Origin of the sequence: Sebaldella termitidis ATCC 33386, assembly GCF_000024405.1 — a bacterium.
Classification (GTDB): Bacteria; Fusobacteriota; Fusobacteriia; order Fusobacteriales; family Leptotrichiaceae; genus Sebaldella; species Sebaldella termitidis.
The window spans coordinates 2,133,845-2,191,515 of the sequence record NC_013517.1; the positions used below are offsets into that span (position 1 = coordinate 2,133,845).

A 57,671-nucleotide genomic window follows, 5' to 3' on the forward strand; every position below is an offset into this window, starting at 1 on the left:
AAAAAATGGGAGAATTTTATAGTGAATATAACTTTATATAGAAAATATAGACCTCAAAATTTCGAGGAAATTGCCGGGCAGGGACATATAGTCAAGGCAATAAGAAATTCTTTAAAAGAAAATAAATTATCTCATGCTTATCTTTTCAACGGACCGAGAGGAGTGGGAAAGACTACAATAGCCAGATTAATAGCAAAAGGGGTTAACTGTCTGACTAACGGTATTTCCGACCATCCATGCGGTACTTGCGATAACTGCCGCGAAATAGCAGCGGGGATTTCTATGGATATGGTGGAAATAGATGCTGCTTCAAACAGAGGAATAGACGAGATAAGAGAGCTGAAAGAAAAAATAAACTATCAGCCTGTAAACGGCAATAAAAAGGTATATATAATAGATGAAGTTCACATGCTTACAAAAGAAGCATTTAATGCTCTTTTGAAGACTCTGGAAGAACCGCCTTCACATGTTATATTTATTCTTGCTACTACTGAGGTGGATAAAATACCTGATACTGTAATATCAAGATGTCAAAGATATGACTTTCTTCCATTAAATATGAATGATATTATAGAAATGCTGAAAATGGTTGCTGAAAAAGAAAATATAAAAATAGATGAGGAAAGTCTGAAGCTTATTTACAGAAAATCCGAAGGAAGCGCCAGAGACAGTTTTTCTATTTTTGAACAGGTAGCATCTAATTTTTCCGGTGAAGAAATAGATATAGAAAAGACTCAGACAGCTTTGGGAGTGATCCCTGACAAGCTTTTGAATGAATTTCTGACAGTGGTATCCAATGGAGATAAAATCGGCGGAATAGATTTTGTGGATAAATTATGGGAAGATGGTATTCTGATAGAAAATTTTCTGAAGGATTTTTCATATTTTTTGAAGGAAAATCTAAAAAGAGAGGATTCTATCGGGATAGACAGAACTTTATCACTAATAAGCGTAATTTACTTTGTTCTGGGAGAATTCAGATATGAAGAGGACAAAAGGCTGCTTGGTTATGTTCTTATAAATGAAATATTCAAACAAGAGGCACCCGTTGTTATTACAGAAGTAAGACAGGAATATAAAGCAGCAGAATCAGCTCCGAAAAGTACTCAGGAGATACCAGCGGGCAATACTCAGATACAGGAAACAGCTCCGAGTCCTTCTGTGGAACTTTCCGATCTTAATATAAATATTATAGAAAAAAAATGGCCTTTATTTAAGGGAGAGCTAAAAAAAGAGAGCATCATGCTGTCTGCATTCCTTACAGATACCACTCCTGTGGAGCTGGAGGGTGATAAGCTGATGCTGGGGCTTCCGGGATGGCAGTCCTTCCACCGTGAAAAAATAGAAGATAAAGATAATAAGCTTAAAATAGAAAAAATATTAAAAAAAATATACGGTGCGAAATTAATTATAAATACAAAATTAATCGGAGAACAGCCGAAAAATGAATCTGACGAATTCATCAATAAAGTCATAGACTTTTTTGATGCTGAAATAATTGAAAAAAAATAAGACGGGAGTGAATGGTATGAAAGTAAAAGTGATACTAAAAGAGAATATCAAGGGCGTAGGAAAAAAAGATGAAATAATAGAGGTTAAGGACGGTTATGCAAATAACTTTTTATTTGCACAGAATAAGGCAGTTCCTGCCACTGAGGAAAATATAAAGAAGCTTCAAAATAAAGCAGAAAAAAATAAGAAGGACCATGCTAAGGAAGTAAAAAAAGCAGAGGAAATAAAAGGAAAAATTAATAATAAGGAAATAGTTCTTGCAGTAAAGGCAGGAGAAAACGGAAAGGTTTTCGGATCAATAGGATCAAAGGAAATAGTGGATGAAGTAAAAAAAGTTTTTGGACTGGCTATAGATAAGAAAAAAATAGATGGTGAAAATTCAAGAATGAAAGAATTAGGCGTTCATGATGTGGAAGTAAAGCTGCACAGCGAGGTAAAGGCCATATTAAAAGTGAAATTAATAAATAAGGAGTAAATATGGACCAGAATGCAGTAAAAACACCATATAATATAGAAGCGGAAGAGGCGCTTCTGGGGTCAATATTCATAAAACCCGATGTTCTTTCGGAAATTATAGAGCTTGTTACAGAAGATGATTTTTATAAAAATAACTATAAAATTATTTTTATGGAAATGAAGGAAATATACAGAAGTTCAGCAGTAATAGATTCATTACTGCTGATAAATTCTTTAAACAGAAAAGGTGTTCTGGAAGATATAGGCGGAGAACAGCTTATATATGACCTTACAGAAGCAGTTCCTACTGCTGCCAATGCAAAGATGTACGCACAAATAATCAGAGACAACGCAGTGCAGAGAAAGCTGATAGATACAGGAAGTAAAATAGTCGAAATGGCCTATAAAGGTTATGATGATGTGCAGACAATGCTTGATAAATCTGAAAGCATGATTTTTAAAATAGCAGAATTCAAGCAGAAAAAAGACGTAATAACATTAAAGGAACTGGCAAATCTGGAATTGGAAAGAATGGAAAAAATGCCTAAAGGATCAGGAATAACAGGTATCAGTTCAGGATTCACGGATTTTGATTCTATGACAAGCGGATTTCACGGTTCTGACCTTCTTATTCTTGCGGCAAGACCTGCTATGGGGAAAACCGCTTTTGCTCTAAATCTGGCACTGAATATAGCAAGACAGAATAAATCAGTGCTGGTTTTCAGTCTGGAGATGTCAAATGTGCAGCTTTACCAGAGACTTCTTGCAATGGAGACAAGGATACCGCTTACTAAGCTGAGAGAAGCAAGGCTATCGGAAACAGAATGGGCTGCACTGGCAAACGGAGTCGGGAAGCTTGCAGATCTTCCGTTTTATATCTCTGATGCACCGGGAATCAATGTTCTTGAGATAAAAGCAATAGCACGTAGACTGAGAGCCGAGGGGAAGCTGGATGCTATTGTAATAGATTATCTTCAGCTTATTACAGGTACTGACGGAGGAAGAAAGAGCAGGGAGCAGGAAATATCAGAGATATCAAGATCATTAAAAATAATAGCCAAAGAGCTGGATATTCCTGTAATAACACTTTCACAGCTGTCAAGAGCACCGGAATTAAGAGCAGATAAAAGACCTATGTTATCAGATTTGAGAGAATCCGGAGCCATAGAACAGGATGCCGATATAGTTCTGTTTTTATACAGAGATGAATATTATAATGAACAGAACAGGGGAGAAGGCGGCGAAAGTACTCCTAATCCTGAGCCGGCAGTGGTAAATAACATACCGGTAACTGAGGTAATTATAGGTAAGCAGAGAAACGGTCCGGTGGGAACCGTAAAAATAGGATTTCTGAAAGAACAGCAGAGATTTGTAAATATAACTTTCAGAACGGATTAATAACTTATAGACAGCTGTACTTAATTATATGAAAAAGTCTTTCATCTTTAAATCAGACTGTAAGACAGCGCATAAGATTAATTAGGAGGAAAAATGAACACAAGAAAAATCGAATTATTAGCACCCGCAGGTAATCTTGAAAAACTGCAGTCTGCATTTCATTTTGGAGCAGATGCCTGCTATATAGGCGGAAATGCTTTTAATTTAAGAGGGATGTCAGCAAATTTTAAGAACCCTGAACTGGAAGAAGCAGTAAAATTTGCACATAATATAAATAAAAAAATCTATATAACCTTAAATATATTTGCACATAATAAAGAGATTGACCATCTTCCGGAATTTATAAAATTTCTGGAAGGTGCAAATGTAGATGGAGTAATAGTAGCAGATTTAGGAGTTTTTCAGCTGGTAAGGGAAATAGCCCCTGATCTTGATGTGCATGTAAGTACACAGGCTAATAATACAAACTGGAGAAGTGTAAAGCTGTGGAAAGATTTAGGAGCTAAAAGAGTAATACTTGCCCGTGAAATGTCTCTTGATGAAATAAAAGAAATAAGGGAAAAAGTTCCTGACATTCAGCTGGAAGTGTTTATTCACGGAGCAATGTGTATGGCAGTATCGGGAAGATGTCTTCTGAGTAATTATTTTACAGCAAGAGATGCTAACAGGGGAGTATGCGCACAAAGCTGCAGATGGAATTATAAGGTTGTCGCGGAAAACAGACCCGGACAGTATCATGATGTGGTAGAGGATGAAGACGGTACATTCATATTTAATGCAAAAGATCTCTGCACTATTGAGTTTATAGACCAGCTCATAGAAACAGGAGTAGATTCGCTGAAAATAGAAGGACGTATGAAAAGCATCTATTATAATTCCACAGTAGTAAAACAATACAGAGAAGCAATCGACCTCTATCTGAAAGGTGAGTATAAATATGATCCTAAGTGGCTTCATGAGCTTCAGACAATAAGCCACAGACTTTACTCAAAAGGATTTTATTTGGGAAAAACAACAGAGGAAGACCAGAATTATAATACTAATCTATCTTACAGCCAGACCTATCAGTTGGTAGCAAATGTACTGGAAAAAAGAGAAAATAATCAGTATCTGCTTCAGATAAGAAACAGGCTGTCAGTCGATGATGAGGTAGAATTGATAAGACCTGCAGGAGATCCGCAAAAATTCAGAATAACAGAATTTTTAAATACAAAAAATGATGAGACAGTAAATGTAGTGCACCCTAATACACTTGCACTTATTACAAGCGAACTGGAAATGGAACCAAAGGACTTATTAAGAGTAAAGCTTCCTTTAGGCGAAAGTGAAAGCGATATAGATAAAGAAAGTAATTAACAAAGAACTTGCCTTGAAGGTGAGTTTTTTTCTTTATTGATATAAAAACTAAAATTAGACTTATTTTAAAATATAGTATAAAATGTAGTTATAATAATGTAAAGGAATGATAATATGAATTTTCTTGGGCATTCAAGAATCTCTATGGAGATTGACATAAAAACTATGTATGGTAATTTTACGGGTGATTTTTATAAAGGCAGACTGGAGAATCTTAAGCTTCCCTCTGATGTGAAAAACGGTTTGTTTCTGCATAGAAAAATAGATTCAATATCTGATACAGGAAATATTCTTACCGAAAAGATAGATAAAAAATTCTCTATTTTCAGGGGGGTTATTTCTGATATTATAATAGATCATTTTCTTGCACTGGAATGGGAGAAGCTGTTTAATGAAGACCTGAATGACAGTATAAAAATGGTATACAGAGAACTGGACAAATACAGGGATATTTATACGAAAGATTTCACAGAAGTTTATAACTGGATATCCCAAAATAACATACTCTATTCTTATAAAAATCCTGAGAATATAAAAAAGACTTTTGCAGGAATTTCTAAAAGAGTGAGAAAAGGAAATATATTAACAGAGGTATATGATGAGCTTATAAAAAAATATGATTTATTCCACAGGCTGGGTATAGAGGAATTCAGGAGGACAGCAGATATCGTCCATACAGAATACGCACCTTTTGACAATAAATAAGCTGTCAAAGGTAATTCTATATAATAAAGTTCTTTAGTTATGATATAATACGAAAAATAAGTTTTGTATTCAAGAATTTAGTGTAAAATAAGGAGTGTGAAATGTCAGAAAATAAAGAAAATATAGAGAAAAAAGAATTAGCAGAGGAAAAAGAAAATAATACGGAAATTTCTGAAGAAAATACTGAGATATCTCAGGAAAATACAGGAAAAAATATTTCGGAAGAAATAGAACCGGAAACAGGAGAGGATAAAAATCCCGAAATTTTTATCCATGAAACTGAAGAAGAAGCTAAAATTGAAGAAAATCCTGAAGAGGAGCTTTTGGATGAAAATATTAAGGATAAATTTGACCCCGCAAAGTATGTTCCTTATGATCCAGGGGTAAAGAGCCGCGGAAATAGCAGCAAGCTTCCTTATATAATATTTGGAATTATAGTGGCTTTGGGAATACTTCTTTATATTATAATTGGAAACATGGGAGGCGGTAATAGAATAGGCGACCTCGCTCAGGAAGAAGAACAGACTGAAATTGAACAGACTGCTGCTCCAAGCACAGATATTAATGATTATAAAAAGAAATACTGGAGCGGCGATTCGAGCATAACGATAACAGATGCTTTCTCAGGATATAAAAATGCTAAAAATATAGAATATCTTTTGTATGAAAAAGATGGAAGAACGGTTTTTCAGGTTAAGGCAGAGCTGGAGGTAAAGCAGATTCTCGATTATAACGGTCCTGATATAAAAATCGGAAATGACGGAGACCTGTCTGAAACAGCATATCTGTATTTCAGAAAGCATCAGAATGATATAAAGATTTATGATAACAGTTATTTTTATATACCAAAGGAAAATACAGGAAGTGAAAATCTGGATTTATCCAAAAGAGAAGTAGAAATAACAAACGGGAACGAAGTATATAAAGCTGAGTATTCCAATGGTTTGAATGATATATATAATGACAGTTTTAATTATGGTGCAATGCTGAAAAATATGAATAATTTTTATTTAAAAGTAGTTCCTAAAAAATCAACTAGTATAAGCGTAAAATTTGAAACTAAGGAAAAGGCTGATGAGGAATTAAATAAGGTATATCAGCACCTCACGGGAATACTTAATGATGACCAGAAGTCAAAGCTTACATCTTCCCAAAAAGCATGGCTGGATTACAGAGACAGCGAGTTTAAATTTTTGAATTCTGTATTCTTTATAAAAGATATACCAAATTCTGCAGAAATTTCGAATAGATTTTCTGAAAAATACAAAATAAAAATAATAGAAAACAGAATCAGCGAATTGAATACATATAAAGAACTGGTAGATAAAAAAGGTACAGTAAAACTTGATGAAACAGAAATAAACAAGCAGATGGAAAATCTGAAGCAGAGATATGCAACACTGCTTACACATCTGAGCGGTGACAGTCTGCAGTTTATGAAAGATTCGGAAACAAAATGGTCTTCTTTTGCAGATACTGATCTGATATTCGTTCAGAGCCTTTCTGCTGTACTTCCGGAAGGAGAAACATCACAGTTTTCAATAGGATTTGAGCCTTACAGTATAAGACTGAAGATGCTTCAGGTATATGATGATATCTTATTTTAAGAAGATCGTACTGTAGTTTATCAAATAAGTAAAAAAACATATATAAATAAAACAGGAATTATCATTTTACAGATAATTCCTGTTTTTTATTTTAATAAATTATTTTTAAAAGAAACCTTCGAGTCCCATTCTGTACTTATTCTGAAGTTCCACAGGCTCTGTACCGACTTTGAATAATGCTGTTCTTTTATCCATATTATCAGTATCAAGAAGACCGGTTTTCAAATCAATATCTCTCATAGAAAGATCCTTACTTTTTATGTAGTCATCAATAAAGGCAAAATTACCTACTTCAAATCCTTCAAGATTAACAACAGTCTGCATATAGTTTTTCCAGATAGGAGCAGCAGCAGCTCCTCCAGTCATTCCGCCGCCCATAGATTTATTATCATCGTTACCGACATATACTATGGTTACCAGTGTAGGTGTGTATCCTGTGAACCATGCAGAACCATAGTCACTTGTAGTTCCAGTCTTTCCGGCTTCCGGTATAAGCTGTCCGTTTTTAAATACTTTTGCACTTTGACCTGTACCATATTTTACCGCACTTTCAAGCATGAAAGTAATCAGTGCCACATCTTCAGGTTCATATATTTTTACTTTTTCCTGTTCTTTTTTAGCATCATAAATAACTTCACCATATTTATTTTCTATTTTATATATAAATATAGGTTTAACTCTGTAACCGCCGTTAGCAATAGCTGAATAAGCCTTTGCCATATTAAGGGGGTTAGTGGTAATAGATCCTAAGGCAAGGGTAAGATCCCGAGGGAAGTCTCCGCCTTCTATACCGGCATCACGCCAGATTTTTTCCACTTTATCTATACCAATCTGCTGTAATAATTTTACAGGTACTACGTTATTTGAGATTTCAATGGCTTTTAGCAGACTCATGCCGCCTCTGAATTTTCTGTCATAGTTATTCGGGCTCCATCCAGGAGTGGTAAAAGGAGAATCCTCTATAACAGTATTCATAGGAATATTCTGCTGTATTGCAGCCAGATAAATAAACGGCTTATATGATGAACCGGGCTGTCTTGTAGAGCTTATTGCCCTGTTAAAATCACCTTTTCTGTAATTTTTCCCGCCGACCATAGCTTTTACAAATCCTGTATTAGGATCCATTGAGATTAATGCTCCGTTTAGTTTTTCACGTCTTTTCAGGTTGTAATTATTGTGAAAAGCTTTGTAAGCAGCTCTCTGCATATCAAGGTCAACTGTAGTATATATTTTATATCCATCAAACAGAGCTTTTTGATCGCTCTCATTGATTTTTAGTATTCTTTTTGCTTCGCTTATAGCAATAGATGTAAATTCCGGCGCATTATTTGAAACCGAAATTTGTTCGTCTTCATTCAGATCAGCATTTAAGTCGCTGTTTTTAGAAAGTACAATTTTTTGGTTCAATGCTTCTTCATATTGTGCTTCGGTAATAAACTTATATTTGTACATCTGTGCCAAAACTACCTGCTGACGTTCTATTGCATTTTTCATATTTTTTGTAGGCGAATATTTTGTAGGAGATTTTGGAATACTTGCAAGTATCGCAGCTTCAGCAATTGTAAGATCCTTTGGTTCCTTATCAAAATATTTTCTTGCTGCATTTTTGATTCCGTATGATCCGTTACCAAAATAGATGGTATTTAGATAATTTTCAAGAATTTCGTCTTTAGTATATCTTCTCTCTATCTCAATAGCAAGCAGAGCTTCTTTCAGCTTTCTGTCAAATGATCTTTCAGGAGACAGAAATGCATTTTTCGCAAGCTGCTGGGTAATGGAACTTCCGCCTTCTTTGGCGCTGCCGGTAACATTAGATAATACTGCTTTACCGAGTCTCATAAAGTCAAAACCATGGTGTGTTCTGAATTTTCTGTCCTCTATAGCAAGAAAAGCGTTCTGAACATCCATGGGAACTTCGCTTATATGAACCGGAGCCCTGTTTTCCAAAGTGATGATGTCCAACTGGTTTCCATTAATGTCATAAATAACAGTAGGGGAAATAGGCTGGTAATTTTCAATTACTTCTGAATTGGGAAGCTCTTTCTTTACCTGATATACAAGAACCCCCACGGCAATAAGCAATGCTATAAATAGAAAAATAAAAATTTTTATTGCTATAGATAATTTTGATTTCATTAAATCAACTCCCTTTTTACTTTTAGCTGTCCGCATGCTGCAGCAATATCCTGCCCTTTTGTTTCTCTTAAGGTTGCATTGATATTGTTTTTCAATAAAATTCTATAAAATTCCTGTTGTCTGGTTTTGGAAGGAGTCGCGTATGACTTTCCTGCTACCGGATTATAAGGAATCAGGTTTACAAGACAGCTGAATTCTCTGAGAAACTTAGTAAGCTCAAATGCATCATTTTTACTGCAGTTGAAATCATCAATAAGGATGTACTCGAAGCTTATGCGTTTTTTAGTTTTCTTCTGGTAAGCCAAAAGGCTTTTTTTCAAATCCTTAAGAGGATATTTTTTGTTTACAGGCATAATTTTACTACGATATTCATCGTTTACAGAATGCAGTGACACTGCAAGATTTACCTGTGAGTCCAGATCTGTAAATTTTTCAATATACGGAACAAGTCCGCTGGTAGAAACAGTAAAATTTCTTTTAGAGCAATTCTGTCCGTCGATACTGTTCAGAATGTCTATAGAGTCCATAACATTGTCAAAATTCAGAAAAGGTTCCCCCATTCCCATAAAAACAACATTATCAAGTTTATTACCCTTTTGGTTCAGATATTTCTGTACATAATAAAACTGCATCAAAATTTCGGAAATATCCAGATTTTTTTCAAATTTCATCGTGGCAGTAGCACAGAATTCACATCCTAAAGCACAGCCGGCCTGTGATGAAACACAGAGAGTATAACGGTTTTTATGACCAATAAGAACACTCTCAATCAAGACATTCCCCTGTAATTTAAATAAAAATTTTTCAGTATTATCATTTTCAGAAATCAGGTGATCCAACAGAGTAATCTCCGGTATAAAAAAATTTTTACTTAAAATATTTCTGTTTTCTTTTGAAATATTGGAAAAATTATCAAAATTATCTTCCATTTTATTATGAAGCCAGTTAAATATCTGTTTAACATTATATTTTTTGAAATTTAGTTTTAAGAGTTCTTTTTCCAGAGTATCGTATTTTAAGCCTGATATATTAAGTTTTTCGATTATTATCACCTTCATGTTTATGATATACATGATATTTTATCATAAAATGGATAAAAACAAAAGATAATTTGAAATTGTAAGTAAAATTATGTATAATATAAGAAAGATTATTTAAAGGAGAAAAAAATGAGAAGGTTCATGATCTTATTTTTGTTATTATTTACGGCAGTATTTGTTTTTGGGGATATGCTTCATTCTGATTATCAGGTAAGTAATGACAGAGTCTATTTAATTAATCCGATTTTTTATGAGAATATAAAAGTTAAAGATGCAGGTAACGGAAGATATGAAGTTACTGACACCGGAGATTTTAATTTTATTTCGAATTCCGGAAGAAATATCGCTTTTTCTCTGAAAAACGGCGAGCTTACCGGAAGCTTTACGGAATATTATGAAAACGGATTGAAATTATCAGAGGGAAGTTATGTAAACGGGAAAAAAAATGGAAAATGGTATACGTATAATGACAGCGGTAGAAGATGGATACAGGAAACGTATAAAGATGGAAAGCTTGACGGCGAGTATGTGGAATGGTATTCGAATACAGGACAGGAAAAAATAAAGGGAAACTATGTCAATAATAAGAGAGTAGGAAAGTGGAATACTTATTATACCAACGGTCAGAGAGAATCAGAAGGCAGCTACAGCAATAACCAGAAAGACGGTAAATGGACAACATGGTATAATTCAGGAATAAAAAAACTGGAAACAGAATATTCTAATGGTGAAATATCGGGAGATGACATAGCTTATTACGAAAACGGCAATGTTTTTTATAAAGGAAAATATCGTAATGGCGAAGGAAGTGTTGTTTCTTATTTCAGTTCGGGAGAGCTGAAGTTTGAAGGGAACTATAAATTAAGAAAAAAAGAGGGTACATGGAAATACTTTGATAAAAGTGGAAATATTGTAGCTACAGAAATATATAATAACGGAATTTTACAATATTAACGAATTCTAAAAATCAGGAGGTATTTGTATGGGTATACTTGAATCGCTCATAGTAGGTGCAGTAGCCGGAATTATAGCAAAGGCACTTATGGGGGAAAGATATAGTTTCATAGTAACAATTATTATAGGATGCATAGGTGGTCTGATTGGCGGACTTATATTCCATGGTACTTATGGATTGTTTGCGCAAATACTGGTTTCAGCTGTAGGAGCTATTATATTTTTAGTAATCCTCGGTTTTTTTAAAAGAAAATTCTAACTTGAAATATGGGGCTTTTTGCCTGAATGAAGATGACCTGAAAATATGGTCGTCTTTTTTTGTGCTGTATTTATTATAGTATAAAAGGTGTAAGTTTAGTTTTCTTTTAAAAAAATTAACCTAATGAACCAAAAGATATTATTAGGCAATATAAAATAATATATGATAGAATATTATATAAATTTGCATTATATTAAAAAAATAAAAAGATAACATCTGAAATATAAATAAAAATGTCTGGATATCAGCAGGATATATACGAGATATTTTATTAAATATAAAAAATAAAGGAGGAATTAATGCTAAATCATCAGGGAACTGAAATTATAGAAACAGAAAGACTGTTATTAAGAAAATTCAAATACAGCGATACGGAAAATATGCTGAAATACTGGATCAGCGACCCGGCTGTGCAGCATATGTATTCTGAACCTGTCTATTCCACAAAAGACGAAGTAAAAGAACTGCTGGAGAAATATATAAAAAACTATGAAAAAGAGGATTACTACCGATGGGCGATAATTGACAGGAAAGAAAATGTCTGTATAGGTCAGATAGCCTTTTTTCTGGTAGACAATAAGAATCATTTTGCAGAAATAGAATATTGTGTGGGAAGAGATTTTCAGGGGAAGGGACTGGCAACAGAAGCTGCGCGGGCATTACTGAATTTCGGATTTGGGAAAGTAAATTTTCACAGAATTCAAATTTGTCATAAAGAGCATAATCTTGCATCCAAGGCAGTAATATTGAAATGCGGGTTTAACTTTGAGGGAGGTCTGCGGGATTTCTTTTTTATGGGTGATACTTATGTTACCAGAATGTACTACTCACTTTTGAAAAATGAGTGGAATACATCAAATAAATCATAGATTTTATTTATGTATAAGGTAAGCATATTTATCTGAAATATATTAATAAGAGAAAAAATAATATGATATAATCAAAAAAATAAATGATGAAGGAAGAAAAATGGGAAAAATAAAATATGACAAGATATATGAAGACCTTAAGGAAAAAATCGAGTCGGAAGTATATAAAAACCAGCAAAAGCTTCCATCTGAAAATAATTTGGTAAAGGAATATAAATGTTCGCGCAATACATTAAGAAGAGCAGTGGCACAGCTGGCATCAAGCGGTTATGTACAGAGCCTTCACGGAAAAGGTGTGTATGTAATATATGAACAGCATAAAAAACCGGATTTCATGCTTGGGGATATTGAGAGCTTTAAAGAGGCCGGCATAAGAAACAGCAGTGAAAATAAAACAAAAGTTGTCTGTTTTTCCGAGCTGACTGCTGATGAGAGCATAAGCAGAAAAACTGGTATTCCTGAAGGAACTGATATATATTATATTCAGAGAGTAAGATTTATGGACAGTCAGGCATTGATAATAGACCATAATTATTACAGGAAAGATATAGTAAAGGATCTTACCCTGGAGATAGCAGAGGATTCCATATATGAATATATAGAAAACGAGCTGAATGAAAAGGTAATTACGACCAAACGTATTATTACCGTGGAAAAAGCCGGAAAAGACGATTTCAGATACCTGAATCTCCAAGAATATAACTGTGTAGCGGTAATAAGTAATTATACCTATAATGCTGACGGGATAATGTTCGAGTATACGCAGTCAAGACACAGACCGGATTATTTTATGTTTTTCGGGCAGGCGCAGAGAATAAAAAAGAGCTGACTAAATATTCCGGAGCTGTATTCAGATCAGGTGAAATTTTTGTATTTTCATATTTTGCAGACAGTTATAATCGGAAAATACAGAATTCTGTAAAAAAATTATAAAAGTATCTTTCTTTTATAGTGTTTTAAGTGTTATAATAAGAAAAAATAATTGATGGCGGTTTTGTATGAAAGTAATATTGGATAAAAAGTTAATAAATGAAAAAGGATTAAAGGATTTTGATCTGGATCCTGTTAATAAAGACCTTGTTGCTGTGGGGAAGAAGCTTTATTTTGTATCGCAGGATTTGGAAGGAAAAGTAATTATTAAGGAACTCGGCGGAAAATTGAAGAATATAGAGGGAGTAAAATTTATAAAGGAAGAAAATCAGCTCTTTGTATCAAATTCTTTTCTTGTTCTGACTATGTACGGGGAGATTTTCAAATATTATGACAGAAAACATAAAGCGTCCAAAACAGTGTTTTCTATGGAAAGAACACCTGATTATATAAATTTTACCACAAATGGGAAGATAATATATCTGATGGACGATACTCTTTATTCATATAATCCTAATTCCGAAATGACTATAAAAAAGCCTGTTATTAATAAAAATAATGAAAACAGAGGGAAATACAAAATATATGTAAACGGTGAAAATATAGTATTAAAGCATCGTGCACTTCATTCACAGGAAAATACCATAAGTATTTTTGATGAGAAGCTGGAAGAGATTTTTAATATAAAAACTGTAAAAAATCATATATACTCAAGTATATCAGAACTTCAATATATTGCAGGCACAGAAGACGGAGAAGTGGAAATATGGGATGTGATCACAAAAGAGCTTTATAATTCCGTGAAGATAAGCGACTATCGCATATCTTACATTGAAAAGACAAAGGAAAATTACCTTCTAGGTCTCTCTTCGGGAGAATTAATCATAACAGACGAAAAATTCAGAATAGAGAAAAAGCTGAATCTTCATAAAGGCGATATTTTGAAAATAAAGGCCAATGATGAAAGAATATTCACACTTGGAATGGATTATAATATATTAAGTCTGAAAATATTGAAAAATGAGGAAACTGATATTGAAAGACGCGGCTTTATGCAGGAATATAATATAAATGACGAATATTTTGAGTTTTTTACTTATGAAAGAATAGAAGCTGTAAGAAATTTTATAAGAGAATTAAAAATAAAAAATATATCATATAATCCAAAGGAAAATCTTATATTTAAAGTATTTTCAGAGCCGCTTTCGGAACAAAAAATATGTATACCGGTAAAAGAGCCGTATACTCAGGGAAATACCGCAACAGGACTTGCATTGGAAATGGAAAAAAATTCATGGACTGATCCCGAACTGAATAATTCTTTGAGAAACATACTGAAATTGCTTTATAAAACATATATGGGCACTTCAAAAGATTTGAATTATATAAGGGAAGATATAGAAAAGCATATATTTAATATTCTTCCTCCGGACAAAATTTTTAAATACTGGCAGAAAAACGGAGTACTTCTTTTGAATACGGTTTTGACAATTGCGGAAACAAAAGCAGCTGATCATAGTAAATTTTGGACACCTTTTACACAGGAACTGCTGGAATTTATCTCAGAAAAAAATAAAAATATCACATATTTTTTATGGGGAAAAGATGTGCAGGCATTTGAGAAAAATATAAAAAGCGGAGAAATAATCAAACATAATCATCCGTCTGTATGGGGAAATCCTGAAAATGAGAAAGATTTTTTGAACAGCAGCTCATTTGAGAAAACAAAAGGAATTATAAACTGGCTTGGGTGTGAAATGGAACGAAAGACGACATTATTTTAAATAAATATTTATGACTGTTAAAAAGGCTTTTTTAGGAAGCCTTTTAATTATATGGCGGTCATACAGGAATTAGCAGGCTGTTATTTTATAAAATCGGGAATAAAATGATTATTTCTTGTAAATTATACACTAAAGTATTATAATAAAAATATATTTAAGTATTACTAAAATATTATGATAAGAGGTGATTTTATCGTGAAAAAGGTGATATTAATGTTAATGACATTATTGTCCGTAGGAACATTCAGTGCATCGGAGATAGCATGTGTGGAAACAAGGGAGCGTCCGAGACCTGAGGGTGTGGTAATAAAAGGAGACGGTATATATTATGACAACAAAAAGGTAGATACTGATGTGGAAAAACCAAGAATTTTGAAAAAAAAGTATGATCTTGAAAATTTTTATAAAAGTGATAACGAATTAAAGCTGAAAAGACAGGGAGATGAAGGTTACAGAGCTGAAAACAACGAATACTTTATTACAGCCGGGAGACTTTATTATAAAAATTATCAGATAAATAAAAATAATTATAAAAATCTGGCAGCGGTAGGGCAGGTACGGTATTCTACCACAGGTCACTGCAGTACATATACTGTATATAATGACATTATAAAAGCTGATAATTCCTATATAATAGGAGGAAACAGCTATGCTTCCATAAATAAATATATTTCTGATGTCCTTGGAAATGAAAATGTAAAGTTGTTTTATATTTTGCTGGATAACAGACTTACTGTATATAATTATTTTGAAAACGGGTCGTTTATGAATAATTATGTGTATAATTCATCAAAAAATATGTTTATAGCCGATGGCGTGCAGGAAGTAAGGGACAAGAATTACAAAATTTTATATAAAACGACTTTTAAAAACGGAACAGGATATATGAAGGTTTATGATGACAGTCTGAGCCTTGTGGAGGAAGGAAAGTACGAAAATTCCAAAAAAGTAGGCAACTGGAAGTCATATTAAGTTTGATTTCTGCCGGAATAATCAGAGAAAGTGGATTATTCCGGCTTTTATATTTTAAACATAAAAATCTTTTTATATACTGAATTGAAAAAGATTTTTTATGCCCGATGAATTATGGTATAATATTACAGAATAAAAGAATAATAGATAATAAAAAACAGAAATAAAGGAGAAAAAAAATGCCAAAAGCCGTAATATTAGATACAAGTGCCATTATGTACAGAACACACTTTGCTCTTATGGGAATGAGGAATTCCAAGGGGAAAGCTACAGGTGCGACATATGGTTTTATAAATACCCTGAACCTTATAATAAAGGAGTTTTCTCCTGATTATCTGGTTGCCTGCCTTGATGTCAAGAGATCCGAGCTGAAAAGAACCTCAGAGCTTACTGAGTATAAAGCTCACAGAGAGGATATGCCGGAAGAACTGGTATATCAGATTCCTAAAATAATGGAAGTTTTGGATGCCTATAATATACCTAAGTATAAAGTAGACGGCTACGAGGCGGACGATGTCATTGCCACGCTTGCCAAGAAGTTTTCGGATGATAATAATGAGGTATTTATAGTAACAGGTGATAAAGATCTTATGCAGCTTATAAAGGATAATATAAATATAGCACTGCTGGGAAAAGGAGACGGTAAAAGCCAGTTTAAATATATACAGACAGAGCAGGATGTAGTAGAATATCTCGGAGTAAGACCTGATCAGGTAATAGATCTTTTCGGTCTTATGGGAGATAAGTCGGACGGAATTCCGGGAATACAGGGAATAGGGCCTAAAACCGGAGTGGAGCTGATATCAAAATACGGAAATCTTGAAACATTATATGAGAATATAGAAGAGATAAAGGGGAAAAGAAAAGAAAAGCTGGAAAATGAAAAAGAAAATGCATTTTTGAGCAGAGAACTGGCAACAGTTCATATGGATCTTGATGTAGAATATAATAAAGAAAAGCTTAAATATGAAGAAAAAAATATGGATAAGCTCATACCTTTATATAAAGAAATGGAATTCAAAAGATTTCTTGAGGATGCAGAGCGTGCGAAAAAGATCGCGAATCCGCTTCAGGGAACTTTATTTCAGACAGCTGTACAGGAAAAAATACCTGCTGTGAAAGAGGAAAAAAAAGAGACTCCGTTTCAGTATGAAATAATAGAGACTTTGGAAAAGGCAGAGGAAATAACAAAAATAATAGGTGATGAAGTAACTGTATTTGATAATGAGCTGGGATTTGGAATTTCCAATAAAGAAAAGAATTATTATATTCCTGCGGCAATTATTTCAGATAAAGCAGATTTTCTGAAAAAATTTAAGGATAAGAATGTAAATGCTTATAATATAAAAGAGCTTTTTAAGTCAGGCCTTGAATATAAGGATTACTTTGATATTATGCTTGTCTGGTATGTATTGGGAACTGAAGCAGCACAGGATCTGGAAAGTATAATTTTTTCAGAGTTTCAGGTACTTTTGGAGAAGTATGAGGTGGAATTTAAGAAGCAAAATATGGATGAAGTTTCTCCTGAAAGAAAAGCGGAGTTTCTTACAAAAAGATCTTATTATATGACGAGATTAAAGGAAATTCTCGGACATCGTCTGGAAGCAGAAGGCTTGAATAACGTTTATGAAAATATAGAAAAGAAACTGGTTCCTGTTCTTGCTGATATGGAGAAAAAAGGCATACTGATAGATCCGGACTATTTTGGAAAATATGGAAACGAGCTGAAAAATAATCTTGCTGAAATTGAGAAAAATATATATGGACTTGCAGGTGAGGAATTTAATATTAATTCTCCAAAGCAGCTTTCGGAAATATTATTTGAAAAAATGATGCTTGATCCGGTAAAGAAAACCAAAACCGGATATTCGACAGATGTAGAGGTTCTTGAAGTTCTTGCAGCACAGGGTGTGGAGGTAGCAGAAAAGATACTGGAATACAGAGGTTATACCAAGCTTTTGACAACATATGTAGAGCCGCTTCCAAAGCTGGCAGACAGTGAAAACAGAATTCATACTACATTTCATCAGAATGGTACTGCTACAGGAAGACTTTCTTCAAGTAATCCCAATATACAAAATATCCCGGTAAAAACAGACGAGGGAATAAAAATAAGAAGAGGATTTGTTTCTGAAGAAGGATGGAGCTTTATATCTTTTGACTATTCACAGATAGAGCTCAGAGTATTGGCAGAACTGTCAGAGGACGAGACTCTCATACTGGCATACCAAAAGGACAAAGATCTTCATGACCTTACTGCAAGAAAGCTGTTTTTTAAAACAGATGAGGAGCCGGTAAGCAGAGAGGAAAGAAGTATTGCAAAGGTAATAAATTTCAGTATTTTATACGGGAAAACTCCTTTCGGACTGTCAAAGGAGCTGAAAATACCTATGGGCGATGCAAAGCTGTATATAAATAAGTACTTTGAGGAATATCCCAGAGTAAGAACATTTTTGAATAGTGTACTTCAGGAGGCAAAGCTGAACGGCTTTGTAGAAACATTATATGGGACAAGAAGATATATTACTGGAATAAATTCTTCGAATAAAAATATAGAAGCACAGGCTGACAGAATGGCTGTAAATACTGTCGTTCAGGGAACAGCGGCTAACATCATAAAAATAGTAATGGTAAAGCTGTATGAAGAATTTAAAGATAAGGAAGATATAAATATGCTGCTTCAGGTTCATGATGAACTTATCTTTGAAGTGAAGAATGAGTCTGTGGACAAGTATCTGAAAGAAATAGACAATATTATGGAAAATACAATAAAGCTGAAAAATGTAAGGCTTGCAGCAAACGGCAATGTGGGAAAAAACTGGGGAGAGCTGAAATAATATATTTACAGTATGAATTTTAATCCTGAAATTAACAGATTACTCTTTACATTTGCAGCTATAATTATGATAATAAACAGCTAGGCAATTTATTAATGCTTTATTATGTTTTTTACTTTGATAAAATTATTGGAGGATGTAAATGAGGGGGAAAGATAAAGACGGAGGTATACATAATGGAAAAAGTAATAAAAAAGTTCGATGAGCTGACTCTGAATGAACTGTATGATATCCTTAAGCTGAGGGTAGACATATTTGTAGTGGAGCAAAACTGTCCGTATGGTGAGCTTGACAATAAAGACAAGGAATCCATACATATTTTTTACAGGGAAAATGGTGAAATTACTGCTTATCTGCGTATTATTCCGAAGTTTCTTTCTTATGAATCCGTATCAATGGGAAGAATATGCGTAAAACAGGAATTCAGAAGCAGAAAGCTGGGCAGGGAAATAGTAAAGGATGCAATAAATTATATAGAAAAAGATTTGAAGGAATATATAATTACAATAGGAGCTCAGGAATATCTGAAGGATTTTTATGTATCTTTTGATTTTAAGCCTGTATCTGATATATATGACGAGGACGGAATAAAGCATCTGGATATGCAGAGAAAATGTTTGGGCGCAACAGAATAATATGATCAAAGGAGTAAAAAAATGGAACTGCTTATAAAAAAATATGACAAACTTACGCTTGACGAGCTTTATGCATTAATAGAGGCAAGAATAGAGGTATTTATAGTAGGTCAGATAGGGGCATATCAGGATCTTGACTTTAAGGATACAGAAAGCTATCATCTTTTGTATAAGGACGGCAGAGAAGTGGCGGCATATCTAAGAATAGTCCCGAAAGGAGTCGGATACGACAAAATTTCTTTTGGAAGGGTTCTTGTAAAAGAAAAATACAGAGGAAAACAATTTGGAAGATTAATAGTGGAAAATGCCGTGAAATTCATCACGGATGAATTAAAAGAGCAGGAGATAAAAATAGGGGCACAGAAATATCTGGAAAAATTTTATGAATCATGCGGTTTTAAAACTGTATCAGACACTTATGATGTTTTAGGAATAGAGCATGTGGATATGATTTATAAACTATGAATAAAATAAGAATATAACGACAGGGGAAAAAATGTTTTTGACAAAAATAATGGTTATAAACATGTACTTTATACTAGGCTATTTTATGAAGAAAATAAAGATACTGAAGGAAGAAGACGGGAATACGCTGTTAAGAATGGCATTTTATATATTTCTTCCGGCAATTCTGTTTCAGTCAATAAGAAAAATAGACTTTACGCCCGGATATCTGGCATATCCGCTGGTAATTCTGGTAATGTATCTGTTTATAGCAATAATGGTTCTCACATATTTGAAGATAAAAAAAACTGAAAAAGATACTATGAAAATAGTAGCGGGTTATTTTTCAATGGCAAATATAGGTTTTTTATACCCGTTTTATATAGCGATATTTGGTGAAGAAAATGTCTGGAGACTGGGACTTTTGGATTTCGGAAATTCTATATTTGTTTATGCAGTATCATATGCATATATAGTAGGAGCAGAGCGTAAAAGAGATCTGGCAAAAAAGGTATTTACCGCTCCCGGGATAATAGCTTTAGCTCTTGCATTGGCATGTAATTTTGCAGGAATAAAATTTTTTACACCTGTAGAGGATTTTTTAAACCAGCTTGGGAATCTTACAGGTTTTTCAATGCTGTTTTCTCTCGGATTATTTTTTAATTTTAGACTGGGCGAGCTGAAAGAAAGTATAAAAATAGTTTTTGCCAAAGAGATACTGAAGTTTATAATTCTTTTGATAATTTATAATCTGAATATAGAATTTTATATCAAAAGTGCATTTATGCTTATAATAGTGTCGCCTGTAGCGTCAAGCCTTCTGAATTTTTCGCTTTTTGCAAGGCTGGATACTAAATTTGTATCAAAGCTTATTTCTATATCAATGTTAATTTCTTTTATAGAAATACCCATAGTTGTTTATTTTCTACAAAAACTTCAATATTAACAGTATAAAATGAAATTTCCTTCCTGGAAACAAGGAGGATTTTTTATTATAATAATTTTTAGTATATAAAATCGTTTTATAGGTTTCAAATTATCTAAAAATCATGTATAATAACAGGTGATAATAAAGGAGGTTTCATGCTTAATAATTATTGTAAAATTTTATCAAAATATTATGATAATATTGCAAAGGTGTCGAAGGAAATAATTAATCTCGAAGCAATACTTAATCTTCCTAAATCAACAGAGCATTTTATAACTGATATACACGGCGAATATGAATCATTCAGCCATATATTAAGAAATGCTTCCGGTTATATCAGAATGAAGATAGACGAAGAATTCAGCGACTTAATGCTTCAGGAGAAAAAAGATCTTGCGACTTTGGTTTATTATCCGAAAGAATGGCTTAAAGCTAAAGCGAAACACAGAGATCAGAAAAACTGGTATAAAGTAACACTTGAAAGACTGGTTATACTATGTAAGGTGGTTTCTTCAAAATACAGCCGTTCTAAGGTGAGAAAAGCCCTGCCTGAGAATTATTCTTATATCATTGAAGAGCTTCTGCATGAAAATTCCTATAATAATATCGACCGCAAGCAGTATTATAACGGTATACTGGAGTCAATAATAGAGCTCAACAGGGCTGATGACTTTATTGTAGAATTATCTAAAGTAATAAGAAGGCTTGCAGTAGATCATCTGCATATAGTAGGAGATATTTATGACAGGGGGCCGGCTCCGCATCTCGTAATGGACGAGCTGATGAACCATCATTCCCTTGATATACAATGGGGAAATCATGACATTCTGTGGGCCGGGGCAGCGGCAGGTTCTACCGCATGTATTTATAATGTACTCAGAATCTGCATGAAGTATAATAACCTTGAGAGTGTAGAGGACGGCTACGGCATAAATTTACTGCCTCTTGCAAGATTTGCAATGAAAACATATAAAAATACAAATTGTAAGATATTTGAACCAAAAATAAATAATGATGAAAATATATCACTGGATGATATAAAGCTGATTGCCCAGATGCATAAAGCAGTTACCGTGATACAGCTGAAGCTGGAAGGAAAAATCATTAAAGAAAGTCCTGAATATAATATGGATGACAGACTTTTTCTTGATAAAATTGATTTTTCAAAGAAGACAGTGAGAATAGACGGTAAGGATTATCATATGCTTGATACTGACTTTCCCACATTTGATACTGTTGATCCGTATAAACTAAATAAAGAAGAAGAGGAACTTACAGAAAAACTTAAAAACAGTTTTCAAAAAAGTGAGAAACTGCAGAAACATGTAAAATTTTTAATTTTAAAAGGCGGAATTTATTTGAAATATAATTCTAATTTACTGTATCATGCATGTATTCCTATGGAAGAAAACAAAGAATTTAAGAAAATAGAGATATTTGGAAAATTTTATTACGGGAAAAATTTTCTTGATAAAATTGACATGCTGATAAGAGAGTATTATCTCACAGAAAATAAACCGAAAAAGAAATTCGGGTCGGATTTTTTCTGGTATCTGTGGTGCCATAAAGACTCGCCTTTGTTCGGAAAAGATAAAATGGCGACATTTGAAAGATATTTTATTGCGGACAAGCTTACCCATAAAGAAATAGAGAACCCGTATTTTGTACATCGGGATAAAGAAAAAGTATGTAATATGATATTGGAAAATTTTGATCTGGATATAACAAAATCACATATAATAAACGGTCATATGCCTGTAATTGTAAGAAAAGGAGAAAGCCCCATAAAAGCCAACGGAAAGCTTCTGGTAATAGACGGCGGACTTTCCAAAGCATATCAGAAAAAAACCGGTATAGCAGGATATACTCTGATTTATAATTCATACGGACTGCTTCTTACTACACACGGACCGTTTATATCTACACAGGAAGCAATAGAGTCCGGGCATGATATTCTTACAATAAGTGAAGTAGTCAGAAAAAGTGACAGAAAATTTGTGAAAGATACCGATATAGGTATGGAAATATCGGAAGAAATATCAGAATTAAAGTATTTGTTAACTTCATATAAAGAAGGAATAATCAAAGAAAAAAATATTTAAAAATAATGAAATGAGTGATAAGTAATGAACAATAAGCAATCGCATAATATAAATAAAGTAACATTAGCCACTTTAATTGTCACTTTAGGGGTAATTTACGGAGATATCGGGACATCTCCTTTATATGTAATGTCAGCAATAATACGAGGAAACAGTAACATAATTGATTTATCTTTTGTATTGGGGGGAGTATCACTTGTTATATGGACTCTGACCCTGCAGACAACAATAAAATATGTTTTTTTAACTTTAAATGCAGATAATAACGGTGAGGGAGGAATTTTTTCATTATATACAATAATCAGAAAAAGAGCGAAATGGCTTTTGGTTCCTGCTGTTATAGGCGGTTCGGCACTTCTTGCTGACGGCATGATAACACCGCCGGTAACTGTAACTTCTGCAATAGAAGGACTAGTCACTATAATACCTCTTGAAACAGATGAAATAGTCATAATAGTAGCAATTATAATTACGGTACTTTTTCTTTTCCAGAGATTCGGAACAGCAGTGGTAGGAAGAGTTTTCGGGCCTGTAATGACATTATGGTTTTTTATGCTTGCAGTTCTCGGGGTAAAAGAACTCGTGACTTATCCGGAAGTAATAAAAGCAATAAATCCATATTACGGAATAAAGCTCCTTATTACCAATCCTTTGGGAATTATGATTTTGGGGGCGGTATTTCTGTGTACGACCGGAGCAGAGGCTCTTTATTCTGATCTGGGACACTGCGGTAAAAAAAATATACACTATACATGGGTTTATGTAAAAATATCACTTATTTTGAATTATCTGGGACAGGCAGCATGGCTTTCTAAGCATGACGGACAGATTCTGTCAGGAAATCCTTTTTATAATATTATGCCGTCATGGTTTTTGATTCCGGGTATAATAATATCCACACTGGCAGCAATAATAGCAAGTCAGGCGCTGATATCTGGATCTTTTACACTGGTATCGGAAGCAATAAAGCTGAATATATTTCCCAGACTTAATATAAATTATCCTTCGGATTTAAAAGGACAGCTTTATATTCCCGCAATAAACACGGTATTATGGCTGGGATGTATGCTTGTATTATTTCACTTTAAAAAATCTTCCAATATGGAAGCTGCATATGGTTTATCAATCACAATAACAATGCTGATGACTACTGTGTTATTCTATAATTATCTGAGATTTAAGCAGTATCCTGTGATTTTTTCGGTAATATTTTTATGTGTATACGGTACAATTGAGGGGATATTTCTATATGCCAATCTCTTTAAGTTTTTTCACGGCGGTTATATTACAGTGCTTATAGGTCTTATGATAATGTTCCTGATGTATGTCTGGATAAGAGGAAAGAGCATAAAAGAAGGACTGGCTGAAAATGTACAGATAAAACTTTATGAAGAACAGCTGACTGCTCTTCAGGAAGATGTAGATATACCTAAATATGCTACTAATCTAGTATATCTGACAAATACGCCGAATGAAGAGGAAGTAGAAAGAAAGGTAATGTATTCTATTTTGAATAAACAGCCTAAAAGAGCAGAAATATACTGGTTTATAAATGTTTTGGTTACTGATGAGCCTTTTACGATGGAATATAAAGTAAATAATGCGATACCGAATCAGGCAATAAAAATACAATTCAGACTTGGATTTAAGGTAGATCAGAGAATAAATGTATTTTTACGTCAGATAGTTAACGAGCTGCTGGCAACAGGTGAACTGAATCCGTATCAAAAAGGATATTTTTCTGAATCCGGCAATCAGGCAGGGGATTTTAAATTTGTTATAATACAGGAAGCCTTGTCTAACGAGGGACAGCTTCCGAAATTTCAGGAATTTATAATGAATTTGAAGCTGTTTGTAAAAAAGTATACTGTAACGCCGGCAAAATGGTTTGGTTTGGATACCAGCAATGTAGAGGTAGAAACAGTACCTCTGGTACTGGGAAGAAGAAGAACGGCACAATTAACAAGAGTAAATTAAGAGAGGGGAGACATGAAAAAAGTGGTTATAATATTTAAAATACTGCTGGTTCTATTTATAGGAGCAGTGTTTATAAATATATACATACAATACAGTACAAAAAAATATATATTTTCTGATGTGGAGGAGGCTCCGAAAACTTATACGGGACTTGTTCTGGGGTCAATGGTCTTTGATAACGGCACTCCCTCAGGAGTGGTAAGACAGAGGCTTGATAAGACTGCAGAATTATATAAAGCGGGAAAGATAAAAAGAATACTTGTTTCGGGAGATCACGGTCAGAAGAATTATGATGAGGTAAATTCTATGAAAAATTATCTTTTGAAAAAAGGAATACCTATCGAGGATATTTTTCTGGATCATGCAGGCTTTGATACATACAGCTCTATGGTGAGGGCAAAGGAGATATTTGAAATAGACGATGTAATTGTCATAACACAAAAATTTCATCTTCCGAGATCTGTATATATAGCCAGAAAGAAAGGGATGAATGCATACGGGGTGGTTTCCAATCCGGGGGGGATGTATGATACGAAATATAACAGGGGGAGAGATAAGATATCACGGGTAAAGGCTTTTTTTGATGTTATGTTTAACAGAAAACCAAAATATTTAGGAGAAAAAATACCTATAAAAGGCAGCAATAAGAAAACATTAGATTAAAAATGAAATTTCCTGTATAAAATATTTTTAATTTCTGATAAAATAGAGAGAAGAAATAAAAAGTTTGAAAAATTAAATGATTAATAAAAAATATTTTAGCTTTATAACTGCGTTGCCAAAATTACGAATTTCTAAAATTATATAAAGCATAAAACTCTAGTATAGATGTCGTCATCAGGAAAAAGATTCTAATAAAGGGAGAAATCAAAATGGATAGAAATAGAGTAATAGCCGAGATTCCGGAATATCATCTGAATAAGTATAAATTAAAAAGAGGGTTCAAATTTGTGTATATGAAAAGCTACGAATTTTTGACTTCATTATTTTTGGTAGTGCTGATAGCAATGCTGGCAGGAGCTTATTATTATACCAATGTGGATAAATATCTGAAAGGAAAGTATTATATAGCTGCGTGTATAATAGTGGTAATATTGTATCTGATTTTTTGTTTTGTAACTTTCAGAATGAAAATATTAAGACGTTCAAGCAAAATTATTAAATCCATACCAAATAATCTTATGGGACTTACTATAAGAATAAAATTTTATCTCGACAGAGTAGAGTTTGACTCGGATGATGACCGGGGAGGAGCATTAAAATATGAGGATTTTTATAGAATAGTAAAGCTGGACGACGGATATTTATTTTTATCAGCAAAAAAAGTATTCCATTATTTTGAATATTCAGAAATAAAAACATTGTATAATCTGGATTATCTTGACAGTGTTCTTGCAAAATATTATTAAAAAAATTCAGCAGATAAATAGAATAACAGTGTTTGAAGGGCAATATAAAAATACTTGTTTCTGATTAACAGAAACAATATAATTTCCGGGAGAGAAAATGTCTTATTCTGCAAATGTAAAAAGTGAACTTTTTAATGTGCCAAATGAAAATAACAGTGAAAATCTGGCAGAGCTTTTAGGAATATTCATGGCTAAAAATTCCATAAAAGAAAATGAAATAAGATTAAGTACTGAAAATATAGCTTTGGCAAAAAGGGTATACTCTAATATGAAAAAAGCCGCAGGACTTACTATTCAGCTGAGATACCTGACCAGCAAAAAGCTGGGAATTCATAAGGTATATGAAGTAATAATACCTTTTCAGAAAGGATATATTGAATTTTTGAAAAGTATTTTTGAATTCAAAAATCTCGAATCATCTATGAATGAAAATATATTCAAGGGTCTGATAAAGGGTTACTTTCTCAGCTGCGGATATATAAAATCCCCTGAAAAAGGCTACGCACTGGACTTTTTTATAGATACTGAAGATGCAGCCACATTTTTGTACTATTTATTTAAAAAAATAGGAAAAAGAGTTTTTCAGGCTGATAAAAAGAATAAAAATCTGGTATATATAAGAAATTCGGAAGATATACTGGATATATTGATTATAATAAATGCAGTATCTACATTTTTTAAATATGAAGATACAATCATAAATAAAGAAATCAGAAATAAAGTAAACAGAAATATGAACTGGGAGATAGCCAATGAAACCAGAAAAATCTCTACTTCGGAAAAACAGCTGAAAATGATCGAGAAAATAGATGAGGCAGCAGGTCTGAATAATCTTTCCGATGTATTGCAGGAAACAGCCAGAATGAGAATTGAGAATCCTGACCTTTCACTTCAGGAACTGGCAGATCTTATGAATATATCAAAATCGGGGATAAGAAACAGATTCAGACGTCTGACTGAATATTATGAAGAACTTATGGAAGATGAGAAATAAAATTCCGGGAATGGTGGTACTTATGTACTTTTTATCGTTAATTTACGGACTGATAACAGGTATCAGAAATAAATTGTATGATTTTAATATTTTAAAGGCAAAAAAGGTGGAAAATACAACAATAATATGTGTAGGGAATATAACTGCGGGAGGAACAGGGAAAACACCGGCAGTTCAGTATTTTGCAAAAAAAATGCTTATGGAAAATAAAAAAGTTGCTGTATTGAGCAGAGGATATAACGGAAAAAGAAAAGAAGACCCCATGATTGTCAGGGATGAAAAAGAGATATATGCCACGGCTCTCGAAGCAGGAGACGAGACTTATCTTCATGCACTGAATCTGAAAATTCCCGTTGCAGTAGCCAAAGACCGTTATTCCGGTGCCAGGCTGCTTAAAGAAAAATATGATGTGGATGTAATAATATTAGATGACGGATATCAGCACAGAAAACTTTTCAGAGATAAAAATATCCTTTTAATAGATGCAACTAATCCCTTTGGTGGAAACCATCTGCTTCCCAAGGGAAGACTGCGTGAAAGTCTCGCAGGAATAAAAAGGGCAGATGAAATAATAATAACCAAAGTAAACTATACAGGAATGCAGGCGGCAGAGCCTGTGATAAAAAAGCTTGAAAAATACAACAAGCCTTTATTTCTTGCCGAGCATAAAGAAGATTACTTTTATAACCAGAAGCTTGAAAAATTTGATTTCAGTGTTATAAAAGATAAAAAAGTACTTTTATTTTCTTCTATTGCCAGTCCTGAAAATTTTAAAAAATCAATATTAAAGCTGGGGTCAGGTAAACTTGATGAAATAAAATTTTCAGATCATCATGTATATTCTGATGTGGAAATAGATGAAATTATAAGGGAAGCAAAGGATTATGACTTTGTTATTACCACAGAAAAAGATATAGTAAAAATAAACAAAAATATTGAAAATCTTTTGATTTTGAAAATAAGTTTTAATATACTGTGATACGGAGGTACAATGAACATTAAAAATGAAAATCTTCCTGAAAACTTTCATGAATTTGTGGAAAAATATCAGGGAAATTTTGAGAAAAGAAAATATTTTAAAATAAATCAGGATCTGAAAATCAGTGAAAAAGAACCGTCCTGGGTGCTTGAGCTTGCTTTTATTTATTACAATACCGGGGACAGCAGTATTCTTGATCTTGTAAATAATGAACTGGGCAAATGCTTTAAAGATAAGATAAAAAAGATAGACAGGCTGTCAAAATACAGCATTCCTGAATTAAGTGACAAATTTTGGCGTGCACTTTTAAATAAAGACGGTATTCATACTATAAGACTTGGAAACGAGCTTTTTTTGAGAGACAGGGGACTGTTTCTGGAAATAGTTTATAAATATGCTTTTATATCCTCAGATGTGAATAAACTGATAAAGGTATTTTTATTTGAATTATTATGTGAAAAAGTAACATATAATATTGAATTTACTAAAAATCTGCTGAATTATTTTTCGAGCTCCGAACTGGAGTATATAAGACATGATTCTGCGGAATATATGAGTTATTTTAATAAATACCGTGCAGACATACTGTATAGTGATATTTATAAAAAAAAGCAGGGAAAATACAGTATGAACAGTCTGGAACTAAATCCGGGTACAGCTTTAAGTCCTGAAAAAGAAATAATATACGGATATCTGAAAAAAGAGGGATATTTATGAAAATAGGCATCTACGGAGGAAGTTTTAATCCTGTGCATAACGGGCATCTGAAAGTGGCCGAATGGATACTTGACAGGGTAAAACTGGATAAGATAATATGGGTTCCGTTATATAAACCTTATCATAAGGAAATAAGCGATCTGGAAGACTCAGAGCACAGATATAATATGCTTAAGCTGGCACTGGGAAATAAGAAAAAATATGAGATATCCAGAGTGGAAATTGATGCAAAAATAATTTCCTATACGCTGGATACTTTGCTCGCGCTAAAGAAACAATATCCGGGAAATGAATTTTATGAAATAATAGGCGGGGACTCCGCAGAAACATTTCATACATGGAAGGATTATAAGGAAATACTGGAAAATGCAAAGGTACTTGTATATTCCAGACGCGGTCACAAAGTAAAGATAACAGAAAATATGGAGCTGATAGAAGCACCTTATCTGGACATATCTTCTACACTTATAAGGGAAAAGGTAGAGAATAATGAGTCTATATTCGGACTTGTCCCAAAAGCCGTGGAAGAATATATATACAATAATAAATTATATAGATGATAGGAGAAAGAAATATGATAGATATGAAATTTATTAGGGAAAATACCGAAATAATAAGAAAGAGCCTGAAAGACAGAAACAGTAATTTTGATTTGGACGGGCTTTTGAAAGCAGATGAAGCAAGACGGGAACTGCTTCAGGAAGCAGAAACATTAAAAAAAGAGAAGAATGATCAGAGTGCATTAATAGGGAAATATAAAAGAGAAGGAAAAAATGCAGATGAGCTTTTGGAAAAAATGGGAAAAGTAAGTGACAAAATAAAAGAGCTTGACGAAAAAACAGCAAAAATAGAAGAGGAACAAAATTATCTTTTGCTGACTATACCGAATAAGCTGCATGAAAGTACACCTGTCGGAGCTTCGGAAGATGACAATGTGGAGGTAAGAAAATGGGGAGAACCGAAAAAGTTTGGTTTTGAGCCAAAACCGCATGAAGAATTAGGGACAGAGCTGGGAATCCTTGATTTTGAAAGAGGAGTGAAGCTGTCAGGATCAAGATTTACAGTTTATAAAGGAATGGCAGCAAAGCTGGAAAGAGCACTTATTAATTTTATGCTGGATCTTCATACAAGTGAGCACGGCTATGAAGAAATGCTGACACCGCAGCTGGTAAAGAGAGATATAATGGTAGGAACAGGACAGCTTCCAAAGTTTGAAGATGATGCATATAAGACTACAGATGATATGTTTTTGATTCCTACGGCAGAAGTGACTCTTACTAATCTTCATAAAGATGAAATACTTGCCGAAAGTGAGCTTCCAAAGTATTACTGCGGGTTTACCGCATGCTTCAGAAGAGAGGCCGGATCACATGGCAAGGATATGAAAGGGATACTTAGACAGCATCAGTTTAATAAAGTAGAAATGGTAAAGATAGTACACCCTGAGAATTCATATGATGAGCTGGAGAAAATGGTAAATAATGCGGAAACAGTACTGCAAAAATTAAATATTCCTTACAGAGTGCTTGCATTATGCAGCGGCGATATAGGCTTCGGTGCGTCAAAGACTTATGATCTGGAAGTATGGATTCCAAGCCAGAATAAATACAGAGAAATTTCATCTTGCTCAAATACTGAGGATTTTCAGGCAAGAAGAGCAATGATAAAGTACAGATCAGAGACAGATAAAAAGAGCTATTTTGTTCATACATTAAATGGATCAGGGCTAGCAGTGGGGAGAACACTTCTTGCCATAATGGAAAACTATCAAAAAGAAGACGGAAGTATAGAAATACCTGAGGTTCTGATACCTTATATGGGCGGTATTACCGAGATAAAGAAATAACATCAAATAACTATCCGGGGGGGAAGTTATATAAGACTGAAAAAAGAGTAATAAAATAATGGGGAAAAGTATTCAAAAAATAAAAAGGACGGCGATAAAATGAAAATATTTAAATCAGTGTTACTTTTGATGATTTTTTCAGGAATATGTATAATGGCAAAAACTGAGGTAAAAGTTCCTGAAATAAAAACAGAAACTGTATATATTAACGGAAATAAAAATTATGAGATAATAAAGCCGGTATTTACCAATAATGTGAAATTCAAGGCTGTAAATGATGAAATAAATAAACTGATTGATGTGGAAGCATTAAAAGAAGACGAGAAAGAAATCTGTGTCAATGATCCTGAAAGATGCGGGGATTATGTAGTATCAGTGGGTCCTGATTTGATTTATGCAGATAATAATGTAATTTCTTTTACAATAAACGGTTATCAGTATACCGGTGGTGCACATGGAGGAAGCTGGGTAACTGCTTTTCTTGTGAACAGAAAAACAGGAAAGATTATTACAGATACTTTAAAGACTAATAATAAAGCAATATTTAATAAAATACAAAAATATATTACAGACAATCCGGAAGGAATATTTTTTGAGGATAAATATACAGCGGAAGACCTGATGAATAATGCTGTAGTATATCAGTCAGATAAGGATACTATTGGGATAATGTATATGAGCTATGCTGTAGCACCGTATGCAGCCGGTATGCCGGAATTTGAATATAATACCAAAACAAAAAAACTTTATTTTCTGGATAGTTATTCAGGAGAAAAAGTACAAAAAGTAGAAATAAAATAACATAAAACCGATTCTGAATTTATTTTTATCAGAATCGGATTTTTGTATAAATATTTTAAAGTAAGATTTTCATTGTAAAATATAAGGTTTAGAAATGTTTTGACGAAGGTCAAAGTTGTTCAAGAATGTTGATTTTAAGGTGTAAATTTGTTATTATATAAGTGAACATATTTTAGGAGGTATTAAAATGAAGTATCATTACAAAGATTTAGGTTTAAGCAACACAAAGGAAATGTTTGAAAAAGCTAACAAAGAAGGATATTCAGTTCCTGCATTTAATTTTAACAACCTGGAACAGATACAGGGGATAATCGAAGCATGTGTGGAAACAGGATCACCTGTTATTTTACAGGTATCAAAAGGAGCAAGAAATTATATCGGAAAAGAAATGGTGCCTTTCTTAGCACAGGCAGCAGTAGCTTATGCAAGATCGAAAGGTTCTGACATACCAGTTGCCCTTCACCTTGATCATGGTCCTGATTTTGAAACTTGTAAAGACTGTGTTGAATACGGATTCAGTTCTGTAATGATAGACGGTTCACATCATGCGTACGAAGAAAATATAGAAGAATCTAAAAAGGTAGCAGAATTTGCCCACAAGCATGATGTTACAGTAGAAGCAGAATTAGGAGTACTTGCAGGAGTAGAAGATGATGTAGTGGCAGATGCACATATATATACACAGCCTGATGAAGTGGAAGACTTCGTAAAAAGAACAGGAGTAGATTCATTAGCTATAGCAATAGGAACTTCTCATGGAGCTCATAAATTCAAACCTGGGGATAACCCTAAAATAAGACTGGATATTCTTGAAGAAATAGAAAAAAGAATACCCGGATTCCCTATAGTATTACATGGTTCTTCATCTGTACCTAAGCAGTTTGTTGATTTAATGAAACAGTACGGTGGAGAGATAGCAGATGCTATTGGTATACCTGATGAACAATTAAGACTTGCATCAAAATCAGCTGTTGCTAAGATCAACGTTGATACAGACGGAAGACTGGCTTTTACAGCAGGAATAAGAGAAGCTCTTGCTAAAAATCCTAAAGAATTCGACCCAAGAAAATATCTTGAGCCTGGTAAAAATTATATGAAAGAATTCTATAAAGAAAAAATAAAAACAGTATTTGGTTCAGAAGGTGCTTATAAAAAAGGCGAATAATAAAAGTTTTATATTATAGAATCAGGAATTGGGCTGCATAAGCGGCCTTTTTCTTTACTGATAATTTTGGTAAATACAGACAGAATAAACTAATAAAGAAAAAGATTTAAGACAACATAAATATTTAATATATTTTTTTAATATTAAAGTGAAAATCGAATTTTTATGTTATAATAATATAGATTAAAGTATATGGAAAGCAGGATATTATGGAAAATTATATGAAAATCTTCCTATTATTTCTTTTTTTGATACAGAGTGTCGGTTATGCTGAAATAAATGCCATAGAAGAAGAAATACTGGCTGATAACATAAGAAATTTTTATAAAGTAAGTGATGGTATATACAGATCGGCGCAGCCTGACAGAAAAAATATGGAGTTAATGGACATAATAGGTGTAAAAACTGTGATAAATCTCAGAAGGTATCATTCTGACATGAATGAAGCTAAAAATACATCTCTAAAGCTGGAAAGAGTAAAAATGAATCCCGGGAAGATAAAAGATGAAGATATAGCAGAAATACTCACACTCATAAAAAATTCAGACAAGCCGGTTTTGATACACTGCTGGCACGGAAGCGACAGGACTGGGGTAGTAGTTGCTATGTACAGAATAGTATTTGAAGGATTCAGCAAGGAAGAAGCCATAAAGGAACTCAGAGAGGAAAAATACGGACATCACGAAAATATTTACGGAAATATAGTAAAGTATATTCGTAATGTTGACGTAGAAAAACTAAAAACAAAAATTTTATAAAATTATTGACAAAATCTATTTTTTTTATTATACTTAATAATAACTAAGTAAAAAAAATTGTATATAAATTCAAAAAACTGACGAAATTAAAGTTAATTTTTTTTTTTCGTCTTTTTTATTTGTGTAAAATAAAGAATACATACTATCAAACTATCAAATTAGAAAGGAATGGTTTCAAGTGGAGAAAAAGTACGTTTTTGTTACCGGAGGGGTAGTTTCGTCTTTAGGGAAAGGAATTACTGCGTCATCATTGGGAAGATTGTTAAAAGAAAGGGGATACAAAGTAACAATACAAAAATTTGATCCGTACGTAAATGTTGATCCCGGAACAATGAGCCCGTATCAGCATGGTGAAGTTTTTGTAACAGAAGATGGTGCGGAAACAGACTTGGATTTGGGACATTATGAGAGATTCATAGATGAGGAGCTTACCAAATATAACAGTCTGACTACAGGAAGACTTATGTCAACTATTTTGAATAAAGAAAGAAGAGGGGAATATCTTGGAGCTACAGTCCAGTTCGTACCCCATGTTACAGATGAAATAAAAGACTATATAAGAAAAGTATCATGTGCTAATGACTCTGATATAGTAATTACCGAAATCGGCGGTACAATCGGAGATATAGAAGGCGATACCTTTATAGAAGCAATAAGACAGTTCAAAAAAGATGCAGGCAGAGATAATGTAATTTATATCCATGTAACACTGCTTCCTTATATAAAGGCAGCAGGGGAACTGAAAACCAAGCCTACGCAGCATAGTGTAAAAGTACTGAGAAGTCTGGGAATATCACCTGATATTATAGTAGTAAGAAGTGAACATCCTGTAGACGAGAATATTAAGAAAAAAGTTTCTTTATTTTGCGATATAGATGAAGAAGCGGTAATAGAAGCAAATGATGCAGATGTATTGTATGAAATTCCTCTTACAATGGAAAAACTAGGTCTGGCTGATGTTGCTTGTAAATATTTAAAGCTTGAAAATAAAAAACCTGATCTGGCAAAATGGACAGCCATGGTAAATAAGTATAAAAATCCTAAGAAGTGTGTAAAAGTAGCTGTAGTCGGAAAGTATGTGGAATTAAAAGACGCATATATAAGTATACATGAAGCTATAGAGCATGCAGGTTATAATCAGGATACAAAGGTAAAGATTGATTATATTCAGTCGGAAGATTATGATACGGCAATTTTGGGAGAGTATGAAGGAATACTTGTACCCGGAGGCTTTGGAGACAGAGGAATTGACGGTAAGCTAAATGCTATAAAATATGCCAGAGAAAATAATATTCCATATCTGGGTATCTGTCTTGGAATGCAGACAGCATGTATAGAATTCGCCAAAAATGTTCTTGGTCATGAAAATGCAACTTCTACAGAATTTGATAAAACTACTGATTATCCTATAATAAATCTTATGGAAGAGCAGGAAGATATAGTGGATCTCGGAGGAACAATGAGATTGGGGACTTATCCATGCAAGCTGAAGAAAAACAGCAGAGCATATTCACTGTATAATTCTGAACTAATAAATGAGAGACACAGACACAGATATGAATTTAACAATAAATACAGAGATGAGTTCGAAAATGCAGGAATGAAAATAACTGGAACTTCACCTGACGGAAAGTATGTAGAAGTGGTAGAATTAGAGGGACATCCGTTTTTTGTGGCATCACAGTATCATCCGGAATTCAAGAGCAGACCGGATAAACCGCATCCATTATTTTTCGGCTGGATAAATGCAGTTTTGGAAAATAGTAAAAAGCAGATATAAATTTTCAAAAAATAAATAATATAAAATATTTTACAGCCTGTTACACATTTGTGACAGGTTTTTTAATATTCAAGGCTTGAAAATATTGTAATATAAAGAATTTTTAGCTGTTAATTTTTTAATTATTATGCGCATAATAATTAAAATTAATGTTTTAATTTTTAATTTTAATAAATGGAAATTAATCATATTGATTAATTTAAAATTTATAAAATGTATTTTTATATCATAAAACAGAATTCTCTGAAATGGCAGTCAGTATATTTTTAATTAATGAATACCGTTCATTTTTTTATTATAGCTGTGTAATTATTAATCACTATATTTCTTTATGCTTAACTCGTTTATGCCGCGTAAAATTATAAATATATAAGGCTTTATACAGCTGAAAATAACAGGATATCAGAATATCGAGCTATAAAAGAATCATTTTTTTAATATATATTAATCTTAAAATAAAAAAAGTGAATTTAATATTATGACAAAAAAATCACAATATTTTAGACAGTAAGTAAATTTTTTTTTAATTATAAAAATTTTAATAGTAAATAAGCAGACACATTAATATTGACAAAGTAAAATTTATATTGTAAAATCTTAGATATAAAAAAGCTCAAGGAGGAGAATATGGCAAGTAAAACAGTAACTATTACTAATCCTACAGGATTACATACAAGACCAGGTGGAATTTTTGTATCTAAAGCAAAAGAATTTGAAAGTGATGTTTTTGTTGAACACGACGGAAAAAAGGTGAACGGAAAATCTCTGTTAAAGTTATTATCAATCGGAATCAAAAACGGTTCAGAAGTAACAGTAACAGCTGAAGGTTCTGACGCTGATCAGGCGGTAGAAACTTTAGGAGAATTATTAGCAACTATAAGAGATTAATTTTTTACACCCATTCTGTTTGTTTGGGTGTTTTTCTAACTATGTCGTATTTATTCACGGTTTTAATAAGGAAAAATATAAGAATCCTGATATGCTCCTGATAAATTCAGAGTTTAAAGGATTCTGATAATCATATATATCAGCAGCAAAGTAATTTGCTGCTGTTTTTTTAGCGTAATATATTAAAGTGTGAAATAATTATATATATAAAATATATATGCAAAGGGTTTTAATTTTAAAAAAAGTTATGTATAATGAATAGTAGGAGAAAGGAGAATCAATTATGTTTTTTAAAAACCAATATCAGGAGATAAAAGAGATCGGTGAGAAAATTTTTAAAAATCCTGAGTTAGGGTATAAGGAATTTAAAACCAAAGAATCAGTTATTGAATTTCTAAAAAAAGTAAATCCGGAAATAGAAATGGAATTTTTCAGTACTACCGGAATAAAAACTACTCTTGGAAGCGGGAAATCTGTCAATATGGCTTTTATTGGGGAGCTTGATGCAGTGTATGCCCCTTCGCACTGGTGTTCTGACAAGGAGAGCGGAGCAGCTCATAATTGCGGTCATCATACGCAAATAGCTATTACACTGGCATTATATAATTACTTTTATACAACAGGAGCATATAAAAATCTGGATTATACGCTAACCTTTATATTTATACCGGCAGAAGAGTATCTGGATCTGTCTTACAGGGAGAAGCTGCAGAAAGACGGAGTAATAAATTACTATGGCGGTAAACCTGAGGCTATGAGACTGGGTATTTTTGACGATATTGATATAGGTGTTTGTGTTCATGCAATAGGAGGATCTTTTACCGAAAGAACTTCCGAGATAAACTGCGACCTGGCAGGATTTCTTTATAAGAAATATACTTTCAGGGGGAGTGCGTCACATGCAGGATTTGATCCTTTTTCCGGAAAAAATGCGTACAGTATGTCGAATATATTTCAGGTAGCTCTCGGACTTATGAGACAGCAGCTGAAGGACAGCGAGCATGTAAGAATGAACCCTATTGTTATGGAGTCGGATATGTCAACTAATGTAATACCAAACTTTATAAAAGTAGGAACAGATTTGAGAACCAAAAGTGTAGAGTATATGAAAACAGTAGCAGACAGAATAGATAAAGCAGCAATGGGAAGTGCAATATGTCTTGACGGTGAGGTGGAAGCCGAAACACAGATGGGTTATCTTCCGTTTGTACAGGATCGTTATATAGGACAATTTGTAGTGGATGCCTTTACAGAGCAGAGTGAAATAAAAACTTTGTGGAATAATAAGTTTATCAGTGCTGCAGGGGATATCGGGGATCTTTCATTTATGGTTCCTTGTATACAGATAGGATACAGCGGATTTGCGGGTACAATACACGGAGATGATTTTAAGGATGAAGATCCTGAAATGATTTATGAAATATTTCCGAGATTCGTAGCTAAGTCTCTGGAATATATGAGTGGAAAAATTGATAAATCAAAGCTGTACAAAAAGAGTTTCAAAGAATATGAAGAATGTATAAATTCCATAGTAGGAAAATAATATACAATAGAAATTTAGGAGGAAAGAAAAGTAGAATGAAGAAATCTTATATTTATATGGTAATTTTTGCATTTATAATAATTGCCATTGCCGAAATAATAGGGATTCAGATGATTCCTATAGGGGAAAAGCTGGCACTGACTATATTACCGCTGGCATTTGCAATTTTATTTACAATGCTTTTAGGACTTAAACCTTTAAGAAAAGGGATTATAGCAAAAATTTATTCCAAGGAAAACGTAAATTTTGCAGGAAAATATCTTATTATAATTATGCTTCCTTTAATGGCAAGATATGGTGCCACAATAGCACCTCAGTTAGGAGATATAGTAAGCAAGGGTCCTATTTTCTTATTTCAGGAATTAGGAAACTTAGGAACAGTTGTTCTTGGACTTCCGGTGGCTATTCTTCTCGGGCTTAAACGTGAAGCCATAGGATGTACGCTTGGTCTCGGAAGAGAAGGAGAGCTGGCTTATATATCTGAAAAATATACGCTTGATTCGCCGGAAGGGCGTGGGGTACTTTCGCTTTATATAATAGGGACATTATTTGGCGCATTATTTTTCAGTTTCTTTGCACCGATCCTTAGTTATGTGGGTTATTCCCCTCAGGCCTTGGCGATGGCTTCAGGAGTGGGCTCAGGAAGTATGATGGCTGCTTCATCATCGGCATTGACTTCACATTTTCCGGAACTGGGTGAACAGATAACGGCTTATGCCAGTGCAAGTAACCTGCTGACAAGCTTCTTAGGAACATATTCAATGTTATTTTTAGCAGCACCGTTACAGAGTTTTATGTATAAGTTATTAACAAGAGGTGATAAAAAATGACAGATGATATGATGAAAGAAGTGAAACAATTTTTAAAATATGGGATAATACTTTTATTAAGTGTAGTTTCAGTACTTTTTGGAACTATGATAAAATATATATTTCATCCGAATCCAAAACTGGTTTTAAACAAATATACAGTATATGGATTACTGGCACTATGGTTTATCTCAATGGTAGGACTTTTGGTATCAATGGTACTGAAAAGGGTTCCGGTATTAAATAAATTCCCTATTCTTGGATGGGTATCTATATTTTCAATAGCTTTTTGTCTTCCGGGAATGCCTTTTTCCTCACTGATAATTAAGTCTATTAATTCAGTGGATCTGCTTGCGATTACTACTCCGATACTTACATATGCAGGAATTTCAGTAGTAAACCGTATGTCAGAATTGAAACAGACTTCATGGAAAATATTAATAGTAGCAGTGGCAGTTTTTATAGGTACATATATAGGAAGTGCTACAATAGCTCAAATAGGATTGACAATAATAGGAAAATAAATTTCAGAAATTAAAAAGAGGAAGATATATGCTTCCTTTTTTTCTTGAAAAAAATATTTAAATGTGTTATAGTGTTTATTATCTCAATTAAATCTTATCATTACCAATATCTTATTCGTATCTGATTTTTCAAAACACTCTTTTTTAAAAAAATAATAATATCAAATTTAATAGCTTTTTCTTTTCAAAAAAACATTTAAAATTCTTTTTCAGTTCAAAATAATCAAAAATAATAATTTTATATCATTTTGTTATATTTTACGTAGAAATTATGACGCTCTTATATTTATTTTATACTAAAATATATAACCAGGAATTGGAGGGATAAAATGAGAAAAAAATATTTATTATTAATAGGATTAGTACTTACTTTTTCAGTATATGCAGAGAATAACACAATAGAGGTAAAAGGTGGGTATGATGTTTATAAGAAGGTGGAACAAAAAGATACTAACGGATATGACAAATTAAAATTTAAAAACGGTTTTAATCTGGGTGCCGAGTACAGAAGGGAAATATTTGAAAATATACAGGTAGGAGCCGGGCTGGAGTATAACTTTAATAGTGACAAAACTCCCGGAGATAAATATAATGCCGCTGAGAACAGTACTATAAAGTACAGCAGCGATGATTTAGATTCTATTCCTCTTTATGCTACTGCCAGATATGTTTTTAGAAACAGAACAGATTTTACACCATATGTGAAAGTAAATGTGGGATATTCATTTAATTCGGGGGATATGGAAGCTAAAAAAACTCTTCATGATGTAAACAAGAGTTTCAAAGCATATGATTACAGTGCTAAAGATAGTTTTTACTACGCATTTGGTACAGGTGTGGAATATAAAAATTTTATCGTTGATCTTACTTATGAAATAAATGATTTTAAAGCTGACGGAAAGAGATATACGAATGTCAGCGATACACCAGGAGGACTAAATGTATCATATAAAGATGAAGATGTAAAATTTAAAAATCAAAAACTAAAACTATCTGTGGGATATCAGTTTGATTTTTAATTAGAATGAGAGCGTCAACACTTTTTATGTATTTATAAATATACTAGTGTAGCAACTTGTCTGCTTATATCTGTCTATCTGCTGTTGAAAAGTGCACACTATTAAAATAAAACAGGAGCCGAAACTCCTGTTTTATTTTATGAAGAAATGTTTTTAATAACAACATCCAGACTTTTATAATTGATATAAGTCACATTTCCCGGCTTGCTTTTTTTGATTTTCTTGACAAAGCGTTTTTCGCAGTAGTCTATTGTAACTTTATCACCAACACCGGACTTGGAATAAAGACCGGCAAGATTAGCGGCATATGATAATACAGAATCAGGAACCGGCTTGTTTTCCCTCAGTATGAGAACATGGCTGCCTGGAAGATCTTTTATATGCATCCAGATATCGTCGCCATTTCCCCGTGAAAAAGTAATTTCTTCGTTTTCACGGCTGTTTCTTCCTACAAGTATTGTAAAATCTTCAAACTGGTAACTCAAAATTTCTCTTTTTATCTTTTTGTAAAGTTTGATTTTACGCTTTTGCTTAATATTCAGCTCGTTTTCCAGTTCTTCCAATCCTATAATGTCAGTTTCATTATTAACAAAAACTTTTACCTCTTCAAGATAGTCTGCTTCCTCTTCTATTTTCGGAAGTCTTTCATGAAGGTTTTCAATTGTTCTTTTAGCTTTATTATATTTATTATAGTAAAAATTCAGATTTTCATTTGGTGAAAGCGAGGAATCAAGCTTAATAACTATTTCTTTTTCATTATAAAAGTCAAATAAAGTGATCTCATGCATATCCTGTTTCAGCAGATGCATATTTGCCGCGAGGATATCACCGATATTTCTGTATTTTTGATAATTTGAATTTTTATCAAGATCTTTTTTTATATTTTGTATTATTTTTCTGTTTTTTGTCAGATTATTATCAATAAATTTTAACAGATTATTTCTTTTGCTGTTAAAAAAAGACGACTTGAAAGTAACGTTCAGATAATTATTCAGTGCTTCATTCAGAGTAGAGTAAGTCTCAAACTCAAAATAAGGGAACTCTGAAAATTTGTTATAAGTGAGAGTTCTTCCTTTTTCATGCTTATATATAATCGGAAGATAATCTTTTAAATATTCTGAGAATTTCTTATAATCATTATAAACCTCATTAGCGAATATCTTTCCGCTTCCTTCCACAGCTTTTAGAAAATCATCTCCCGAAGCAAACGGAAAATCATCCGGACTGAGCTGCAGAGGAGAAATCTTTATTTTTTCAAAAGGAGGAGTATACAGGCTTCCCGGAAAAATAACCCTGTTTCCCTCATCAAGGGAAGCAGTAAATATAGAAGATAAGATTTTATTTTTTTCAGTAAGAAAAAGATTACTGTGTTTTCCCATTATTTCAAAAATAAGATCAAATTTTTCGAGATCACCAAATTGATTCAGTTTTTCAAACTGAAAATAGATTATTCTGTCAAAACCGCTTTGTGTGATATTAATGAGCTTTGAATTAAGAAGTGATTTTTTCATATTCAAAAGAAATTTTGACTGAAAATCTGTATTGTCATCCTTGGTATCCTTCAAATAAAAAATCGTGTTTTTACTGTTAATTATAAAAGTCAGGTTTTGTCTGCCAAAAAATAAAGAGAGAGAAGACTTATCATATTGATAAATCTTACTCACTCTGTAATTTAATATTTCATTTTTAACTTCGTTTACAAGAAACTTCATTCCTATTCCGTCAATGTAGATCATATTGTCTCCCAGTATCAGATGTAGTTTCTGATAACCATTATATCAGCTGCATCCTCTATATTTATTATCTTTTCGTCACCATCTACCAAAAGTGACAAAATATGCTTGTTTTTATCATTGATTTTGATTAATGATTTTATATTAATGCCTTTTTCATTCAGGTATTTTTTTATGGCAGGACTGCCTTTTATATTTGAAACCTGAATTACGTCTCCTTTTTCAAAATTCAGGATAGATTCAGGCTGGATATCTTTCTTTACTTTATTAAGATTTTTTACAATAGTTTCAAAAACTTCAATAAAAGTTTCCATTTTGCTTTTTGATATTTCGCTGGTAACTTTTTCCAAAATATTGCTGTGAAAGCTGTTATGATATTTATAAGCAAGCAGTCCCTTTTTAGAAAGCTTTACAAATACCTTTCTTCTGTCATCGTCACTTCTTTCTCTTTCAATAAAATTTTTCTCTGAAAGCTTGTTTATAGCTACAGAAGCTGTACCCATTGTTATTCCCAGCTTTTCAGAAAGCTCGTTCATGGTAAGAAGCTGATCTCCGATAGCCTCTATGACGTGAAGCTCTGTAGTAGTCAGGCACTTTATTACCTGATTCAGATTAATTTCTTCTATTTTATAATAAGTTTTATAGAATTCATCCAGTAAAACTTCAATATTTTCATACATACTTATTTACCTCCTCTGAGAGAGTCAATTTTTTCTTTATAATCGCCGTTGAAAACATAAGAACCGGCAACTAAAACATTGGCTCCCGCTTCAATTACTCTTTTTGCAGTAATATCTGTGATGCCTCCGTCGACTTCTATATCAACATCCGGACGCATATTTTTGATTTCCTTTATTTTATCAAGAGAATATTCTATAAAACTCTGACCGCCAAATCCCGGATTTACACTCATAACCAAAACCATGTCAACCTTATTAATAATATATTTCAAAGATTCTACAGGAGTAGCGGGGTTTAGAGTAACTCCGGCTTTTATCCCGTAAGATTTGATCAATTCTATGGTTCTGTCAAGATGTTTTGTACTTTCCACATGGACAGTAATAATATCAGCACCTGCGTTAACAAAATCCTCTATATATCTTTCCGGCATCTCAACCATTAAATGAACATCGAATACCAGCTTGCTGCATTTTCTCAATTCTTTTATTACGGGAGCACCGAAAGAAATATTAGGAACAAAATTACCATCCATAATATCCAAGTGTATATAATCGGCACCTGCCTTTTCCAAACTTACAAGCTCTTCTTTAAGAATGCTAAAATCTGCTGCCAGAACAGAAGGAGCAACTTTTATCATTTTTTCACCTCTCTAAAAATATTATTATATGAATACAAGTAAAATTCGTATCTCAATTTTGGAATTTTTGCATTTTCCAAAGCACTTTTTACACCACACTCCGGTTCATTTATATGAGTACAGTCCCTAAATTTACAAAGTACGCTGTAATCCTGAAAGTCAGGAAATAAGCGTGAAAGTGCTGTTTTTTCTTTTAATTTGGGAAAATCCAGACTGGAAAATCCCGGTGTATCTACTATTAATGTAGAATTATCAAGTTCAAAAATGCGGCTTTCAGTGGTAGTATGTTTACCTCTGTCGGTTTTTTCACTAATATCACCTGTTCTTAAGATATCTTCGTTAAGAAGATTATTTATAAGAGTAGACTTACCTACACCGCTTGGTCCTGAAAAGGCTGTTATTTTTCCGGCAATAAACTCTCTCAGATCTGAAAGAGCAGTGTCATCTGTAGCAATAACAGGAAAAACATCAAGCTCAAGAGTGGAAAATACCATATGAAAATTATCAGTAAATTCTTTTAACTCTGTATCTGAAATCAGATCAACCTTGGTGAATATAACAAACGGGGTTATATTTCTGTCGTATACATTTAAAAGTACTTTCTGAAAGTTAGTATAATCAAAGTCCGGAGACTTAATCGCAAAGGTAATTCCTGCATAATCAATGTTTGAAATAAGCGGTCTGTCAAGGTAGTTTTCTCTTTCAAAAACCTTGCATATTGCCTGCTCTTTTTCGTCAAATTCGACAATATCGCCGACAATACAGTTAAGCTTATCATTTTTTATTTTAAGGGCTCCCCTGAGTTTACATTCATAAATATTATTATCACTGTTAACATAATAGAAACCCTTAATTTTTCTTATAACTCTTCCTTTAATAAAAGTACCTCCTTTAATCCTGTGCAGGAGCAGGTGTACCGCTGCCTTCAGGTTTCTTAGGCTGTGGAGCCTGTTTTGGCTGACTTTCTCCGCCGGCCGGAGCAGTTCCGCTGCTGTTATCCGGTTTAGCATTGTTATTTGCCGGAGGTGCAGCCGGTTTTGTACTTTTTTCGTCAATTTTTTCCATTGTCTGATTGATGATATCTTCTACATTTTGGTTAGTAACATTTTCATCCGAATTCTGCTTTATGATATCTTCGATTGTAGGTTCTGCTTTTCTAGGGGCAGGACCTGAATTTATAACAATAGATACAGCCTGTCCTTTTTCAATCTTGGCACCCGGAGCTGGATTAGTAGATATTATAGCATTAACAGGCAGTGTATCATCATTTGCCCTGCTGATCTTACCGGCTTTTAATCCCAGCTGAACAAGAAGTGTCTGTGCATCATTCAGATCAAGACCTATCAAGTTAGGCATAACAGAAGCATCAAGTATTTTTCTTGAAGAAACAAGAAGTGATATCTTCTGGTTAGGATCGAGCTTTGTTCCCGGTGCGGGATAAACTGAAATTATAGTATTAAACTTCGCATCTGAAGGCTGATAATCTATTTTCTCTATCTGGATATCAGAGTTCTGAAGTATTGATTTTGCTTCAAGGAGTTCCATTTTTTCGATATTTGGTACTTCTTTTCCTTTTCCGTTATTAACCCAGATCTGTACTGTTCTGTTTGTCTTTACGATCTTTCCTGCTTCGGGATATTGGATAAATACTTTATTAAATCCCACTTTTTCTGAGTTTGAACTATTTATCTTAACTTTTAAACCTGCTTCTTTCAGGTATTTTTCTGCATCTTTTACATCTAAATTCATTACATTCGGAACTTCTGATTTTTGTTCGTTAAAAAAACGTCTCACAAATACATCTCTTCCAAAAATTATTATAACAGCTAATGAAATTACGAAAATTATAAATTTTATGTAGTTTATTCTGATTCTTCCAGCCATGAATTACTCCTTAACTATAGTTTTTTTATATGATATCATAATTGGGACAAAAACGCAATCAAACTGTAGGAAAATGTTAAAGTACGGCAATTTTGGAACAGGCAATTTAATATAGTTTTATAACTTTTTATTTTACTGCCGAAAAAAAATAAATCATACACAGATAGAAGCATAATATAAAGTAAATATTAAGATACAGGGATAAGAAATAAAAAAAGAACTGCTGATAAGAAAAAACAGGGTTTTCAAAACGGGGAATATACACGGAAGATTAAATTTTATAATACTTTTTAGGTTGCAACAAAGCTACATAAGTGATATAATTTAAAAAATTTATTGGGAAAGAAGAGATATCAGATGACAAAAAAAGATTGGGAGTACGGAATCAGTAAAACACTGATTGACAGTGAAACATTACGTGCAAGAATAAAGGAATTAGGTGCAGAGATAACAAGAGATTTTGCAGGAAAAGAAGAAGACCTTGTAGTTGTCTGCCTGCTTAAAGGTTCACTCCTGTTCATGGCAGATCTTATCAGAGAGATAAAGCTGCCGATAACAATAGATTTTATGGAAATTTCTAGCTACGGGAATGACTTTGCAAGCACAAGGGAAGTGAAAATACTGAAGGATCTGGAAGGCAGCATAATGGGAAAAGATGTGCTTATCGTAGAGGATATTATTGATTCTGGACTTACATTAAAAAAGGTACTGAAAATAATCGGAGGAAGAGGAGCAAAGGAAGTATACCTGTGCACACTTCTTGATAAAAAGGTGAAAAGAGAAGCAGACATAAATGTACAGTATGTGGGATTTGAAATAGACGATGAATTCGTACTGGGCTATGGTCTGGATTTTAAGCAGGAATATAGAAATATTCCGTATATTGCCGTTATGGGTGAAGATTTTGAATAATACCGGAGAAAAAAATTACAGAACAAAGAAAAAATACGGTCAGAATTTTTTGGAAAACAAGGTAATACTGGAAGAGATATTTTCATATGCAGATATAAATAAGACAGATACAGTGATTGAAATCGGACCGGGGCTGGGTTTTCTTACCGAAAGTCTTGCTGAAAAAGCTGGGCAGGTATATGCTTTCGAGATAGATGATGATCTGGTAAAAATATTATCGGAAAAGTTTTCAAAGGTCGAGAATCTAAAAATAATCCATACAGATTTTATGGATTATGATTTGTCTGAAATAGTGGAAAAAGAAAAAAATATAAAGGTAGTTGCCAATATTCCGTATTATATTACTTCTCCCATCGTAGGAAAGCTTATTAAGTACAGGGACTCTATAGATGAAATATATATTATGGTTCAGAAGGAAGTGGCAGAACGGATAAGCGCCGTCAGCCCGAGCAGCGATATAAGTCTTCTTACACATGCAGTGCAGTTTTTCGGCAATGCAGAATATCTGTTTACTGTAAAGAAAGAGCTTTTTAATCCCGTACCAAAGGTAGATTCAGCTTTTTTGGGGATAAAACTGTATAAAGACAGAGAGTATGAAAAGCAGATAGATGAAGCAGAATATTTTAAATATCTGAAAGCAGCTTTTTCCAATAAAAGAAAAAGCCTCGGGAATAATATGAAGAATCTGGGATATGATAAACAACAGACCGGGTCTGCACTTGAAAAAACCGGGAAAAAACCTCTTGCCAGGGCAGAGGAGTTTTCAGTACAGGAATTCATAGATTTTATAAATGCTTTAAAGGATGAAAAATGATGAAAAGCTGGGAATATATAATAAAAACTAGAAAATCTGATATAGATTATATCAATAAAATAATAGAAGTGCATGAAGGAACAGCCAATGTGAGAACTTTGAACAGTGAAGAGGGTATGGTAAAAATACTTACAAATGAATTTTTTCTGAATGATGTGGAATTAATTCTGGAAAAACTCAAAAAACACGGGGTGGTACTAGAAATCCTTGAAAAAAGAGAGTGGCAGGGAGTATTATAAGCATGAAAGAAAAAATAGTGGAACATAGGGTTTATTATTATGATACTGATAAAATGGGAGTAGTATATCATTCCAATTATCTGAAATGGATGGAAGTAGCAAGAACTGAATTTTTCAGAGATATACTGCCATACAGCACGCTTGAGGAAATGGGAGTTATGCTTCCGGTAAAAACACTGAATATAGAATATTTTAATTCTGTAAAATATGATGAATTAATAAAAATAAAAATAAAACTGCTTGAGTTTTCAAAGATAAAAATAAAATTTTTATACGAAATTTATGATGAAAGCTTCACACAATTAAAAGCTAAGGCTGAAACAGTGAATGTTTTCACTGATGCAGACGGAAATTTGAAAAGGCTTTCCGGTGAAGTAAGAGACCTCTTTGGAAATTATATTTCGGTATCGTCAAAGTAAATTTCCAAAACGGTTTAATGAAAAAATAAAAAGGAGAGTAATCATGAGTAGATATTTTGATACTGTGAATTTTTTAGTAGAAAACCTGGTTGAAGATAAAAGTTCTTTTCACCTTGAGAGCAATGAAAAAGGGAAAAGCATATTTATTAAGATAATAGTAGATGAGACAAATATGGGTAAATTAATAGGAAAAAACGGAAGAATTATTACATCTATAAGAACGCTTATCTCTTCAATTGCCAAAAAAGAAAATAAAATAGTAAAAATAGAAATAAAAAAAGCCGGATAGGCTGTTTTACCGAAAGGATGTTATGGAATTAGTAAATATCGGGACAATAACAGGGACTCATCATTTGAACGGAGCAGTAAAAGTCACGTCAATATTTCAGGATACTGATGTGATAATATCGGAAAAGGTGCTGCTGGAAAAGAATAATGACAAGAAGCTCTGTACTGTCAAATCAGTAAAAAGAATAAATAATAAAAAGCTTATAGTGGAATTTTCCGAAATAAGCAACATAAATGATGCCAAAAGTCTAAACGGATATCAGGTAAAAATTCGAAGAGATCTTCTGCCGGAAAAGACGGAAGAAGATTTTTATTATAATGATCTGCTGGGAATGAAAGTCTTTGAAAAAGAGGAATATCTCGGAGATATTTTAGATACTATGGAAACTGCGGCTCACGATATTTTAGTAGTGGTAAACAGTGACGGCAGGGAGATACTTGTGCCGATGGTTGATATTTTTGTGAAAAAGATAGATTTTGAAGCGGGAAAAATAGAAGTAGAATTAATAGAAGGAATGAAAGAATGAAATTTACTGTATTAACTTTATTTCCTGAGATATTCGAGCTGTATCTGAATCAGACGATCATACAGAGAGCTGTGGATATGGGAATTGTAACTTATGAAATCGTAAATATCAGGGAATTCAGTGGAAATAAACACGGGCAGGTAGATGACACCCCATTCGGCGGCGGTGCAGGAATGGTCTTAAAACCTGAACCTTACTGGAATTATTTTAAGATAAAAAATGCGGAAAATCCCAAAAAGCCTTTTGTTATTTTTGTTACCCCTCAGGGAATACCTGCAAACCAAAATATAATAAGCGATATTGCCGAAAAAGAAGATGTGGTGCTGATATCCGGAAGATATGAAGGACTGGATCAAAGGGTAATTGATAATTTTGTGGATATGGAGGTTTCTATAGGAGACTTTGTTTTGAGCAGCGGCGATCTGCCGGTACTTTGTCTTATGGATTCGGTAATACGGATAAAAGACGGAGTCATAAAAAAAGAATCTTTTGAAACAGATTCATTTTATAATGGTCTTCTTGGTTTTCCCCAGTATACCAAACCGGCTGTAATAGAAGGTGTAGAGGTTCCGGAAGTACTGACATCCGGACACCATAAAAAAATAGATGAATACAGACTTCTCGAATCATTGAAAAAAACCTGTAAAAACCGTCCGGATCTTTTGGAAAAGAAAATTAAGGAAGATGAAAATTTTCGGGCAGTATGGGAAAAATATAAAAAGGAGATAGAATTATGATATATTCATTGGGAGAAAAAATGCCAAAAGTGGATAAGGATACTTATGTGGCAGAGTCAGCCGCAGTAATAGGCGACGTAGAGCTTGCAGACGGTGTAAATATATGGTTTGGTGCTGTCTTAAGAGGAGATCTCGAAAAAATAAGCATTGGTTCAGGGAGTAATGTTCAGGATAATTCGACAATACATACTGATTTTGGTATACCATGCAGAATCGGGAAAAATGTTACAGTGGGACATAATGTTATTCTTCACAGCTGTGATATTGGTGATAATGTTATAGTAGGAATGGGAAGTACGGTATTAAACGGCGCAAAAGTAGGAACAAACTGCCTTATAGGAGCAAATTCCCTTGTTACACATAAGCTTCCGCATGAAGACGGGGTTCTCATAATGGGACAGCCTGCCAAAGTAATAAGAAAACTAACAGAAGATGAAATAAAGCATATTTTTGAGAATGCAGATCATTATGTGAAAAACGGAAGATACTTTAAAGAAAATCTAAAGGAGATCAAATGAGGGAAAAGGTATATGTAGGTTTGGTACATTATCCTGTGTATAATAAAAATAACGATATTGTGGCAACATCAGTTACAAATTTTGATATACACGATATATCAAGAACATGCCGCACATATGATATAGAAAATTATTTTATAATAACTCCGCTTGATGCACAGAAAGAGCTGACAGGAAGAATAATAGGATTCTGGCAGGAAGGCTGTGGTATAGAGTTTAACAAAAACAGAAATGAAGCATTTGAGCATACACGGCTTATGGATTCCATAGAAGACTGCATAAAAAAAATCACAGAAAAAGAAGGGAAAGAACCGAGAATAATAACAACATCTGCAAAAACCTTTCCCAATTCAGTATCTTACAAGGAATTAAGCAGTGAAATATACGATGATGAAAATCCTTATTTTCTTCTTTTCGGAACCGGATGGGGTCTGACAGATGAAATAATGGAAATGTCATATAAAATACTTAATCCTATAAGGGGAAAGACAGAATATAATCACCTTTCAGTAAGAAGTGCTGTTTCAATTATACTGGACAGACTGTTTGGCGATAACTGATATTTTGCTGGATATTAGGAAGGGAGGGACATTAGTGGATGGATATGTAAGAAATATTATATTAAACGAGCTGAAAGAACTTGAAAAAAAAGAAAATATAAAAATACTTTTTGCTGTGGAATCAGGGAGCAGAGCATGGGGCTTTGAATCTAAAGACAGCGATTATGATGTTCGTTTTGTATACGTAAGACCTCTTGAATGGTATATGTCAATAAGCAAAAGAAAAAATACATTAGAAGTTATGATAAATGAAGATTTGGATTTCGCAGGCTGGGATCTGAATAAAGCTGTCGAGCTGCTGGCTAAAAGCAACCCGCCTTTGGGGGAATGGCTGAATTCCAGTATTGTTTATACAGAAAAGGATAATATTATTGCTGAGTTTGATAAGCTTTTTGATAAATATCTCAGAGAAAACGCCTTAGTGTATCATTATTTGAGCATGGCTTCCAAAGATATGGAAACTCTCCGTGAAAAAAGAGAAATAAAACTAAAAAAATATTTTTATATGTTAAGATCATTACTGGCATCAAAATGGGTAATGCTGTATCACGAAAAGCCCCCTATACTTTTGAGCGAGCTTTTGACACTTGTAAAGAATGAAGCAATTCAAAGAGAAGTGGATAAACTTCTGGAAATAAAGAAAGCAGGAGACGAAAGTACTAAGATAGTGGGAAATGAAATAATTAATGAGTTTATTTTTGATACAAAAAAAGAAGTAGAAAAAATGGTGAAAGAAATTCCGAATTCTAAAAATACCGATCTGAAATTTCTGGATAAGTTTTTCCTTGATAAAGTTCTTTATTATGAAAAAATATAATTTTAAGCGGGGTTGTGGTATTAAGCAATTCCGTTTTTTGTTAATTTTTTGAAAACAGAGTATATTTTTTAATAAAATAAGAAAGTCAGTTTTTTAAATTTTAATATACAATTATACTCTTTGCTCCGCAAGAGAAAAAATACATAAAAAACATATTTTGAAGGAAAAAAATATAAAAAAAGCTTTGCCCTAATATTGACAATTAGAAACTTCAAGCTAAAATTAAGTATATGCGTAAAAAAATAAAGTCTTAAAAAAAGAATTTGAGAAATATTTTTTATATCAATTCCTAAATTCTAATATTGACAGTAAATTTTTTTATACAAAAAAATGAAACGTTTTAAAAATTTTAGTTTAATATGAGTTTTATTTCAAAATAAATAATTACAGGAGGGCAGCATGAAAAAATTGATCAACAAGACAGAGAATATTGTGAGAGAAATGCTGGAGGGACTGGCTGAAGCTTATCCGGATATTCTTGAAAAATTACCGGACTTTAATATTATCAAAAGAAAAACTGTAAGCAGCAAGGTAAATCTCGTGAGCGGAGGGGGAAGCGGTCATGAGCCTGCACACGCAGGATACGTAGGGTATGGAATGCTGGACGCGGCAGTAGCCGGGGAAGTATTTACATCACCGACACCGGATCAGGTGCTAGAGGGAATAAAAGCTGTAAAATCAGAAAAAGGAGTGCTTCTTATAATAAAAAATTACAGCGGAGACATTATGAACTTTGAAATGGCAGCAGATATGGCAGAAATGGAAGATATAAAAGTGGAAAAGGTAGTAGTAAATGATGATATAGCGATGGAGGACAGTACATATACCATAGGAAGAAGAGGGGTGGCGGGAACAGTGCTGGTTCACAAGATCAGCGGTGCAGCGGCCGAAGACGGTCTTGAGCTTGATGAAGTAAAAAGAATTGCAGAAAAAACAATAAAAAACGTAAAAACCCTGGGTATGTCTCTGGGACCGTGCACAGTACCTGCAAGCGGCAAAGAAAGCTTTCATCTGGAGGATGATGAAATAGAAATGGGACTGGGAATTCATGGCGAACCCGGTATACATAAGGGAAAATTAAAAACAGCAGATGAACATGTGGAATATATGATGGAAAAACTTCTCTCCGAGCAGAAATTTTCTGAAAATGAAAAGACTGCAGTATTAATAAACGGATTAGGTGCAACACCGCTGATGGAACTTTATATAATAAACAGAAAAGTTTCTGAAATTTTGAAAAATAAAAAAATAGAAATATCAGAAACTATAGTAGGTAATTATATGACTTCTCTTGAAATGCCGGGCTTCTCCATAACATTGCTAAAGCTTGATGAAGAACTGGAAAAATATCTGAAATTTAAGGCCAGAACACCGGCATATAAAAACTGAGGTGAAATGTATGAAAAATGACAGAGTAATAGATATATTAGATGAAATAGCCAAAATAGTAATAGCACATGAAGAGGAGCTTACGGATCTGGACAGGGCAATAGGCGACGGAGACCACGGACTAAATCTGAAAAGAGGATTTGATGCTGTAATGGCAAAAGTGGATTATTTCCGGGAAAATGAAGATAATATGGATTTATCAAAGCTTTTGAATGAAACAGCAATGACTCTGCTGTCAACGGTAGGCGGTGCTTCCGGCCCGCTTTATGCTACGGCACTTATGAAAATGGCAAAGGCTTTTAGGGATAAAAACGAGGGCGATATAGATATTGATGATATAGAGTATGCCGTAAAGGAGGCTGTAGAAGGGATAAAGCAGAGAGGGAATGCTTCAGTCGGTGATAAGACTATGGTAGATACAATTGAACCGTTTTATGCCGCATTCAAAAAGGCCGTACAGGAGGAAAAAAATCTCAAAAACAGCTTTGCAGAAGGACTGGAAGCAGCTGAAAAAGGTATGTTATCAACAAAAGATATTCAGGCGAAACGGGGAAGGGCGAGTTATCTGGGTGAAAGAAGCATAGGAACTGTAGATCCGGGTGCGCGTTCCAGTTATCTTATATTAAAAACAATTTATAATCAAATTTAGGAGGAAAAAATGATAGGTTTAGTAGTAGTAAGTCATAACAGAAAATTAGCAGAGGAAATAATAAATTTTTCAAATGAGATGAAGCAGTTTGATTTTCCGGTAGAAAACGGCGGGGGAACAAGCAGTGAAATATATGGAACAGAACCGCAGATAATTATAGATGCAATAAAGCGTGCGGATAAAGGAGAGGGTGTTCTGATATTTGTGGATTTGGGAAGTTCTATTATGAATACGGAAATGGCTATTGAGATACTTGGCAGTCCGGAAAAATTATATATTGTAGATGCCCCGCTGGTAGAAGGGGTAATATCAGCTGTAGCCGGGAATTTTCCCGGGATATCCGCAGAAGAATTAAAACAGATATCTGAGGAAAGTAAAAACTTTATAAAAATAAAATAATCAGGAGGTTTCATTTTATGAAAAATGTTACTGAAAAGAATTATGTGATAGCTTTAGATCAGGGAACGACAAGTTCAAGAGCTGTTATTTTTGATAAAGATACAAATATAGTAGGAATAGCACAAAGGGAATTCCAGCAGATATACCCTCAGCCGGGCTGGGTCGAGCATGATCCCATGGAAATCTGGGCAACTCAGAGAGCTGTATTAACAGAGGTGAATGCTAAGACCGGGATTCCTCTTGATGAAATAGCTGCAATAGGTATAACAAACCAGAGAGAAACAGTAATAGTATGGGATAAAGAAACAGGGGAACCGGTTTATAATGCGATAGTATGGCAGTGCAGAAGAACTGCCGATATGTGTGAGGAACTGAAAAAAAGAGGACTTGAGGAATATGTAAAAGAAAATACAGGTTTAATAATAGATGCTTATTTTTCAGGAACAAAAATCAAGTGGATTCTTGATAACGTTCCCTGGGCAAGGGAAAGGGCAGACAGCGGACAGCTTCTCTGCGGTACGGTAGATACGTGGCTTGTATGGAAGCTTACCGGAGGAAAGGTTCATGTGACTGATTATACAAATGCGTCAAGAACGATGCTTTTCAATATAAAAACTCTGGAATGGGATGATAAACTGCTGAAAGAGCTGGGAATACCAAAATCAATGCTGCCTGAGGTAAAAAATTCCAGTGAGATATATGGCGAAACATCTCTCGGAGGCGGAGGAAATACAACAACAGTTGTTCCTATTGCCGGAATTTCCGGAGATCAGCAGGCAGCTCTTTTCGGACAGGCCTGTTTTGTAAAAGGTGATACAAAGAGTACGTACGGAACAGGATGTTTTATGCTGATGAATATAGGGCATGAATTTATAAGATCTAAAAATGGTCTGCTTACTACAATTGCAATCGGACTTGACGGAAAAGTAGAATATGCTTTTGAAGGAAGTATATTTGTGGCAGGTGCAGTTGTTCAGTGGCTGAGAGATGAGATGAGACTTATAGCTGATTCGGCAGATACAGAATATTTCGCAAAAAAGGTAGAAGATAACGGAGGAGTATATGTAGTACCGGCTTTTGTAGGACTGGGGGCACCATATTGGGATATGTATGCAAGAGGCGGTATACTGGGACTGACAAGAGGATCAAATGCAAATCATATAATCAGAGCCGCTCTTGAATCAATAGCTTACCAGACAAAAGATCTTCTTGAGGCTATGCAGGATGATTCTGGTCTTATTCTTACAAAGCTCAAGGTAGACGGAGGAGCTGTAAGAAATGAGTTTCTTCTGCAGTTTCTTGCGGATATAATAGGTGAAACAGTATTAAAGCCTGAAATAACAGAAACAACAGCATTGGGAGCTGCTTATCTTGCCGGTATGGCTGTGGGCTTCTGGAAAGATAAAGATGATATAAAGAAACACTGGAAATTAAATAAAGAATTTAAATCTGAGCTGGACAGGGAAAAACGCAATAAATATTACAAAGGATGGAAAAAAGCCGTAGAAAGAGTAAGGAACTGGGAAAGAGAAGACAGCTGAAAGAATAAAAATACTTTTTGATTATTTCAGGGTTTATGAAGTAAAAAAACAGAAAATATATATATTTTCTGTTTTTTTTATGGATTTTAAAATAAATATCCGTATATATAAATCAGTCAATATTATAATATTCTTTTTTTACAAATACTAATCCTGCAATGTAAAAAATCAAAATTATAATATTAAATAAAAAATGTAATATAATACTTGAGAGCTGAAGAAATATTCTGATACTGTCAGGTATGATAAATGCAAATACAAGAGGAGCCAAAAATAAAACAGAAGCAGCAATGTGGACAGCACTGGTAAGAATCATTATTTTCAATCCCTGAGGCGGGGCTTCTTCATATGGAAGCTTTGACTTTGCTGCAAGTGCAAATGTAAGAACAGCAGCAGAGGGGATAAAAGAAAACATAAATATAAGTATGCAGGATGCTATTCCTGAAACAAATAATATGGAATATGTAAATTTGAGGTTATTATTGTCACGCATGAGACGCTCCTTTAAATATAGTAATTTATTAATATTACTTTGTTAATGAAATTTTTTCAAAAACAGAAATTTTTACTTTACTTGGTAAATAATTTTTTCCATTTTGGCAGAATTTTTTTTGAATATGTTTTGTAATCTTCTTCAAGATTGAACATAACATCGGATAAACGCTGGAAAAGAGCATAGTTTTTGTCCCAATAATCAGATTCTATACCCAATACGGCATATAACAGATCGCCGTTATAAAAATCACCGCTGCAGAAGTAATTATTTTCAAGGAACTCCAACGCAAGCGGAACAAGATATTTCAGCCCTATTTTCTGACCGACAAGCATTCTTATATTTTCTATGCTAAGATCTTTTAAAGGAATTTTGCGTAATCTGTGGCAGTTTGTGATAAGAGCCGAATTGTATTCCGGTTTCTTCCAAACGCAGTTTTGAAGTTCTTCCAATGAACTGTTCATATAATCATTTTTCAAAATACTTACCTCTTTTAAATATGTTAGTAAACTAAAAGGGATGTATCAAAAGAAACTTTGATACAATCCCCCAATGTAAATTCACCACAGAGAAGTGCTTAAATCTTCAGGAGATTACTGCGGTTCTTTCATGTAATCGTATTTCTTACAGATTTCACCATCTTCATCATGAATAATGAGTTTCGACTTTTCATATGTTGATATTTCTTTTGCGTAGCTTACAGCTTCTTCCTGTGAATCAAAAACTTTTGTAGCCTGCATATTTCCGTCACCCTTAACCTGCCATTCTTCGTCCTCAAGAATAACATGCTGGTTTATACCCATGAATTTAACATCTCCTTTCAAAAAGATTCAGCAGAAAATGAAATTACCTGCTAATATTAGTATAGCATAAGAGAGAAAAAATAGAAAGACGGTAAAAGTCCAAAGGGATAATAATCAGACCGGCAACTTCGAAGAGCTTAGTTTTCAGCTATGAAATAAAACCTACAGGTATAAAATTATATAAAAATATTGCTATTATTGCTAAAATGTTATATACTAAAATCAACACGGGTGCTTAATGCTGAGAAATACCGTTTAACCTGCTCTAGATAATGCTAGCGAAGGGAGTTAACAATACAGATATTTCTTAGTAGACCTTGTGAAGGTCTTTTTTTTATAAATTTTTCAGGAGGTAAAAATGTTGGTTAATTTAAGTTTACAGGTAATTCCTACAGTAAAAGAAGAGGATATTTATTATGTGGTGGACAGAGTCATTGACAGGATAGCAGAGTCAGGTCTGAAATATGAAGTAGGTCCTATGGAAACAACAATAGAAGGAGAGCTTGCAGATTTACTTGAGATAGTCAAAGATGCACAGGAAATATGTGTAAAATATGGCGCAAGCAGGGTATGTTCGGTAGTGAAAATTGATTATAAACCTGAAGGAGTTACTATAGATGAAAAAATCGGAAAATACAGGAAGTAAATTTCAGTCAGTATTATTTTTTCTGATACTAATTTTATTAATACAGATTATAACAGTAAAATTCGATATTCCAAAATATATATTTCCCTCACCGTCAGATGTTATAAGTGTTTTGTGGAATGATAAATCCGTTTTGGGAGAACATGCGCTGATTACATTTGGTGAAGCACTGGCAGGATTCATAGCAGCAGTTATATCAGGAATAATATTAGGCGGACTTCTGGGATATTTCAGGCTTCTGAGAAATATACTTTACCCGCTTATTCTTATATCGCAGATGGTTCCTCTTATTGCTGTGGCACCTGTTATTTTAATATGGTTCGGCTTCGGGATAATGCCGAAGATACTGATAGTGCTTACAGTATGCATTTTTCCGTGTATTTTGTCTTTTCTGGACGGATTGGATAATATAGATAACGAGCTGATAAGTCTTATGAAAACAATGAAGGCAAATGAAATACAGATTTTTTTTAAGCTGAAGCTTCCGGCGAGCCTGCAAAGTCTCCTTTCGGGACTAAAAATAAGTGCCGTATATAGTATAATGGGAGCAGTTATAGGTGAATGGCTCGGTGCGGAAAAAGGATTGGGGATTTATATGACAAGAGCAATAAGCTCTTTTAGAACAGATGCTTTGTTTGCTTCGATATTTTTGATAATAATACTTAGTCTTGCTGTATTTAAGGCTACGGAATATGCAGAGAAAAAGCTGATTCCATGGAAAAATAACAAAATTTAGATATAGGCGGTAAAAAATGAAAAAAATTTTAATTCTGATATTTTTAACAATACTCGCAGTATCATGTAAAGATAGTGCTAAAAATGCAAAGGGCGGGGAGAAAATAAAAATTACAGTAGTTCTGGACTGGACTCCGAATACAAACCATACCGGCATTTATGTGGCTAAGGATCTTG

61 protein-coding genes and 1 riboswitch (1 of these 62 cut by a window edge) are annotated in these 57,671 nt (G+C 33.5%); of the genes, 51 read left to right on the forward strand and 10 right to left on the reverse strand.

All coding sequences use genetic code 11. The features are described from left to right. The first annotated feature begins 21 nt into the window (after positions 1-21). The 6 genes from dnaX (at position 22) to STERM_RS09885 (ending at position 7,034) form a co-directional block, all read left to right on the forward strand. Positions 22-1,512: a DNA polymerase III subunit gamma/tau gene (gene dnaX, locus STERM_RS09860; protein ID WP_012861454.1), complete on the forward strand. Its 1,491-nt coding sequence runs from the start codon at positions 22-24 to the stop codon at positions 1,510-1,512. A gap of 16 nt (positions 1,513-1,528) precedes the next feature. Further along, the gene (gene rplI, locus STERM_RS09865; RefSeq protein ID WP_012861455.1) at positions 1,529-1,987 is read left to right on the forward strand and encodes a 50S ribosomal protein L9; all 459 of its coding nucleotides are present in this window, start codon (positions 1,529-1,531) and stop codon (positions 1,985-1,987) included. Between the two features lie 2 nt (positions 1,988-1,989). Then, positions 1,990-3,366 (forward strand): replicative DNA helicase, encoded by a 1,377-nt coding sequence (gene dnaB / locus STERM_RS09870; RefSeq protein ID WP_012861456.1) that lies wholly within the window; start codon positions 1,990-1,992, stop codon positions 3,364-3,366. Positions 3,367-3,459: 93 nt separating this feature from the next. Further along, positions 3,460-4,722: a peptidase U32 family protein gene (locus STERM_RS09875; protein WP_012861457.1), complete on the forward strand. Its 1,263-nt coding sequence runs from the start codon at positions 3,460-3,462 to the stop codon at positions 4,720-4,722. Positions 4,723-4,836: 114 nt separating this feature from the next. Continuing rightward, a complete protein-coding gene (locus STERM_RS09880) occupies positions 4,837-5,427 on the forward strand; it encodes an ACP phosphodiesterase (protein ID WP_012861458.1) in 591 nt (196 codons plus the stop codon). Between the two features lie 101 nt (positions 5,428-5,528). Further along, positions 5,529-7,034, forward strand: a complete 1,506-nt coding sequence (locus tag STERM_RS09885) for a lysozyme inhibitor LprI family protein (protein WP_012861459.1) — start codon at positions 5,529-5,531, stop codon at positions 7,032-7,034. 105 nt (positions 7,035-7,139) lie between these two features. On the opposite strand, the gene STERM_RS09890 is transcribed toward STERM_RS09885, so the two are convergent. Both STERM_RS09890 and rlmN read right to left on the reverse strand, forming a co-directional pair. Beyond that, positions 7,140-9,170: a transglycosylase domain-containing protein gene (locus STERM_RS09890; RefSeq protein WP_012861460.1), complete on the reverse strand. Its 2,031-nt coding sequence runs from the start codon at positions 9,168-9,170 to the stop codon at positions 7,140-7,142. Beyond that, positions 9,170-10,228 (reverse strand): dual-specificity RNA methyltransferase RlmN, encoded by a 1,059-nt coding sequence (rlmN, locus tag STERM_RS09895; protein WP_115388845.1) that lies wholly within the window; start codon positions 10,226-10,228, stop codon positions 9,170-9,172. Before rlmN ends, STERM_RS09890 begins: the two co-directional genes overlap by 1 nt. 111 nt (positions 10,229-10,339) lie before the next feature. On the opposite strand from rlmN, the gene STERM_RS09900 reads away from it, so the two are divergent. The 28 genes from STERM_RS09900 (at position 10,340) to STERM_RS10035 (ending at position 40,073) form a co-directional block, all read left to right on the forward strand. Continuing rightward, positions 10,340-11,164, forward strand: a complete 825-nt coding sequence (locus STERM_RS09900) for a toxin-antitoxin system YwqK family antitoxin (RefSeq protein ID WP_012861462.1) — start codon at positions 10,340-10,342, stop codon at positions 11,162-11,164. Between the two features lie 28 nt (positions 11,165-11,192). Further along, positions 11,193-11,423, forward strand: coding sequence for a GlsB/YeaQ/YmgE family stress response membrane protein (locus tag STERM_RS09905; RefSeq protein WP_012861463.1), 231 nt, complete (start codon positions 11,193-11,195; stop codon positions 11,421-11,423). Positions 11,424-11,722: 299 nt separating this feature from the next. Next, positions 11,723-12,292, forward strand: a complete 570-nt coding sequence (locus tag STERM_RS09910; protein ID WP_012861464.1) for a GNAT family N-acetyltransferase — start codon at positions 11,723-11,725, stop codon at positions 12,290-12,292. Positions 12,293-12,392: 100 nt separating this feature from the next. Continuing rightward, on the forward strand, positions 12,393-13,121 hold the full coding sequence (gene treR, locus STERM_RS09915) for a trehalose operon repressor (protein WP_012861465.1): 729 nt from the start codon (positions 12,393-12,395) through the stop codon (positions 13,119-13,121). 169 nt (positions 13,122-13,290) lie between these two features. Beyond that, entirely contained in the window at positions 13,291-14,946 is a 1,656-nt protein-coding gene (locus STERM_RS09920) for a uracil-DNA glycosylase (protein ID WP_012861466.1), read from the forward strand. 195 nt (positions 14,947-15,141) lie between these two features. Beyond that, positions 15,142-15,918: a hypothetical protein gene (locus tag STERM_RS09925; RefSeq protein ID WP_012861467.1), complete on the forward strand. Its 777-nt coding sequence runs from the start codon at positions 15,142-15,144 to the stop codon at positions 15,916-15,918. 179 nt (positions 15,919-16,097) lie between these two features. Beyond that, complete coding sequence (gene polA / locus STERM_RS09930) at positions 16,098-18,755, forward strand: DNA polymerase I (RefSeq protein WP_012861468.1); 2,658 nt, start codon at positions 16,098-16,100, stop codon at positions 18,753-18,755. Positions 18,756-18,931: 176 nt separating this feature from the next. Then, complete coding sequence (locus STERM_RS09935) at positions 18,932-19,390, forward strand: GNAT family N-acetyltransferase (RefSeq protein ID WP_012861469.1); 459 nt, start codon at positions 18,932-18,934, stop codon at positions 19,388-19,390. Between the two features lie 21 nt (positions 19,391-19,411). Further along, a complete protein-coding gene (locus tag STERM_RS09940) occupies positions 19,412-19,855 on the forward strand; it encodes a GNAT family N-acetyltransferase (RefSeq protein WP_012861470.1) in 444 nt (147 codons plus the stop codon). Positions 19,856-19,886: 31 nt separating this feature from the next. Further along, on the forward strand, positions 19,887-20,780 hold the full coding sequence (locus tag STERM_RS09945; protein WP_012861471.1) for an AEC family transporter: 894 nt from the start codon (positions 19,887-19,889) through the stop codon (positions 20,778-20,780). A gap of 137 nt (positions 20,781-20,917) precedes the next feature. Next, positions 20,918-22,864, forward strand: a complete 1,947-nt coding sequence (locus tag STERM_RS09950; RefSeq protein WP_012861472.1) for a fructose-bisphosphatase class III — start codon at positions 20,918-20,920, stop codon at positions 22,862-22,864. 24 nt (positions 22,865-22,888) lie between these two features. Beyond that, positions 22,889-24,841: a KUP/HAK/KT family potassium transporter gene (locus STERM_RS09955; protein ID WP_012861473.1), complete on the forward strand. Its 1,953-nt coding sequence runs from the start codon at positions 22,889-22,891 to the stop codon at positions 24,839-24,841. 12 nt (positions 24,842-24,853) lie between these two features. Then, positions 24,854-25,504: a SanA/YdcF family protein gene (locus STERM_RS09960; RefSeq protein WP_012861474.1), complete on the forward strand. Its 651-nt coding sequence runs from the start codon at positions 24,854-24,856 to the stop codon at positions 25,502-25,504. Positions 25,505-25,713: 209 nt separating this feature from the next. After that, a complete protein-coding gene (locus STERM_RS09965) occupies positions 25,714-26,250 on the forward strand; it encodes a hypothetical protein (protein WP_012861475.1) in 537 nt (178 codons plus the stop codon). Between the two features lie 97 nt (positions 26,251-26,347). Next, positions 26,348-27,244 (forward strand): DNA-binding protein WhiA, encoded by an 897-nt coding sequence (gene whiA, locus STERM_RS09970; RefSeq protein ID WP_012861476.1) that lies wholly within the window; start codon positions 26,348-26,350, stop codon positions 27,242-27,244. After that, on the forward strand, positions 27,216-28,223 hold the full coding sequence (gene lpxK, locus STERM_RS09975) for a tetraacyldisaccharide 4'-kinase (RefSeq protein WP_244407253.1): 1,008 nt from the start codon (positions 27,216-27,218) through the stop codon (positions 28,221-28,223). The genes whiA and lpxK overlap by 29 nt, the downstream gene beginning before the upstream one ends. Before the next feature lie 12 nt (positions 28,224-28,235). Beyond that, positions 28,236-28,940, forward strand: coding sequence for a hypothetical protein (locus tag STERM_RS09980; RefSeq protein ID WP_012861478.1), 705 nt, complete (start codon positions 28,236-28,238; stop codon positions 28,938-28,940). Beyond that, on the forward strand, positions 28,937-29,500 hold the full coding sequence (gene nadD, locus STERM_RS09985; protein ID WP_012861479.1) for a nicotinate (nicotinamide) nucleotide adenylyltransferase: 564 nt from the start codon (positions 28,937-28,939) through the stop codon (positions 29,498-29,500). The genes STERM_RS09980 and nadD overlap by 4 nt, the downstream gene beginning before the upstream one ends. A 14-nt stretch (positions 29,501-29,514) precedes the next feature. After that, a complete protein-coding gene (gene serS, locus STERM_RS09990) occupies positions 29,515-30,786 on the forward strand; it encodes a serine--tRNA ligase (RefSeq protein WP_012861480.1) in 1,272 nt (423 codons plus the stop codon). Between the two features lie 99 nt (positions 30,787-30,885). After that, positions 30,886-31,587, forward strand: coding sequence for a DUF4163 domain-containing protein (locus tag STERM_RS09995; RefSeq protein ID WP_012861481.1), 702 nt, complete (start codon positions 30,886-30,888; stop codon positions 31,585-31,587). Between the two features lie 187 nt (positions 31,588-31,774). After that, positions 31,775-32,752 carry a class II fructose-bisphosphate aldolase gene (locus tag STERM_RS10000; protein ID WP_012861482.1) on the forward strand — a complete coding sequence of 326 codons (978 nt, stop codon included), beginning with the start codon at positions 31,775-31,777 and terminating at the stop codon, positions 32,750-32,752. A gap of 209 nt (positions 32,753-32,961) precedes the next feature. After that, positions 32,962-33,510 carry a dual specificity protein phosphatase family protein gene (locus STERM_RS10005; protein WP_012861483.1) on the forward strand — a complete coding sequence of 183 codons (549 nt, stop codon included), beginning with the start codon at positions 32,962-32,964 and terminating at the stop codon, positions 33,508-33,510. A 178-nt stretch (positions 33,511-33,688) separates the two neighbouring features. Next, positions 33,689-35,290, forward strand: a complete 1,602-nt coding sequence (locus tag STERM_RS10010) for a CTP synthase (RefSeq protein WP_012861484.1) — start codon at positions 33,689-33,691, stop codon at positions 35,288-35,290. 627 nt (positions 35,291-35,917) lie between these two features. Further along, a complete protein-coding gene (locus tag STERM_RS10015) occupies positions 35,918-36,178 on the forward strand; it encodes an HPr family phosphocarrier protein (protein ID WP_012861485.1) in 261 nt (86 codons plus the stop codon). Between the two features lie 283 nt (positions 36,179-36,461). Next, positions 36,462-37,721, forward strand: coding sequence for a M20/M25/M40 family metallo-hydrolase (locus STERM_RS10020; protein WP_012861486.1), 1,260 nt, complete (start codon positions 36,462-36,464; stop codon positions 37,719-37,721). Positions 37,722-37,756: 35 nt separating this feature from the next. Next, the gene (locus STERM_RS10025) at positions 37,757-38,551 is read left to right on the forward strand and encodes a DUF3100 domain-containing protein (RefSeq protein WP_012861487.1); all 795 of its coding nucleotides are present in this window, start codon (positions 37,757-37,759) and stop codon (positions 38,549-38,551) included. Then, entirely contained in the window at positions 38,548-39,054 is a 507-nt protein-coding gene (locus STERM_RS10030) for a hypothetical protein (protein ID WP_012861488.1), read from the forward strand. The genes STERM_RS10025 and STERM_RS10030 overlap by 4 nt, the downstream gene beginning before the upstream one ends. A gap of 329 nt (positions 39,055-39,383) precedes the next feature. Further along, positions 39,384-40,073: an outer membrane beta-barrel protein gene (locus STERM_RS10035; protein WP_012861489.1), complete on the forward strand. Its 690-nt coding sequence runs from the start codon at positions 39,384-39,386 to the stop codon at positions 40,071-40,073. 137 nt (positions 40,074-40,210) lie between these two features. Here STERM_RS10035 and STERM_RS10040 read toward each other — a convergent pair whose 3' ends face one another. From STERM_RS10040 to STERM_RS10060, 5 genes are read right to left on the reverse strand one after another with little or no spacing between them, the layout of a single operon-like run. Beyond that, on the reverse strand, positions 40,211-41,809 hold the full coding sequence (locus STERM_RS10040) for an Rqc2 family fibronectin-binding protein (RefSeq protein ID WP_012861490.1): 1,599 nt from the start codon (positions 41,807-41,809) through the stop codon (positions 40,211-40,213). 14 nt (positions 41,810-41,823) lie between these two features. Continuing rightward, positions 41,824-42,486, reverse strand: a complete 663-nt coding sequence (locus STERM_RS10045; RefSeq protein WP_012861491.1) for a MarR family winged helix-turn-helix transcriptional regulator — start codon at positions 42,484-42,486, stop codon at positions 41,824-41,826. Positions 42,487-42,488: 2 nt separating this feature from the next. Continuing rightward, entirely contained in the window at positions 42,489-43,124 is a 636-nt protein-coding gene (rpe, locus tag STERM_RS10050; protein WP_012861492.1) for a ribulose-phosphate 3-epimerase, read from the reverse strand. After that, a complete protein-coding gene (rsgA, locus tag STERM_RS10055) occupies positions 43,121-44,134 on the reverse strand; it encodes a ribosome small subunit-dependent GTPase A (protein ID WP_115388783.1) in 1,014 nt (337 codons plus the stop codon). The genes rpe and rsgA overlap by 4 nt, the downstream gene beginning before the upstream one ends. Further along, positions 44,016-45,008 carry a PASTA domain-containing protein gene (locus STERM_RS10060; RefSeq protein WP_012861494.1) on the reverse strand — a complete coding sequence of 331 codons (993 nt, stop codon included), beginning with the start codon at positions 45,006-45,008 and terminating at the stop codon, positions 44,016-44,018. The genes rsgA and STERM_RS10060 overlap by 119 nt, the downstream gene beginning before the upstream one ends. 357 nt (positions 45,009-45,365) lie before the next feature. On the opposite strand from STERM_RS10060, the gene hpt reads away from it, so the two are divergent. From hpt to glpK, 14 genes are all read left to right on the forward strand, one after another. Beyond that, positions 45,366-45,920 carry a hypoxanthine phosphoribosyltransferase gene (gene hpt, locus STERM_RS10065; protein ID WP_012861495.1) on the forward strand — a complete coding sequence of 185 codons (555 nt, stop codon included), beginning with the start codon at positions 45,366-45,368 and terminating at the stop codon, positions 45,918-45,920. Then, positions 45,904-46,734, forward strand: a complete 831-nt coding sequence (rsmA, locus tag STERM_RS10070) for a 16S rRNA (adenine(1518)-N(6)/adenine(1519)-N(6))-dimethyltransferase RsmA (RefSeq protein ID WP_012861496.1) — start codon at positions 45,904-45,906, stop codon at positions 46,732-46,734. Before hpt ends, rsmA begins: the two co-directional genes overlap by 17 nt. Next, positions 46,731-46,973, forward strand: coding sequence for a DUF4911 domain-containing protein (locus STERM_RS10075; RefSeq protein WP_012861497.1), 243 nt, complete (start codon positions 46,731-46,733; stop codon positions 46,971-46,973). Before rsmA ends, STERM_RS10075 begins: the two co-directional genes overlap by 4 nt. Before the next feature lie 2 nt (positions 46,974-46,975). Continuing rightward, entirely contained in the window at positions 46,976-47,392 is a 417-nt protein-coding gene (locus STERM_RS10080; protein ID WP_012861498.1) for an acyl-CoA thioesterase, read from the forward strand. 43 nt (positions 47,393-47,435) lie between these two features. Next, complete coding sequence (locus STERM_RS10085; protein WP_012861499.1) at positions 47,436-47,681, forward strand: KH domain-containing protein; 246 nt, start codon at positions 47,436-47,438, stop codon at positions 47,679-47,681. A 22-nt stretch (positions 47,682-47,703) separates the two neighbouring features. Next, complete coding sequence (rimM, locus tag STERM_RS10090) at positions 47,704-48,207, forward strand: ribosome maturation factor RimM (protein WP_012861500.1); 504 nt, start codon at positions 47,704-47,706, stop codon at positions 48,205-48,207. Then, a complete protein-coding gene (gene trmD / locus STERM_RS10095; protein WP_012861501.1) occupies positions 48,204-48,944 on the forward strand; it encodes a tRNA (guanosine(37)-N1)-methyltransferase TrmD in 741 nt (246 codons plus the stop codon). The genes rimM and trmD overlap by 4 nt, the downstream gene beginning before the upstream one ends. Continuing rightward, the gene (locus STERM_RS10100; protein ID WP_012861502.1) at positions 48,941-49,462 is read left to right on the forward strand and encodes a gamma carbonic anhydrase family protein; all 522 of its coding nucleotides are present in this window, start codon (positions 48,941-48,943) and stop codon (positions 49,460-49,462) included. Before trmD ends, STERM_RS10100 begins: the two co-directional genes overlap by 4 nt. Continuing rightward, entirely contained in the window at positions 49,459-50,022 is a 564-nt protein-coding gene (locus STERM_RS10105; RefSeq protein ID WP_012861503.1) for an RNA methyltransferase, read from the forward strand. Before STERM_RS10100 ends, STERM_RS10105 begins: the two co-directional genes overlap by 4 nt. A gap of 34 nt (positions 50,023-50,056) precedes the next feature. After that, a complete protein-coding gene (locus STERM_RS10110) occupies positions 50,057-50,839 on the forward strand; it encodes a nucleotidyltransferase domain-containing protein (protein WP_012861504.1) in 783 nt (260 codons plus the stop codon). Positions 50,840-51,238: 399 nt separating this feature from the next. Continuing rightward, the gene (dhaK, locus tag STERM_RS10115) at positions 51,239-52,228 is read left to right on the forward strand and encodes a dihydroxyacetone kinase subunit DhaK (protein WP_012861505.1); all 990 of its coding nucleotides are present in this window, start codon (positions 51,239-51,241) and stop codon (positions 52,226-52,228) included. 10 nt (positions 52,229-52,238) lie between these two features. Further along, positions 52,239-52,877, forward strand: a complete 639-nt coding sequence (dhaL, locus tag STERM_RS10120; RefSeq protein WP_012861506.1) for a dihydroxyacetone kinase subunit DhaL — start codon at positions 52,239-52,241, stop codon at positions 52,875-52,877. A gap of 9 nt (positions 52,878-52,886) precedes the next feature. Next, on the forward strand, positions 52,887-53,276 hold the full coding sequence (dhaM, locus tag STERM_RS10125; protein ID WP_012861507.1) for a dihydroxyacetone kinase phosphoryl donor subunit DhaM: 390 nt from the start codon (positions 52,887-52,889) through the stop codon (positions 53,274-53,276). Positions 53,277-53,293: 17 nt separating this feature from the next. Continuing rightward, complete coding sequence (glpK, locus tag STERM_RS10130) at positions 53,294-54,817, forward strand: glycerol kinase GlpK (protein WP_012861508.1); 1,524 nt, start codon at positions 53,294-53,296, stop codon at positions 54,815-54,817. A 112-nt stretch (positions 54,818-54,929) separates the two neighbouring features. On the opposite strand, the gene STERM_RS10135 is transcribed toward glpK, so the two are convergent. From STERM_RS10135 to STERM_RS10145, 3 genes are all read right to left on the reverse strand, one after another. Then, positions 54,930-55,310 (reverse strand): hypothetical protein, encoded by a 381-nt coding sequence (locus STERM_RS10135; protein WP_012861509.1) that lies wholly within the window; start codon positions 55,308-55,310, stop codon positions 54,930-54,932. Positions 55,311-55,387: 77 nt separating this feature from the next. Next, positions 55,388-55,789, reverse strand: a complete 402-nt coding sequence (locus STERM_RS10140) for a contact-dependent growth inhibition system immunity protein (protein WP_012861510.1) — start codon at positions 55,787-55,789, stop codon at positions 55,388-55,390. A gap of 114 nt (positions 55,790-55,903) precedes the next feature. Continuing rightward, positions 55,904-56,134 (reverse strand): DUF2188 domain-containing protein, encoded by a 231-nt coding sequence (locus STERM_RS10145; protein WP_211205126.1) that lies wholly within the window; start codon positions 56,132-56,134, stop codon positions 55,904-55,906. A gap of 196 nt (positions 56,135-56,330) precedes the next feature. Next, a riboswitch (TPP riboswitch) is annotated at positions 56,331-56,417 on the forward strand. Between the two features lie 54 nt (positions 56,418-56,471). Between STERM_RS10145 and STERM_RS10150 the strand changes: the two genes are divergently transcribed. The 3 genes in view from STERM_RS10150 to STERM_RS10160 are tightly spaced (at most 16 nt apart) and all read left to right on the forward strand, a layout consistent with a single transcriptional unit that may run on beyond the window. Next, positions 56,472-56,759: a thiamine-binding protein gene (locus tag STERM_RS10150; RefSeq protein WP_012861512.1), complete on the forward strand. Its 288-nt coding sequence runs from the start codon at positions 56,472-56,474 to the stop codon at positions 56,757-56,759. Next, positions 56,731-57,495, forward strand: a complete 765-nt coding sequence (locus STERM_RS10155; RefSeq protein ID WP_012861513.1) for an ABC transporter permease — start codon at positions 56,731-56,733, stop codon at positions 57,493-57,495. The genes STERM_RS10150 and STERM_RS10155 overlap by 29 nt, the downstream gene beginning before the upstream one ends. Positions 57,496-57,511: 16 nt before the next feature. Beyond that, positions 57,512-57,671, forward strand: partial view of an ABC transporter substrate-binding protein gene (locus tag STERM_RS10160; RefSeq protein WP_012861514.1) — the start only. Its footprint extends 824 nt past the window's final position; the window shows 160 of its 984 coding nt (coding positions 1-160); it begins with the start codon at positions 57,512-57,514; its stop codon lies beyond the right edge, outside the window.

What these genes read in the sequence shown, in the direction of transcription:
- STERM_RS09885 (WP_012861459.1), top strand. Translation starts at nt 5,529, where the DNA reads ATGTCAGAAAATAAAGAAAATATAGAGAAAAAAGAATTAGCAGAGGAA.
- trmD (WP_012861501.1), top strand. Translation starts at nt 48,204, where the DNA reads ATGAAATTTACTGTATTAACTTTATTTCCTGAGATATTCGAGCTGTAT.
- STERM_RS10035 (WP_012861489.1), top strand. Translation starts at nt 39,384, where the DNA reads ATGAGAAAAAAATATTTATTATTAATAGGATTAGTACTTACTTTTTCA.
- STERM_RS10020 (WP_012861486.1), top strand. Translation starts at nt 36,462, where the DNA reads ATGTTTTTTAAAAACCAATATCAGGAGATAAAAGAGATCGGTGAGAAA.
- rlmN (WP_115388845.1), bottom strand. Translation starts at nt 10,228, where the DNA reads ATGAAGGTGATAATAATCGAAAAACTTAATATATCAGGCTTAAAATAC.
- lpxK (WP_244407253.1), top strand. Translation starts at nt 27,216, where the DNA reads ATGAAGAACTTATGGAAGATGAGAAATAAAATTCCGGGAATGGTGGTA.
- STERM_RS10155 (WP_012861513.1), top strand. Translation starts at nt 56,731, where the DNA reads ATGAAAAAATCGGAAAATACAGGAAGTAAATTTCAGTCAGTATTATTT.
- rsgA (WP_115388783.1), bottom strand. Translation starts at nt 44,134, where the DNA reads ATGCTAAACCGGATAACAGCAGCGGAACTGCTCCGGCCGGCGGAGAAA.
- whiA (WP_012861476.1), top strand. Translation starts at nt 26,348, where the DNA reads ATGTCTTATTCTGCAAATGTAAAAAGTGAACTTTTTAATGTGCCAAAT.
- rplI (WP_012861455.1), top strand. Translation starts at nt 1,529, where the DNA reads ATGAAAGTAAAAGTGATACTAAAAGAGAATATCAAGGGCGTAGGAAAA.
- serS (WP_012861480.1), top strand. Translation starts at nt 29,515, where the DNA reads ATGATAGATATGAAATTTATTAGGGAAAATACCGAAATAATAAGAAAG.
- STERM_RS09935 (WP_012861469.1), top strand. Translation starts at nt 18,932, where the DNA reads ATGGAAAAAGTAATAAAAAAGTTCGATGAGCTGACTCTGAATGAACTG.
- STERM_RS09900 (WP_012861462.1), top strand. Translation starts at nt 10,340, where the DNA reads ATGAGAAGGTTCATGATCTTATTTTTGTTATTATTTACGGCAGTATTT.
- STERM_RS09950 (WP_012861472.1), top strand. Translation starts at nt 20,918, where the DNA reads ATGCTTAATAATTATTGTAAAATTTTATCAAAATATTATGATAATATT.
- STERM_RS09875 (WP_012861457.1), top strand. Translation starts at nt 3,460, where the DNA reads ATGAACACAAGAAAAATCGAATTATTAGCACCCGCAGGTAATCTTGAA.
- glpK (WP_012861508.1), top strand. Translation starts at nt 53,294, where the DNA reads ATGAAAAATGTTACTGAAAAGAATTATGTGATAGCTTTAGATCAGGGA.
- STERM_RS10005 (WP_012861483.1), top strand. Translation starts at nt 32,962, where the DNA reads ATGGAAAATTATATGAAAATCTTCCTATTATTTCTTTTTTTGATACAG.
- STERM_RS10040 (WP_012861490.1), bottom strand. Translation starts at nt 41,809, where the DNA reads ATGATCTACATTGACGGAATAGGAATGAAGTTTCTTGTAAACGAAGTT.
- polA (WP_012861468.1), top strand. Translation starts at nt 16,098, where the DNA reads ATGCCAAAAGCCGTAATATTAGATACAAGTGCCATTATGTACAGAACA.
- STERM_RS10025 (WP_012861487.1), top strand. Translation starts at nt 37,757, where the DNA reads ATGAAGAAATCTTATATTTATATGGTAATTTTTGCATTTATAATAATT.
- STERM_RS10135 (WP_012861509.1), bottom strand. Translation starts at nt 55,310, where the DNA reads ATGCGTGACAATAATAACCTCAAATTTACATATTCCATATTATTTGTT.
- STERM_RS10015 (WP_012861485.1), top strand. Translation starts at nt 35,918, where the DNA reads ATGGCAAGTAAAACAGTAACTATTACTAATCCTACAGGATTACATACA.
- rimM (WP_012861500.1), top strand. Translation starts at nt 47,704, where the DNA reads ATGGAATTAGTAAATATCGGGACAATAACAGGGACTCATCATTTGAAC.
- STERM_RS09890 (WP_012861460.1), bottom strand. Translation starts at nt 9,170, where the DNA reads ATGAAATCAAAATTATCTATAGCAATAAAAATTTTTATTTTTCTATTT.
- STERM_RS10030 (WP_012861488.1), top strand. Translation starts at nt 38,548, where the DNA reads ATGACAGATGATATGATGAAAGAAGTGAAACAATTTTTAAAATATGGG.
- STERM_RS09920 (WP_012861466.1), top strand. Translation starts at nt 13,291, where the DNA reads ATGAAAGTAATATTGGATAAAAAGTTAATAAATGAAAAAGGATTAAAG.
- dnaB (WP_012861456.1), top strand. Translation starts at nt 1,990, where the DNA reads ATGGACCAGAATGCAGTAAAAACACCATATAATATAGAAGCGGAAGAG.
- STERM_RS09880 (WP_012861458.1), top strand. Translation starts at nt 4,837, where the DNA reads ATGAATTTTCTTGGGCATTCAAGAATCTCTATGGAGATTGACATAAAA.
- treR (WP_012861465.1), top strand. Translation starts at nt 12,393, where the DNA reads ATGGGAAAAATAAAATATGACAAGATATATGAAGACCTTAAGGAAAAA.
- STERM_RS09905 (WP_012861463.1), top strand. Translation starts at nt 11,193, where the DNA reads ATGGGTATACTTGAATCGCTCATAGTAGGTGCAGTAGCCGGAATTATA.
- STERM_RS09945 (WP_012861471.1), top strand. Translation starts at nt 19,887, where the DNA reads ATGTTTTTGACAAAAATAATGGTTATAAACATGTACTTTATACTAGGC.
- STERM_RS09910 (WP_012861464.1), top strand. Translation starts at nt 11,723, where the DNA reads ATGCTAAATCATCAGGGAACTGAAATTATAGAAACAGAAAGACTGTTA.
- STERM_RS10075 (WP_012861497.1), top strand. Translation starts at nt 46,731, where the DNA reads ATGATGAAAAGCTGGGAATATATAATAAAAACTAGAAAATCTGATATA.
- dhaK (WP_012861505.1), top strand. Translation starts at nt 51,239, where the DNA reads ATGAAAAAATTGATCAACAAGACAGAGAATATTGTGAGAGAAATGCTG.
- STERM_RS09980 (WP_012861478.1), top strand. Translation starts at nt 28,236, where the DNA reads ATGAACATTAAAAATGAAAATCTTCCTGAAAACTTTCATGAATTTGTG.
- STERM_RS10060 (WP_012861494.1), bottom strand. Translation starts at nt 45,008, where the DNA reads ATGGCTGGAAGAATCAGAATAAACTACATAAAATTTATAATTTTCGTA.
- STERM_RS10000 (WP_012861482.1), top strand. Translation starts at nt 31,775, where the DNA reads ATGAAGTATCATTACAAAGATTTAGGTTTAAGCAACACAAAGGAAATG.
- STERM_RS09995 (WP_012861481.1), top strand. Translation starts at nt 30,886, where the DNA reads ATGAAAATATTTAAATCAGTGTTACTTTTGATGATTTTTTCAGGAATA.
- STERM_RS10080 (WP_012861498.1), top strand. Translation starts at nt 46,976, where the DNA reads ATGAAAGAAAAAATAGTGGAACATAGGGTTTATTATTATGATACTGAT.
- STERM_RS09965 (WP_012861475.1), top strand. Translation starts at nt 25,714, where the DNA reads ATGGATAGAAATAGAGTAATAGCCGAGATTCCGGAATATCATCTGAAT.
- rpe (WP_012861492.1), bottom strand. Translation starts at nt 43,124, where the DNA reads ATGATAAAAGTTGCTCCTTCTGTTCTGGCAGCAGATTTTAGCATTCTT.
- STERM_RS10105 (WP_012861503.1), top strand. Translation starts at nt 49,459, where the DNA reads ATGAGGGAAAAGGTATATGTAGGTTTGGTACATTATCCTGTGTATAAT.
- STERM_RS09955 (WP_012861473.1), top strand. Translation starts at nt 22,889, where the DNA reads ATGAACAATAAGCAATCGCATAATATAAATAAAGTAACATTAGCCACT.
- STERM_RS10100 (WP_012861502.1), top strand. Translation starts at nt 48,941, where the DNA reads ATGATATATTCATTGGGAGAAAAAATGCCAAAAGTGGATAAGGATACT.
- STERM_RS09960 (WP_012861474.1), top strand. Translation starts at nt 24,854, where the DNA reads ATGAAAAAAGTGGTTATAATATTTAAAATACTGCTGGTTCTATTTATA.
- STERM_RS10085 (WP_012861499.1), top strand. Translation starts at nt 47,436, where the DNA reads ATGAGTAGATATTTTGATACTGTGAATTTTTTAGTAGAAAACCTGGTT.
- dhaL (WP_012861506.1), top strand. Translation starts at nt 52,239, where the DNA reads ATGAAAAATGACAGAGTAATAGATATATTAGATGAAATAGCCAAAATA.
- STERM_RS09940 (WP_012861470.1), top strand. Translation starts at nt 19,412, where the DNA reads ATGGAACTGCTTATAAAAAAATATGACAAACTTACGCTTGACGAGCTT.
- dhaM (WP_012861507.1), top strand. Translation starts at nt 52,887, where the DNA reads ATGATAGGTTTAGTAGTAGTAAGTCATAACAGAAAATTAGCAGAGGAA.
- STERM_RS10150 (WP_012861512.1), top strand. Translation starts at nt 56,472, where the DNA reads ATGTTGGTTAATTTAAGTTTACAGGTAATTCCTACAGTAAAAGAAGAG.
- hpt (WP_012861495.1), top strand. Translation starts at nt 45,366, where the DNA reads ATGACAAAAAAAGATTGGGAGTACGGAATCAGTAAAACACTGATTGAC.
- STERM_RS10045 (WP_012861491.1), bottom strand. Translation starts at nt 42,486, where the DNA reads ATGTATGAAAATATTGAAGTTTTACTGGATGAATTCTATAAAACTTAT.
- nadD (WP_012861479.1), top strand. Translation starts at nt 28,937, where the DNA reads ATGAAAATAGGCATCTACGGAGGAAGTTTTAATCCTGTGCATAACGGG.